The 56,819-nt window shown below is 72.6% G+C and carries 52 protein-coding genes (2 of these 52 only partly in view); 25 read left to right on the plus strand and 27 right to left on the minus strand.

Features of this window, described 5'->3' with window-relative positions; translation table 11 throughout:
- Both ACIBTX_RS27340 and ACIBTX_RS27345 read right to left on the minus strand, forming a co-directional pair.
- Positions 1–843: the 5' portion of a BTAD domain-containing putative transcriptional regulator gene (locus tag ACIBTX_RS27340; protein ID WP_357118395.1), read on the minus strand. It extends 2,427 nt beyond the left edge of the window; the window shows 843 of its 3,270 coding nt (coding positions 1–843); the start codon lies at positions 841–843; the stop codon falls past the left edge of the window.
- 81 nt (positions 844–924) lie between these two features.
- Complete coding sequence (locus ACIBTX_RS27345) at positions 925–2,985, minus strand: AAA family ATPase (RefSeq protein ID WP_396833163.1); 2,061 nt, start codon at positions 2,983–2,985, stop codon at positions 925–927.
- A gap of 193 nt (positions 2,986–3,178) precedes the next feature.
- Here ACIBTX_RS27345 and ACIBTX_RS27350 point away from each other — a divergent pair, with 193 nt between their 5' ends.
- The 5 genes from ACIBTX_RS27350 (at position 3,179) to ACIBTX_RS27370 (ending at position 11,622) form a co-directional block, all read left to right on the plus strand.
- The gene (locus ACIBTX_RS27350) at positions 3,179–6,070 is read left to right on the plus strand and encodes an AAA family ATPase (RefSeq protein WP_357118401.1); all 2,892 of its coding nucleotides are present in this window, start codon (positions 3,179–3,181) and stop codon (positions 6,068–6,070) included.
- A 136-nt stretch (positions 6,071–6,206) separates the two neighbouring features.
- Positions 6,207–6,977, plus strand: coding sequence for a DUF5995 family protein (locus tag ACIBTX_RS27355; protein WP_355051163.1), 771 nt, complete (start codon positions 6,207–6,209; stop codon positions 6,975–6,977).
- A gap of 374 nt (positions 6,978–7,351) precedes the next feature.
- On the plus strand, positions 7,352–7,753 hold the full coding sequence (locus tag ACIBTX_RS27360) for a hypothetical protein (RefSeq protein WP_357118405.1): 402 nt from the start codon (positions 7,352–7,354) through the stop codon (positions 7,751–7,753).
- 87 nt (positions 7,754–7,840) lie between these two features.
- Positions 7,841–9,937: an amino acid transporter gene (locus ACIBTX_RS27365; RefSeq protein WP_396833164.1), complete on the plus strand. Its 2,097-nt coding sequence runs from the start codon at positions 7,841–7,843 to the stop codon at positions 9,935–9,937.
- Between the two features lie 170 nt (positions 9,938–10,107).
- On the plus strand, positions 10,108–11,622 hold the full coding sequence (locus tag ACIBTX_RS27370) for a hypothetical protein (RefSeq protein ID WP_357118411.1): 1,515 nt from the start codon (positions 10,108–10,110) through the stop codon (positions 11,620–11,622).
- 83 nt (positions 11,623–11,705) lie between these two features.
- Here ACIBTX_RS27370 and ACIBTX_RS27375 read toward each other — a convergent pair whose 3' ends face one another.
- Complete coding sequence (locus ACIBTX_RS27375) at positions 11,706–12,665, minus strand: TIGR03557 family F420-dependent LLM class oxidoreductase (RefSeq protein WP_357118414.1); 960 nt, start codon at positions 12,663–12,665, stop codon at positions 11,706–11,708.
- A gap of 541 nt (positions 12,666–13,206) precedes the next feature.
- Between ACIBTX_RS27375 and ACIBTX_RS27380 the strand changes: the two genes are divergently transcribed.
- A complete protein-coding gene (locus ACIBTX_RS27380; protein WP_396833165.1) occupies positions 13,207–13,572 on the plus strand; it encodes a hypothetical protein in 366 nt (121 codons plus the stop codon).
- Positions 13,573–13,700: 128 nt separating this feature from the next.
- Here the strand turns inward: ACIBTX_RS27380 and ACIBTX_RS27385 are convergent, their stop codons facing one another.
- From ACIBTX_RS27385 to ACIBTX_RS27445, 13 genes are all read right to left on the minus strand, one after another.
- Positions 13,701–14,519 carry a class I SAM-dependent methyltransferase gene (locus tag ACIBTX_RS27385; RefSeq protein WP_396833166.1) on the minus strand — a complete coding sequence of 273 codons (819 nt, stop codon included), beginning with the start codon at positions 14,517–14,519 and terminating at the stop codon, positions 13,701–13,703.
- Between the two features lie 64 nt (positions 14,520–14,583).
- Positions 14,584–15,354 carry an ABC transporter ATP-binding protein gene (locus tag ACIBTX_RS27390; RefSeq protein ID WP_357169981.1) on the minus strand — a complete coding sequence of 257 codons (771 nt, stop codon included), beginning with the start codon at positions 15,352–15,354 and terminating at the stop codon, positions 14,584–14,586.
- A complete protein-coding gene (locus tag ACIBTX_RS27395; protein WP_357169984.1) occupies positions 15,354–16,097 on the minus strand; it encodes an ATP-binding cassette domain-containing protein in 744 nt (247 codons plus the stop codon). The genes ACIBTX_RS27390 and ACIBTX_RS27395 overlap by 1 nt, the downstream gene beginning before the upstream one ends.
- Complete coding sequence (locus ACIBTX_RS27400; protein WP_357169986.1) at positions 16,094–17,104, minus strand: branched-chain amino acid ABC transporter permease; 1,011 nt, start codon at positions 17,102–17,104, stop codon at positions 16,094–16,096. Before ACIBTX_RS27400 ends, ACIBTX_RS27395 begins: the two co-directional genes overlap by 4 nt.
- Positions 17,101–17,997 carry a branched-chain amino acid ABC transporter permease gene (locus tag ACIBTX_RS27405; RefSeq protein WP_396833167.1) on the minus strand — a complete coding sequence of 299 codons (897 nt, stop codon included), beginning with the start codon at positions 17,995–17,997 and terminating at the stop codon, positions 17,101–17,103. The genes ACIBTX_RS27400 and ACIBTX_RS27405 overlap by 4 nt, the downstream gene beginning before the upstream one ends.
- Positions 17,994–19,187 (minus strand): ABC transporter substrate-binding protein, encoded by a 1,194-nt coding sequence (locus ACIBTX_RS27410; RefSeq protein ID WP_363660377.1) that lies wholly within the window; start codon positions 19,185–19,187, stop codon positions 17,994–17,996. Before ACIBTX_RS27410 ends, ACIBTX_RS27405 begins: the two co-directional genes overlap by 4 nt.
- A gap of 39 nt (positions 19,188–19,226) precedes the next feature.
- Positions 19,227–19,631, minus strand: a complete 405-nt coding sequence (locus ACIBTX_RS27415) for a roadblock/LC7 domain-containing protein (protein ID WP_355051152.1) — start codon at positions 19,629–19,631, stop codon at positions 19,227–19,229.
- 16 nt (positions 19,632–19,647) lie between these two features.
- Positions 19,648–22,104: a nitrate- and nitrite sensing domain-containing protein gene (locus ACIBTX_RS27420; RefSeq protein WP_396833168.1), complete on the minus strand. Its 2,457-nt coding sequence runs from the start codon at positions 22,102–22,104 to the stop codon at positions 19,648–19,650.
- A gap of 179 nt (positions 22,105–22,283) precedes the next feature.
- Complete coding sequence (locus ACIBTX_RS27425; protein WP_357118443.1) at positions 22,284–22,763, minus strand: helix-turn-helix transcriptional regulator; 480 nt, start codon at positions 22,761–22,763, stop codon at positions 22,284–22,286.
- 240 nt (positions 22,764–23,003) lie between these two features.
- Positions 23,004–24,296, minus strand: a complete 1,293-nt coding sequence (locus ACIBTX_RS27430) for a cytochrome P450 (protein ID WP_357394275.1) — start codon at positions 24,294–24,296, stop codon at positions 23,004–23,006.
- A gap of 338 nt (positions 24,297–24,634) precedes the next feature.
- Positions 24,635–27,547 (minus strand): glycosyl hydrolase, encoded by a 2,913-nt coding sequence (locus ACIBTX_RS27435; RefSeq protein ID WP_396833169.1) that lies wholly within the window; start codon positions 27,545–27,547, stop codon positions 24,635–24,637.
- A 172-nt stretch (positions 27,548–27,719) separates the two neighbouring features.
- Positions 27,720–28,094 carry an MmcQ/YjbR family DNA-binding protein gene (locus tag ACIBTX_RS27440; RefSeq protein WP_357170004.1) on the minus strand — a complete coding sequence of 125 codons (375 nt, stop codon included), beginning with the start codon at positions 28,092–28,094 and terminating at the stop codon, positions 27,720–27,722.
- A 63-nt stretch (positions 28,095–28,157) separates the two neighbouring features.
- Complete coding sequence (locus ACIBTX_RS27445; protein ID WP_357118457.1) at positions 28,158–28,877, minus strand: DUF1223 domain-containing protein; 720 nt, start codon at positions 28,875–28,877, stop codon at positions 28,158–28,160.
- Positions 28,878–29,113: 236 nt separating this feature from the next.
- Here ACIBTX_RS27445 and ACIBTX_RS27450 point away from each other — a divergent pair, with 236 nt between their 5' ends.
- From ACIBTX_RS27450 to ACIBTX_RS27460, 3 genes are all read left to right on the plus strand, one after another.
- On the plus strand, positions 29,114–30,286 hold the full coding sequence (locus tag ACIBTX_RS27450; protein ID WP_357170009.1) for a beta-propeller fold lactonase family protein: 1,173 nt from the start codon (positions 29,114–29,116) through the stop codon (positions 30,284–30,286).
- A 180-nt stretch (positions 30,287–30,466) separates the two neighbouring features.
- Positions 30,467–30,736, plus strand: a complete 270-nt coding sequence (locus tag ACIBTX_RS27455) for a GlsB/YeaQ/YmgE family stress response membrane protein (RefSeq protein ID WP_357118463.1) — start codon at positions 30,467–30,469, stop codon at positions 30,734–30,736.
- 83 nt (positions 30,737–30,819) lie between these two features.
- The gene (locus ACIBTX_RS27460; protein WP_355051143.1) at positions 30,820–31,122 is read left to right on the plus strand and encodes a GNAT family N-acetyltransferase; all 303 of its coding nucleotides are present in this window, start codon (positions 30,820–30,822) and stop codon (positions 31,120–31,122) included.
- Positions 31,123–31,130: 8 nt separating this feature from the next.
- Here the strand turns inward: ACIBTX_RS27460 and ACIBTX_RS27465 are convergent, their stop codons facing one another.
- From ACIBTX_RS27465 to ACIBTX_RS27475, 3 genes are read right to left on the minus strand one after another with little or no spacing between them, the layout of a single operon-like run.
- Positions 31,131–31,574, minus strand: a complete 444-nt coding sequence (locus ACIBTX_RS27465) for an SRPBCC domain-containing protein (protein ID WP_357118469.1) — start codon at positions 31,572–31,574, stop codon at positions 31,131–31,133.
- A 1-nt stretch (position 31,575) separates the two neighbouring features.
- Positions 31,576–31,926 carry a metalloregulator ArsR/SmtB family transcription factor gene (locus ACIBTX_RS27470; protein WP_357118472.1) on the minus strand — a complete coding sequence of 117 codons (351 nt, stop codon included), beginning with the start codon at positions 31,924–31,926 and terminating at the stop codon, positions 31,576–31,578.
- On the minus strand, positions 31,923–32,381 hold the full coding sequence (locus tag ACIBTX_RS27475; protein ID WP_357118475.1) for an SRPBCC domain-containing protein: 459 nt from the start codon (positions 32,379–32,381) through the stop codon (positions 31,923–31,925). Before ACIBTX_RS27475 ends, ACIBTX_RS27470 begins: the two co-directional genes overlap by 4 nt.
- Before the next feature lie 191 nt (positions 32,382–32,572).
- Here ACIBTX_RS27475 and ACIBTX_RS27480 point away from each other — a divergent pair, with 191 nt between their 5' ends.
- Entirely contained in the window at positions 32,573–33,289 is a 717-nt protein-coding gene (locus tag ACIBTX_RS27480) for an isocitrate lyase/phosphoenolpyruvate mutase family protein (protein WP_357118478.1), read from the plus strand.
- A gap of 118 nt (positions 33,290–33,407) precedes the next feature.
- On the opposite strand, the gene ACIBTX_RS27485 is transcribed toward ACIBTX_RS27480, so the two are convergent.
- The 4 genes from ACIBTX_RS27485 to ACIBTX_RS27500 form a co-directional block, all read right to left on the minus strand.
- Entirely contained in the window at positions 33,408–34,268 is an 861-nt protein-coding gene (locus tag ACIBTX_RS27485) for a class I SAM-dependent methyltransferase (RefSeq protein ID WP_357118481.1), read from the minus strand.
- A 119-nt stretch (positions 34,269–34,387) separates the two neighbouring features.
- The gene (locus tag ACIBTX_RS27490) at positions 34,388–35,122 is read right to left on the minus strand and encodes a DUF1963 domain-containing protein (protein ID WP_396833170.1); all 735 of its coding nucleotides are present in this window, start codon (positions 35,120–35,122) and stop codon (positions 34,388–34,390) included.
- Positions 35,123–35,206: 84 nt separating this feature from the next.
- Complete coding sequence (locus ACIBTX_RS27495; protein WP_396833171.1) at positions 35,207–36,136, minus strand: 5'-3' exonuclease H3TH domain-containing protein; 930 nt, start codon at positions 36,134–36,136, stop codon at positions 35,207–35,209.
- 59 nt (positions 36,137–36,195) lie between these two features.
- Positions 36,196–36,411 (minus strand): hypothetical protein, encoded by a 216-nt coding sequence (locus ACIBTX_RS27500; RefSeq protein ID WP_357170024.1) that lies wholly within the window; start codon positions 36,409–36,411, stop codon positions 36,196–36,198.
- A 121-nt stretch (positions 36,412–36,532) separates the two neighbouring features.
- Here ACIBTX_RS27500 and ACIBTX_RS27505 point away from each other — a divergent pair, with 121 nt between their 5' ends.
- Positions 36,533–37,627 carry a DUF4037 domain-containing protein gene (locus ACIBTX_RS27505; protein ID WP_357170027.1) on the plus strand — a complete coding sequence of 365 codons (1,095 nt, stop codon included), beginning with the start codon at positions 36,533–36,535 and terminating at the stop codon, positions 37,625–37,627.
- Here the strand turns inward: ACIBTX_RS27505 and ACIBTX_RS27510 are convergent.
- Complete coding sequence (locus ACIBTX_RS27510; RefSeq protein ID WP_357170569.1) at positions 37,611–38,873, minus strand: MFS transporter; 1,263 nt, start codon at positions 38,871–38,873, stop codon at positions 37,611–37,613. The genes ACIBTX_RS27505 and ACIBTX_RS27510 overlap by 17 nt on opposite strands.
- A 98-nt stretch (positions 38,874–38,971) precedes the next feature.
- On the opposite strand from ACIBTX_RS27510, the gene ACIBTX_RS27515 reads away from it, so the two are divergent.
- Entirely contained in the window at positions 38,972–39,859 is an 888-nt protein-coding gene (locus ACIBTX_RS27515) for a winged helix-turn-helix transcriptional regulator (RefSeq protein ID WP_357118497.1), read from the plus strand.
- 39 nt (positions 39,860–39,898) lie between these two features.
- On the opposite strand, the gene ACIBTX_RS27520 is transcribed toward ACIBTX_RS27515, so the two are convergent.
- Positions 39,899–41,269 (minus strand): glycosyl hydrolase family 18 protein, encoded by a 1,371-nt coding sequence (locus tag ACIBTX_RS27520; protein ID WP_357394287.1) that lies wholly within the window; start codon positions 41,267–41,269, stop codon positions 39,899–39,901.
- 203 nt (positions 41,270–41,472) lie between these two features.
- Here ACIBTX_RS27520 and ACIBTX_RS27525 point away from each other — a divergent pair, with 203 nt between their 5' ends.
- The 3 genes from ACIBTX_RS27525 to ACIBTX_RS27535 all read left to right on the plus strand — a co-directional run bounded on the left by ACIBTX_RS27525 (position 41,473) and on the right by ACIBTX_RS27535 (position 44,296).
- Positions 41,473–42,582, plus strand: coding sequence for a Xaa-Pro peptidase family protein (locus tag ACIBTX_RS27525; RefSeq protein WP_357118504.1), 1,110 nt, complete (start codon positions 41,473–41,475; stop codon positions 42,580–42,582).
- Positions 42,579–43,721, plus strand: coding sequence for an acyl-CoA dehydrogenase family protein (locus ACIBTX_RS27530; RefSeq protein ID WP_396833172.1), 1,143 nt, complete (start codon positions 42,579–42,581; stop codon positions 43,719–43,721). The genes ACIBTX_RS27525 and ACIBTX_RS27530 overlap by 4 nt, the downstream gene beginning before the upstream one ends.
- Before the next feature lie 68 nt (positions 43,722–43,789).
- Positions 43,790–44,296 (plus strand): Lrp/AsnC family transcriptional regulator, encoded by a 507-nt coding sequence (locus ACIBTX_RS27535; RefSeq protein ID WP_355051132.1) that lies wholly within the window; start codon positions 43,790–43,792, stop codon positions 44,294–44,296.
- On the opposite strand, the gene ACIBTX_RS27540 is transcribed toward ACIBTX_RS27535, so the two are convergent.
- Positions 44,226–44,837, minus strand: a complete 612-nt coding sequence (locus ACIBTX_RS27540) for a histidine phosphatase family protein (RefSeq protein ID WP_357170033.1) — start codon at positions 44,835–44,837, stop codon at positions 44,226–44,228. The two genes, ACIBTX_RS27535 and ACIBTX_RS27540, sit on opposite strands and share 71 nt — an antisense overlap.
- 156 nt (positions 44,838–44,993) lie before the next feature.
- On the opposite strand from ACIBTX_RS27540, the gene ACIBTX_RS27545 reads away from it, so the two are divergent.
- The 3 genes from ACIBTX_RS27545 (at position 44,994) to ACIBTX_RS27555 (ending at position 46,761) form a co-directional block, all read left to right on the plus strand.
- On the plus strand, positions 44,994–45,188 hold the full coding sequence (locus ACIBTX_RS27545) for a CsbD family protein (RefSeq protein ID WP_357118513.1): 195 nt from the start codon (positions 44,994–44,996) through the stop codon (positions 45,186–45,188).
- A gap of 74 nt (positions 45,189–45,262) precedes the next feature.
- Positions 45,263–45,604 (plus strand): YnfA family protein, encoded by a 342-nt coding sequence (locus ACIBTX_RS27550; RefSeq protein WP_396833173.1) that lies wholly within the window; start codon positions 45,263–45,265, stop codon positions 45,602–45,604.
- Between the two features lie 476 nt (positions 45,605–46,080).
- Positions 46,081–46,761 (plus strand): polysaccharide deacetylase family protein, encoded by a 681-nt coding sequence (locus ACIBTX_RS27555; protein WP_357118519.1) that lies wholly within the window; start codon positions 46,081–46,083, stop codon positions 46,759–46,761.
- A gap of 25 nt (positions 46,762–46,786) precedes the next feature.
- Here the strand turns inward: ACIBTX_RS27555 and ACIBTX_RS27560 are convergent, their stop codons facing one another.
- Entirely contained in the window at positions 46,787–48,178 is a 1,392-nt protein-coding gene (locus tag ACIBTX_RS27560; RefSeq protein ID WP_357170036.1) for a lysine 2,3-aminomutase, read from the minus strand.
- A 153-nt stretch (positions 48,179–48,331) separates the two neighbouring features.
- Between ACIBTX_RS27560 and ACIBTX_RS27565 the strand changes: the two genes are divergently transcribed.
- The 7 genes from ACIBTX_RS27565 to lnt form a co-directional block, all read left to right on the plus strand.
- The gene (locus tag ACIBTX_RS27565; protein WP_396833198.1) at positions 48,332–49,381 is read left to right on the plus strand and encodes a zinc-binding alcohol dehydrogenase; all 1,050 of its coding nucleotides are present in this window, start codon (positions 48,332–48,334) and stop codon (positions 49,379–49,381) included.
- 4 nt (positions 49,382–49,385) lie between these two features.
- Entirely contained in the window at positions 49,386–50,951 is a 1,566-nt protein-coding gene (locus tag ACIBTX_RS27570) for an amidohydrolase (protein WP_357170039.1), read from the plus strand.
- 22 nt (positions 50,952–50,973) lie between these two features.
- Positions 50,974–52,536 carry a lysine 5,6-aminomutase subunit alpha gene (locus ACIBTX_RS27575; RefSeq protein ID WP_357118528.1) on the plus strand — a complete coding sequence of 521 codons (1,563 nt, stop codon included), beginning with the start codon at positions 50,974–50,976 and terminating at the stop codon, positions 52,534–52,536.
- Positions 52,529–53,278: an OAM dimerization domain-containing protein gene (locus ACIBTX_RS27580; protein WP_357118532.1), complete on the plus strand. Its 750-nt coding sequence runs from the start codon at positions 52,529–52,531 to the stop codon at positions 53,276–53,278. The genes ACIBTX_RS27575 and ACIBTX_RS27580 overlap by 8 nt, the downstream gene beginning before the upstream one ends.
- A complete protein-coding gene (locus tag ACIBTX_RS27585) occupies positions 53,275–53,670 on the plus strand; it encodes a hotdog domain-containing protein (RefSeq protein WP_357118535.1) in 396 nt (131 codons plus the stop codon). Before ACIBTX_RS27580 ends, ACIBTX_RS27585 begins: the two co-directional genes overlap by 4 nt.
- Complete coding sequence (locus ACIBTX_RS27590) at positions 53,667–54,998, plus strand: glutamate mutase L (RefSeq protein WP_357170042.1); 1,332 nt, start codon at positions 53,667–53,669, stop codon at positions 54,996–54,998. Before ACIBTX_RS27585 ends, ACIBTX_RS27590 begins: the two co-directional genes overlap by 4 nt.
- Positions 54,999–55,556: 558 nt before the next feature.
- A protein-coding gene (gene lnt / locus ACIBTX_RS27595; protein WP_357170044.1) for an apolipoprotein N-acyltransferase crosses the window boundary here: on the plus strand, positions 55,557–56,819 show its 5' portion. It continues 357 nt past the right edge of the window; the window shows 1,263 of its 1,620 coding nt (coding positions 1–1,263); it begins with the start codon at positions 55,557–55,559; its stop codon lies beyond the right edge, outside the window.

Consider the following 56,819-nt stretch of genomic DNA (forward strand, 5'->3'; position numbering starts at 1 on the left):
TGCCTGTCCGAGGGCCGCCAACTCGGCCTCCCGGCCGACGAACGTCTCCTCCGGCCGCTCGGCCCCGGCGGCCGTCGTCGCGGCGGCCGGCGGGAGCAGGTCCAGACGTTGGCCCAGGATCGCGGCCTCGACCTCGACCAGCGCCGGGCCGGGGTCCAGGCCGAGCTGGTCCACCAGGGTCGCCCTGGCCCGCCGCAGCGCGGCGAGCGCGTCGCCCTGCCGGCCGGTACGCCACAACGCCAGGGCCAGCAGCCGCCACGCCTCCTCCCGCAGTGGCGCCTGGCGGGTCAGCAGCTCCGCCTCCGGCACCGCCTCGGCGGGGTCGCCGCCGCGCATGGTCACGTCGACCAGCAGCTCCCGGGCGACCAGTCGCAGCTCCTCCAGGCGCAGCACCTCCGGCTGCGCCCACGGCTCACCGACGAATTCGGCGTACGCCGGGCCGCGCCACAGGTCGAGTCCGGCGCGGAGCAGCTGACGGGCCCGCTCCGGGTCGGTCGAGCTGACCGCGCGAGCCTCGGCCAGCAGCGACTCGAATCGGCTGGCGTCGACGGCGTCGGCCGGCACCCGCAGGGCGTACCCGGGTGGCACGGTGACCAGGACCCGCGCCGGCGCCCGGCGCTCGCGGGTCGGCTCGACCACGCGGCGCAGGTGCGAGACGTACGCCTGCAGCGAGACGATCGCCCGTGGTGGGGCGTCCCCCCGCCACAGCAACTCGATCATCCGGCCGACGGAGACGACCTCGCCGCGGGCCGCCAGCAGCAGCGCGAGCACGGCGCGTTGACGGGGGCCGCCGAGGTCGGTCGGTCCGCCGGTGTCGACCTCGACCTCGAGCGGTCCGAGCACCCGTAGCAGCATGACTGGGCCAATCCTAGTCAACGGCGTCGGGCGATCCGCCCGTGCACGGTCACGCCCGGGTCGCCGCGGTCAGGCCGCGGCGGCCAGGTCGCCCGGCGCAGGCGTCACCGGTAATCGGAATCCGGTCCGGGCGCGGCCGGGGCGAAGCGCCGTCCGGGCGCGGCCGACGGGCGTCGGGGCGCTCGTTCCCACCGGCGCAACGTCGTCCCCGGTGACCGCGCGTAGTCGGCGGCGGACCGGCGCATGGTCGGCCGGCCGCGTCGGCGCGGCGGGCGTGGGGGCCTCCGGGGCGGTGGGAAGCGGTCGGAGAATCGGCGCGCGGTCGGGCGTCGGTCCCGCCGCGTTGGCCTCTCGCCGCTGCTGACCGGTGGGCGGCAGCGCCGCGAGGCCGCCGACGGTGTCGGATGCCGGATTCTCGGCGGCCCGCCGGGTGAGCACGGCGCGCAGGGCGTGGGGAAGACGCTCGGCGGCGACCTGACGCAACGCCGGCGCGACGAACGCGTACCCGCGGACGCGGTCGTCGCGCAGCAGTCCGGCGGAGACGAGGGCGCGCAGCAGGGGAGCGGACCTCCCCGGCCGCCACCCCAGCGCCTGGTCGACGGCCGGGCCGGAGAGCAGGCCCGTGAGGGTGCCGGCGGCCATCAGCACCGCCCGGCCTTCACCGCCGAGCCGGTCCAGCTCGGCGCCGGTGCTGCGACGTACCGGTTCGGGCAGCGTCGTCGGGTCCGCTCCCGCCGCGATCGAGGTGACGTATGCGACGGCGTGCCCGGGCCGGCCGCCGACCAGCGGCAGCAGCCGGTCGACCAGGGCCACCGGCTGCCCGGCGCGGGTCAGCAGGTGCCGCAGGAGGCGGCCGGACTGGACGGCGGCCAACGGTCGGATCGGCACCCGCCGGGCGGGACCCGGCCGGGTGTCGGCCCACTGCGGCTGGTGCACGGTGAGCACGGCCAGCGGCACGCCCCGCACCGTGGCCGCGGTGAACAGGTCGTGCAGGAAGCGACTCACGGCCGGCGCGGCGCGGTCCACATCGTCCACGGCCACGACCAGCGGCCGATGGGCGGCCAGCCGCAGGAGGGCGTCGCGGCAGATCGCCGCCGCGGCGAGCGCCTCGACCGAGGCGTCCGGGGTGGTCAGCAGCCGGTGCAGCGCCGGCACCGCCGCCGCGACGCGGTCGGGCGGGTACAGCGGCGTCAGGGCGTCGGTCAGGCGTTCGCGGACCGCCGCCGGGCCGTCGCCGGGGCGGGTGCCGGCCAGGACGCGGACCAGCTCGGCGACCGGCGCGAGCACCTGATCGGGGTACGGCGGGCAGCCCACCACGCACCAGCGCACCGGCAGCCCGTCCACCGTGTGCAGCGTCCGGCTCAGCTCGTGCAGCAACCGGCTACGGCCGCTGCCGCTCGGGCCGACGAGGGAGATCCAGCGCGGTTCGCGTGTCCGCAGGGCCTCGCTCACCTGCTCGCCGATGCCGGCCAGTTCGCGGCGACGCCCGATGAGCGGGCCGTCGTGCCGGTCGGCGCCGGGACGGGCGGGACCGCTGGCGTGCCACACGGGCATCGGCGCCAACCGGCCGGCCACCGGCATCGGCGCGAGTTGACGCTGGGCGATGAGGCCGGCGGTGGCCCGCGCGGTGACCGCGCACAACGCGACACCGCCGGGTGCCGCGTACCCCTGTAGGCGGGCCGCGGTGGTGATCACCGCGCCGCTGGCCACGCCGTGACCACCGCTGACCGCGTCGCCCAGGTCGACCACCACCTCGCCGGTGGCGATCCCGACGCGCACCCGCAGGGTGATCTCGCCGAGGATGGGACGGCGGTCCAGCGCGGCCTGGATCTCCAGCCCGGCCCGCACCGCCCGGTACGCGTCGAAGCCGTCGGAGTGCCGTGCCCCGAACAGCGCCATCACCGCGTCGCCGACGTACTTCTCCACCACGCCCTGCCAGCGGCGCAGCACCCCGGCGACCCGTTCGAAGTAGGCCCGTTGCAGGGCGCGGACGTCCTCGGGGTCGAGCTGGTCGACGAGCGCGGTGGAGCCGACGATGTCGACGAAGAGGACGCTGACCGTCCGGCGTTCCTCGGGCACCGGCCAGTGTGGGCGGTCGGTCCGCTGTGTGTCGGCGACGATGGTGATCATGGGTGGCGCACCCGACCTTCCCGGGTGATGGGCTGACGACCCTCGGAGATTGGCATCCCTGGGCCGACAGGGGATCGGCAGAACGACGTATGTCGGCCGCCCGCAACCTTTAGTCGCAATGTCGACGCGAGGAGTACCACAAGCGGCAGATGGCCGTAGAACGGTCGGGGGGCCTGTGATTAGGCTGCGTGCCATGGCCAGCGATGTGGACACCGCACCGCTCGTGGGCCGGGCCGAGCTGGTACAGACGGTTCGGTCGGCGCTTCTCGGTGACGTGGCACAGGGACAGACGGCCGCCGTCTTCCTTACCGGCGAGAGCGGTGTGGGCAAGACCCGGATCCTCGGCGAGGTCGGCGTCCGACTGCGTGCGGCGGGCGCGTTGGTGTTGACCGGCAGTTGCCTGGACATCGGCGACGCCTCCCCACTGCACCCGTTGCTCCAGGCGCTGCGGCGTTTCGACGCCGACCTGACCGCCGCGCAGGCGCGCACCTCCTCGGCCGTACGTGGGCTGTTGCAGGTGTTCGCCGACGAGACCGGCGGCCCGGACGGCGCGGGCACCCTGTTGGAACGCGTCTCCCGGGGTCTGCACCTGATCGCCGAGGGACGACCGCTGGTGCTGATCCTCGACGACCTGCAGTGGGTCGACCGCAGCACCCGGCAGCTCCTGCTGTACCTGTTGGCGGGTCTGGGCGACCTGCAACTCTCGGTGCTGGCGGCGGTACGCGCCGAATCGTTGCAGGGCGCGCATCCGCTGCGCCGCGTGCTGACCGAGCTGCGCCGGCTACGGACGGTACGGGTGCTCGACCTGTCTCCGCTGGACCGCGCCGACACCGAACAGCTCGCCGCCGCGGTGGTGGGCCGGCCGCTTGCCGTCGAGGCGGCCGAGCAGGTCTGGCAGCGCAGCGGCGGCAACCCGTTCGTCATCGAGGAGCTGGCCCGCGACCTGCGGGACGGGCGGGACGGGCTGTCCGAGACGCTGCGCGAGATCTTCCTCGACCGGGTCGACGCGTTGCCGCAGCACGCGCACGCCGTGGTGCATGCCGTGGCGGCCGGCGTCGAGCCCGTGCAGCACTGGTTGTTGGCCGAGGTGCTGCACCTGCCCGACGGCGAGTTGATCGAGGCCGCGCGGGCCGCGGTCGCGCACCGGTTGCTGGTCAGCGCCGACGACGGCTACCGGCTGCGGCACCGACTCGTCGCCGAGGTGCTGGCGCACGAGCTGCTGCCCGCCGAACGCTCCGGGCTGCACCGCCGCTACGCCGAGGCGCTCACCGCGGCGCCGGGCGAGCTGCGGCAGGCCCGGTTGGCGCATCACTGGCGGCTGGCCGGCGAGCCGGCCCGGGCGTTGCCGGCCGCGGTGGGCGCCGCGCAGGAGGCCGAGCGGCTGCACGGTTACGCCGAGGCGCACCGCCACTGGACGGTCGCGTTGCAGTTGGCCGGCGACTCCGGCTCGCCAGAGGTGGACCGGGTCGAGCTGCTCGGTAACGCGGCCGAGGCGGCCCACCACTGCGGTGAGCACGCCCGCGCCTTGGCGTTGCTGGAGGAGTTGGTCGCGGTACGGGGTGGCGCGCCGAGCTGCGCGCTGCACATCCGCCGGGCGCGATACCTCGCCGCCGCGGGCCGCTCCGCCCTCGCCGAGAAGGAGTACGAGCGGGCCCTCGACGCGTCGGACTGCTCGCCACGGGAACGGGCGACCGCCGCCGCGCGGCTCGCCGAACTGCTGCTGCACCTGGGCCGGTACGCCGACGCGGGCCGGCGCGCGCGGGAGGCGCTGGCGTTGGCCGCCGAGGTGGAGGGGTCCACCACCGAGGTGGTGCTCGCCAGCTCGGCGCTCGGCTTCAGCGACGCGTACCTGGAGGACCCGGAGGCCGGGCTGGCCGTCGTGCGTCAGGCCCTGGAGACCGCCGAGCGCTCCGGCCAGCCGGAGGACGTGGCCTGCGCGTACCTGCACCTGGCGGAGCTGTTGACCGGGCCGCTGAACATCCTCGAAGAGGGTGTCGTGGTGGCCCGCCGGGGCGCCGAGCGGGTGGCCGAGCTGGGCCTCGGGCGTACCTATGAGACCCGCCTGTTGGCCATCGCCACCAACGGGCTGTTCCGGGTGGGGCAGTGGGCCGAGGCGGAGAAGGTGGTGGCCGCCGCGCTGCGGCACCGACCGTCCGGGGCGGACGCCGTCGAGCTGCTGCTGGCCCGGTGCCGGCTGTCGGTGGGCTACGGCGACATCGCGGCCGCCGACCGGGACCTCGACGCGGTGGCGACGGTGCTGGCCGGGGGCGGCGCCCGACATGTCATCCCGCTGCTCACGCTGCGCGCCGGGCTGTCGATGTGGGAGGGCCGGCACGATGTGGCTCGCCAGGCGGTGCAGCGCGGCCTCACCGAGAGTCGCTCGGACGACGTGACGATCCTGTCCGCGCTGGTCTGGCACGGGTTGCGCGCCGAGGCGGAGGCGCACGCCAGCCGTACCGTCGACGTGGACCCGACGGCGGTACGCCGGCTGCGGGACGTGGCCGAGCGGGTGGCGCGCAAGAGCGCCGCCGCGGCCCGACCGGTGCGGTCGGTGGTGGACGGCTTCCTGGCGCTGTGCGCCGCCGAGGTGAGCCGCCTCGACGGCAGCGACCCGGAGCTGTGGGCCACCTCGGTCGCCGAGTGGGACCGGCGTAACCACCCCTACCCGGCGGCGTACTCGCGGCTGCGCCAGGCTGAGGCCCTGTTGGCCCGACGGAGCCGCGTGGCCACCGCGGGCAAGTTGCTCCGGGAGGCGTACGGGGTGGCCCAGGCGTTGGGCGCCGTGCCACTGACCTCGGAGATCCGGGAGCTGGCCGGGCGGGCCCGGGTGTCCCTTCAGGAGCGGGACAGCGCCGACGGCGCCGGCTCGGTCGAGCCGGCCGACGACGAGTTGGCGACTCTCACCGCGCGGGAGCGGGAGGTTCTCGCGCTCGTCGCCGAGGGGTTGACCAACCGGGAGATCGGGCAGCGGCTGTTCATCAGCGAGCGGACCATCGGCGTGCACGTGTCGCATATCTTCGACAAACTGCAGGTCCGCACCCGCGTGCAGGCCAGCGCGATCCACCTGCGTAGCGCGCGCGGTTGACCAACCCACTACGTATCCCCGGCGCGCGTGTGCGCCGGGGATACGTCGTTCTACTGATCCCGGCGGCGGTTGCCGGCTGAGAGGCTGTGCCCCGTCGACGGCGTCGCGTAGGCGCAACGACCATCATGGAGGAGAGATGACCGAACCGGTCTGGGGGCCCGTGCACCGGGACATCGTCGACCTGCTCGCCGATCACCCGGCGGACGTGCCGGCGGTGGTCGACCATCTCACGAAGCTCCAGGACCTGCTGGTGCGGTTGCCTCCGTTGGAGGCGAGCTGCCCGCTCGCCGACTTCAACAGGTTGTACCTGACGATCACCAGCAGTGTGCTGGACGGCCTGTACGACGACCGTTTCGTCGACCCGGTCTTCCTCTCCCGCCTGGACGTCGAGTTCGCGGCCCGCTACTTCGACGCTCTGCGGCTCTGGACCGACTCCAGCCCGGGCACGCCGAAGGCGTGGTCGTGTCTGTTCTCGCGGATGCGGGGGCCCGACGCCCGCCCGTTGCCGTCGGCGGCGGCCGGTGTGAACGCGCACATCAACTTCGACCTGCCGTTCGCGTTGGTGACGACGTTCGACCACCTCGAGTCGGAGCCGGTCGACGGCACCGACCAGCACCACGACTACCTCGAGATCAACAACATCTTCGCCGACAAGATCCCCGGTCTGCGCCGGGGCTACCTGGAGCGGTGGCAGCTGCTCATTGACATGCTCAACGGCGACATCGACGACTGGTACCAGGGGGAACTGGTCGAGTACACCCGCGATGTCGCGTGGCGCAACGCGCAGAAGATCTGGCGGTGCCGGCACGATCCGGACGCCCGAGAGTGCGAGCGTCTGCGGCTGGACGACAACGCCGCTGCGCTTGGACGGTTGCTGCTCTCGCCCCTCGGGGCGTTCCTGCAGTAGCCGGGACGGGGGGTCCCCGCGCTCCGCCCGTGGGGGCGGCGGAGCGCGGGGGCGCAACCACCCGCCCGCTCCACCTACCCGCGCGGTCCGCCGGCACCCGTCGGCGGCGACCGGGTAGTCGGCCGGTCGGCCCGGGGGGTGTCGACCGTCTGCCGTCGTCGGCCGGCCCGGGGGGTGCCGGCCGGCGACGGGGGAGCGGCGGGTGCGGGGCGGGTGCGGCGAATCCGGGGGTGTCGACCGATGAGTTCCGGGTACGCCCGCGCCATGACCGTCCTGGACCGGCGTCGTCCCGCTGCCCGACCTCGTCCCGCGCGGCCCGGTCCGCTGCGTCCGGGCGGCCCGGTCTCGCGGCCGGCTGCCCGGCCGGGTGCCCGATGACCGACGTGCCGACCCGGCTTCCGTTCCGCTTCGACGCGGCGTTCCGTCCGGCACTGGCGCTGGTGGGGGTCCGCCCGGCGACGGCCTGGGTCGCCGTCGACGACCGGGACCTGGAGATCCGGTACGGGCCGTGGCGGCTGCGGACCGGCCGGGACAACGTGCTCGGCGCCGAGGTCGGCGGGCCGTACCGGTGGTGGCGGGTGATCGGCCCGCGCCTGTCGCTGGCCGACGGCGGCGTGAGTTTCGGCAGCAGCGCGCGGGCAGGGGTCTGCGTGCGCTTCGGCGTACCGGTGCCGGCCCTGTCGCCCGCGGGCTGGCCCCGGCACCCGGCGGCCACGGTCACCGTCGCCGACCCGGCTGCCCTGGCTCGGCTGCTCGGCGGACCGGACCTGCCCTGAGCAGCCCACCTACCTGTCCCGTTCGGCCGCTCGGGCCGTGGGCTGGCACCTACGGTCGGATCAGGACCTGCGAGGGTGGGACGGGCGATGGCTGACGAGCACCGGGCGAGACCGCGACGCTGGGGCGGACGACGCCACACGCCGACCGGGCCGGACCCGGCCCTGCGCGCGGCCCGCGACCCGGCCCGGCCGCACCCGGGCGGTCGGCCGGGTGTCGTGGTGCCGGAGCGGGTGGACAGCCCGGCCCGCTCGACGACGCCGGCCAGCCCGCTGCGGCGGTGGCTCTTCGAGCACCAGGTGCAGCCGCCGGGCCCGGAGACGAGCGAGGGGCAGAACCGCCGGCACGCCTGGTGGCAGGTGATGTGCCTGACCGGCGTGGACTACTTCTCCACCCTGTCGTACCTGCCGGGCATCGCGGCGGTGGCCGCTGGCGCGCTGTCTCCGCTGGCGACCCTGCTGATCGTCGCGCTGACCCTGTTCGGCATGTTGCCCATGTACCGGCGGGTCGCCCAGGAGAGTCCGCACGGGCAGGGTTCGGTGGCGATGCTGGAGCGGCTGCTGCCGTTCTGGCGGGGCAAGATCTTCGTGCTCGTGTTGCTCGGGTTCGTGGCCACCTCGTGGATCATCACGATCACCCTGTCCTCGGCCGACGCCACCGTGCACCTGCTGGAGAACCCGTTCCTGCCGGACGCCCTGCACGGCCCGGCGGTGCCGGTGCTGCTCACCGTGGCGCTGCTGCTCGTCCTCGGCGGGGTGTTCCTGCTCGGCTTCCGTGAGGCGGTGGTGGTCGCCATCCCGTTGGTGGCCGTGTTCCTCGTGCTCAACGCGGTGATCGTGGTGGTCGCGGTGGCCCGGATCGCCCGCGATCCCACCATCGTGTCGAACTGGACGGCGGCGCTGACGGCGAGCGGCGGCGGACCCGCCGACGTGCTGCTCACCGCCGTGTTGGCCTTTCCGCTGCTGGTGCTGGGCCTGTCCGGCTTCGAGACCGGAGTCAGCATGATGCCCCTGGTGGCGGCCGACGGACCGGACCGGCAGGCCCGGCTCGCCGCCCGGATCCGGAACACCCGGCGGTTGCTCACCACCGCCGCGCTGATCATGTCGGTGTACCTCATCTCGACGACGTTCGTGACCACCGCGCTCGTCCCGGCCGCCGAGTTCCGGCCGGGTGGGGCGGCGAACGGACGGGCGCTGGCGTATCTGGCGCACACGTACCTCGGTGAGGGGTTCGGCACCGTCTACGACCTGAGCAGCGTGCTCATCCTCTGGTTCGCGGGCGCGTCGGCGATGGCCGGGCTGATCAACATCGTGCCCCGCTACCTGCCCTCGTACGGCATGGCCCCGGAGTGGGCTCGTGCCGTACGTCCGGTGGTGATCGTCTACACCGTCGTCAGCGTCGCCATCACGGTCGCCTTCCGCGCCGACGTCAACGCCCAGGCCGGCGCGTACGCCACCGGCATCCTGGCGATGATGGTGTCCGGCGCGGTGGCGGTGGCCATCTCCGCGGTCCGGAGCCGTCAGCGCGGCGGCGCCATCGGCTTCACCGTGCTGACGCTGGTGCTGCTGTACGCCCTGGTCGAGAACGTCATCGAGAAGCCGGACGGGATCACCATCTCGGCGCTGTTCATCCTCGGCATCATCGCGGTGTCCCTGGTCTCCCGGGTCACCCGGACCACCGAGCTGCGCGCCGAACGGATCGAGTTCGACGAGGCGGCCCGACGGTTCATCACCGAGTCGCTCGCCCACGACGGTCAGTTGCACCTGATCGCGAACAAGCGCCAGGGCGGGTCCCTGAAGGAGTACACCCTCAAGGAGCGGGCGCAGCGCGGCATGAACCCGGTGCCCGGCGCGTCCGACGTGCTGTTCCTGGAGATCGACGTGGTGGACCCGTCGGGATTCAGCCAGGTGCTGCGGGTGCACGGGGTGGAGGTGGGCGGCTTCCGGGTGCTGCGGGCCAGCAGCGCGGCCGCGCCGAACGCGATCGCCGCGATCCTGCTGGCGCTGCGCGACGCGACCGGGGTACGCCCCCACGCGCACTTCGAGTGGTCCGAGGGCAGCCCGATCGCGCACCTGCTGCGGTACCTGATCCTCGGCCGAGGGGACACCCCGCCGGTGGTGCGGGAGATCATCCGCCGCACCGAGCCGGACCCGCTGCGCCGCCCCGGCATCCACGTCGGCGGCTGAGGACACGCGCCGTCTGGTACCGAAAAAGATGAATGGCAGCACTATTCACGTTCACACCTCACTGTCCGGATTGCGGTCATATCGTGACCTCTGGTGGTCGGCGGCACGTCCGGCCCCCCGCGCCCGAATGGGACGCGGTCACGGCACGTACGCAGGAAGGCAGGAACCGGATGTCCACGTACCGACCAGGAGATCGCCCAGCTCGACCTCGACGGCGGTCCCGATGGTTCTTAGCCGGCGGGCTCCTGGCGGGGAGCCTGGTGGTGGGCGCGGCCGGGGTGGCCGGCGTCGCCGCCGCCGCCGACCGTGACCTCTCCCTCGGCGTCCTGGGCCGGTTGACCGCCGCCGACCGCGACGACGACCGACGCTCCGGCGACGGGTCCACCCCCGAGCGCGGCGGGGACGACGCCGAGCGGGCCCGGCCGCAGACGCCGGGTACCGGCAAGCATGGCGTGGTCGAGGTGCCCTGCGACGCGGCGAAGCTGGTGGCCGCGTTGGTGGCGGCCAACGCGGAGGGCGGCGCCGAGCTGCGGCTCGCGCCCCGGTGCCGGTACACGCTGACCGAGGCGTTCCACGAGACCGACCAGTACGACGGCGGCATCCGCGACGCCCGGGAGCAGGCCGACGCGGCGGAGACCCCCGGGGACGCCGACGCCCCGCCGCACAACCCGGCCGACGACACGGCCGGCCTGCCGGTGATCTACCAGCCCATCACCATCGACGGCGCCGGCGCGACGATCGCGCGCGACGCCCAGGCCGAGGCGTTCCGGTTCTTCACCGTCCGCGACGGCGGCGAGCTGACCCTGCGCGACGTCGAGCTGCACAACGGCCGCTCGGCCATCGAGGGCGGAAGCGTGCACGTCGTGCACGGCGCGACGGCCGTGGTGGAACGGGTCACCGTCACCCAGAGCACATCGCTGTCGCCCGAGGGCGGCGGCGGTGGGATCTTCAACGACGGCAACATGGTGGTCACCGACTCCACCTTCATCGGCAACAGCGCCTCCGGCGCCGCGGGCAAGGGCGGGGGCCTGCTCAACGGCGGCGTGTTGACGCTCAAGCGCTCGGAGTTCCACCACAACAGCGCCAACGGCTACGGCGGCGGGCTCGGCAACTACCGGGGCGCGGCCGACGTGGAGAGCACCAGCTTCGCGCAGAACAGCGCCGGGCAGGGCGGCGGCCTGGCCAGCTTCTCGGCCCGGACGAAGGTGTACGACACCGAGTTGCTGAACAACACCGCACAGGTCGGCGGCGGCGCTGCCAACTCCGACGCGGTGCTGGTGATGCGCAAGATGACCATCCGCGGCAACACCTCCACCGTCAACGGCGGCGGCATCTCGACCGTCAAGGGGCTGCTGCCCCTCGACGACAGCGTGGTGGCCGGCAACACCACGCACGGCATCGGGGCCGGCATCTACACCGAGAAGTCCAACCTGCTCGTGCGCGGCAGCGACGTGACCGGCAACGAGGCGGTCGGCGCGACGTCCAGGGGTGGCGGCATCTACGCCACCGCGGGCGCGGTGGCGCTCTACACGAGCAAGGTCACCCACAACGCGGCCACGGTGAAGCCGGGCGGCATCTTCGCCGAGCACGCCCAGGTCAAGATCGACGACGAGAGCGTGGTCGTCGAGAACGAGCCGACCAACTGCGAGGGCAGCGCCGTACCGATCGCGCACTGCTTCCGCTGAGTTCGACCCGTCCTTAATCCTGAGCGCAGACGCCCGCCCGGACAGCCGTCCGGGCGGGCGTGCTCGTGCTCGTGCGCGGCCGGTCAGCTCGGCGCGCGCAGCCGCCCGGACAGGTCGGTGGCGAAGAAGTCGAGGAAGCCGTCGGGGTCCGGACCGGCGTTCTGCAGCACGATGTGGTCGAATCCGGCGTCGACGTACGACCGGACCTTCGCCACGTGCGCCTCGGGGTCGGGGCCGACGGCGAACAGCGCCCGGACGTGCTTCTCCTCGACGTGCGCGCTCGCCGCGTCGAAGTTCACCGGGTTCGGCAGCTCGCTCATCACCTTCCAGCCGGTGACCATCCACCGGCTGGTCTGCAACACCGCCCGCACTGCCTGCTGCTCGTCGGTGGCCCAGGCCAGCGGCGCCTCGGCGTAGCGGGGGCCCGATCCGCCGGCGCGCCGGTAGTGCTCGACGACCGAGGCGTCCGGATCGGTGGCGAACAGTCCGTCGCCCAGTTCGGCGGCGAGCCGGGCCGACGCCTCCCCGCTGGCCGCGACGGCGATCACGGGCGGGGTGTCCGGCAGGTCGAAGACCCGGGCGTCCTCCAGGCGCAGGTGCCGCCCCTCGTACGACCGGTAGCCGCCCTGCCAGAGCAGTCGGATGATCTCCAGCGCCTCGCGCAGCCGTTCGTGCCGTCCCCGTACGCTGGGGAAGCCCTGCCCCACCACGTGCTCGTTGAGCCGCTCACCGGCCCCGACGCCGAGGGTGAACCGTCCGTCGGAGATCAGCCCCATGGTGGCTGCCGCCTGCGCGATGATCGCCGGGTGGTAGCGCACCGTCGGGCAGGTCACCCCGGTGGCGAGGCGCAGCGTGGTGGTGCGCGCCGCAATCGCGCCCAGCACGCTCCACGTGAAGGACGAGTGGCCCTGCGCCTCCAGCCAGGGGTGGTAGTGGTCGCTCATCTCGACGAAGTCGAAACCGGCCTGCTCGGCCCGGACGGCCTGCCGGATGATCTCCTGCGGCCCGAAACCCTCCGAGGCCAGCTTGTAGCCGATCTGCATTGGCGCGCCCCCGCTCCGTCCCGGCCCTGACGGCAGTCGGTTCCCGACCGCAAGACCGACAAACCAGCGCCATGGGCCCGCCCGTCGTTTTCACACACCGGAAACATTCCAGGCAGTTGATCTAGGCCCGTCACCTGGGTCGGGTCCGCAGGCTGAGGGTTTTCCGGGCAGCCACTTCAGCTGTCTTCCGGGCTCCCGGCTCGTGGGAGGCGGTCGGTGCCGACGGTGGGTGCTCGTCGTTCTCGGCGGTGATGCGGGCGTCGCGGGGCTGGGGGCCCTACCTGGACGCCGGGGTCGTACATCGACTCTCGGGCTTCCCGCTGCGGCGGGGTGGATCTTTTGCCGGTGCCGGATCCGGCCCGGTGCCCACGTCGGTGAGTGGGTGGAAGGTCAAGATCGGTCACGTCTTTGTTGCCGGCCGGGGTCATATGATGAATTTTTGCCCATCTGTAGATCTGAATACATCGATGTAACCCGATCGCTGACTGTTAGTAGCCTGCTGCGGACCGTCCGGTCGAATGTCTCGAGGGGAGAACCAGGCGTGCAGAAGAAGAAGTTGTTCATCAGCGGCGCAGCGGCACTATCGGTCAGCGGTCTTCTGCTGATCGTTCCTCTGAGCGGGGCGAACGCGGCTGACACCAGTCCCGCCGCGAGCAAGAAGCCGTCCGGGATGACCGCACTGTCGCAAACGACAGGGACTCCCGTAACAGTGGTGGCGGGCGCGAACAATATCTCCTTCGCCACCTGCCCCGCTGGCACGATCGTCACCGGAGGAGGCGGACAGACATCCGCGTTCGACATCTTCCTCACTGACTCGTTCGCGTCGGGCAACGGCTGGGCGGTACGAGGCTCCAACCGGGGAACCACGGCTCAAACCCTTACGGCCGTCGTCACCTGTCTCGGGTAGGCCAGTTCGCAGATGGGCCCGTTACCCCCGGCGTCGGGGGTAACGGGCCCGCGGTCGTCCCGGGCGTTGACAAAGCCCTCCATGGGACGTCGACGGCCGAGCAGGGAGGGGTGGTGTCCTAGGACGGTTTAGGGGGTGTGGGGGGTGGCACCGAGGCGGCCTCTAGTGGAGACGAAGTGGTAACTCATGACGGCGAACGCCGGGTCGCGGACCAGTCGACGGAAGGCGGTGAGCTGCTGCGGTGACAGGCCGGCCGCCAGCAGGTCCGGCTCCAACTGGCGGGAGTTCGTCTCGTAGAGCGACGTGCCGGTCGACCCGCCGGCCCAGCTCTGCGAATGGGTGACGGTGTCGACGTCGGCCAGGCCGGCGAGGGTCATCTCGGTGTGCACGTCCTGCGCCCACCCCAGGTCGGCGCCGTGGTCCTGGAGCACCCCCATCATGGTGTCCATCACCTGCGCGAACAGCTTCGCCGCGTCGTCGCTCGGCGCGGTCAGCACCCGTACCGGCGTGGTGCAGTCGAACTCCTCCACGACCAGCCAGCCGCCGGGGGCCAGCGCTCCGGCGAGGGTACGCAGGACCCGCCGGCGCTCGGGTAGGTGCAGCAGCACCAGCCGGGCGTGGACCAGGTCGAACGCGTCCCCGGGCGGGGGATCGGCGCGGACGTCGTGCCGGCGTACGCGCAGGTTGCCGTCGGCCACGAGGTGCGTGGGGTCGATGTCGGTGGCGAGCACGCTGCCGTCCCCGCCGACCACACGGGCGATCCGCCGGGCCATCGAGCCGCCCCCGGCACCGACCTCCCAGCAGGTCGACCCGAGGCGCAGGACCGGACGGGCCAGGCGGCGCATCGTGATCGGGTCCAGGAAGGACTCCAGCGCCCGCATCTGCGGTACCGCGTCCGGTGCGCCGTTGTCGAAGGTGTACGTCCCGTCGCTGGTCGGGGTCGCCATACGTCGTCCGCCTCTCCGAGTGGGTGACTGCGGGGTGTCGGCCCCGCACGCGGGGGCCGGCTGACTACGGGGTGTCGGCCCAGAGCCGTGGGCTCGCTCCGGTGCCCGGCGGTGTGCGGGTGGCGGTGATGCCGACCATCGCCTCCAGGCGGCCCGGGTCGCTGCGCGCCTCGGTGGTCGGCCGGTCATAGACCACCCGGCCGTACTCCAGCACCGCCACCCGGTCGGCGATCTCGATCGCGTGGCGGAGTTGCTGCTCGACGAGCAGCACGGTCAACCCGTTCGCGGCGAGGTGACCGACGAGGTCGCGGACCCGCGCGGCCAGGTCGGGCGCGAGCCCCTCACAGGGCTCGTCGAGCAGCAGCACCCGTGGCTGGCCGAGCAGCGCGCGGGCGATGGCCAGCATCTGCTGCTCGCCGCCGGAGAGTTCGCAGCCGCGGTGTCGCAGCCGTACCGCCAGGCGCGGCAGCAGCTCGAGGATCCGGGCCACCGTCCAACCCTCGCCGCCGGGTGTCGCGGTCCGCCACGGCGCGGCCGCCAGGACGAGGTGCTCGGCCACCGTCAACCGGGAGAAGACCCGCCGGCCCTGCGGTACGAGGCCGACGCCGGACTGGGCGACCCGGTGGGGTTGCCGTCCGGCCACGCGGACGCCGCCGATCTCGACGCGCCCGCTGGAGGCGCGCACCAGCCCGGCGATGGTGTGCACGAGGGTGCTCTTGCCGGCGCCGTTGCGACCCACCACGGCCTGGATGGTCCCCGCCGCCACCCGCAGGTCGACGTCGTGCAGCACGGTCCCCCCGGCGTAGCCGGCGCAGAGCCGCTCCACGTACAGCATCAGGACACCCCGTCGGCGTAGGCCCGCCGCACCAGCGGCGAGGTACGGATCTCGTCCGGTGTGCCGGCGGCCACCGTCCGGCCGTCGCGCAGCACGGTGACGGTGTCGCAGAGGGCGTACACCAGGTCCAGGTGGTGTTCGACCAGCAGCACGGCGACCTGCCGGGGCAGCGCCGCCAGCAGTTCGGCGAGCCGGCCGACCTCGCTGGCGGACAGTCCGGCCGCCGGTTCGTCGAGCAGCAGCAGGCGGGGACGGCCGGCGAGGGCCATCGCGATCTCCACCTGTCGGCGTTGCCCGTGTGCGAGCTGACCGGCGGGTACCGTCGCGAGGTCGGACAGGTCGAGCTGATCGAGCAGCGCGGCGGCGCGCCGTCGGGCGGCGTCCCGGGTTCCACCGGGCCACCAGCGGTGTGGTCGGACCGTCCGGGGCAGCGCGGCGACCTCGATGTTCTCGCTGACGGTGAGGGTCGCGAAGACGGCGGGCCGCTGGTGTGTCCGGTCGATGCCGCGGCGGGCCCGGGCCGCCGGCCCCAGCCGGCTGACGTCGCTCCCGGCGAAACGCACCGTGCCGTGCTGCGGGCGGGTCGTCGCGCCGAGCACGTTGAGCAGGGTCGTCTTGCCGGCCCCGTTGGGCCCGATCAGGGCGTGGCGCTGGCCGTCGTGCACGCACAGGTCGACGTCGGTGAGCGCGGCGAGCGAGCCGTACCGCACGGTGACCTTCTCGGCGCTGAGCAGGCAGGTCATACCCGTAGCTCCGGTGTGCGGGCGGCTGCCGCGGCCGGGCGGTCCAGCGTGGGGACGGGTTGCCGCGACCGAGGGCGGCGGACCCGGGTGACGCCGGTGGGCAGCAGGTAGACCGTCGCCACGAACAGCGCGCCCAGCACCAGCGGCGCGTGTCCGGGCAGGACCCCGAACAACCAGTCGCGTACGGCGATGACGAGAACCGCGCCCACCAGCGCGCCGCCGACCGACGCGGTGCCCCCGATGACGACGCCGAGCAGCAGCAGCGCCGAGGTGTCGAAGCCGAAGTCGGCGGGGGAGATGTACTGCTGGGCGACGACGAGCAGGGAGCCGGCCGCGCCGGCGATCGCCCCGGCGGCGACGTGCGCGCCGGACAGGTACAGCGGCACCCGGTGCCCGCTGGCCCGTAGCCGCGCCTCGTCGTCGCGGGCGGCCCGCAGCAGCAGTCCGCCGCGGGTGCGCACCAGCAGCAGGACCGCGCCGACAAGCGCCGCCACGACGATGAGGGTGTAGACGTACCGGGCCCGGTCGGAGGCCAGCACCGGCAGTCCCCACAGCGGACGGACCGGGGTGATTCCGGCCAGGCCGTCCGTGCCGCCGGTCACCGACCGCCAGCGTCCGAGGACGGTCACGACGAGCTCGCCGATCGCCAGGGTGATCATCAGGACGATGACGCCCCGGGCCGGCACGACCAGCGGCAGCGTCACCGCGGCGAGCGTCGCCCCGGCCAGCGCGGCGACGGCGACCTGCACCACGCCGACGTCCGAGACCTGGCTGCCGAGCACCGCGCTGGCGTACGCGCCGGCGGCGTAGGGCGCCGTCTGACCCAGGGTGGGCAGGCCCGCGACCCCGGTGAGCAGCGCGACGCTCACCCCGACCAGGCCCAGCGCGAGGGTCCGGGCGAGGATCGCCGCGGTGTAGTCGTCGACCACCCACGGGGCCACGATCAGGCCGGCGACGACGAGCACCGCGATGGTGGCGCGTACCCGGCGGAGCACTCCGTCCCTCACGTCGCCGCCCAGTGCAGGGCCAGACCGCGCGCCCGGACGGCGAGCACGGCGGCCATGGCGGCGAACAGCAGGAACGGCGCGGCGGACGGCAGCAGCGCCACGCCCAGCGTCTGGATCTCGCCGACGGCGAGGGCCGCGAGCAGGGTGCCCACCATGGAGCCGAGCCCACCGAGGACGACGACGACCAGCGACAGCAGCAGTACCGTGTCGGCGGTGTCCGCGCCGGGGCCGATGATGGGCGCGCCGAGGACCCCGGCCGCGCCGGCCAGCGCGCCACCGGCGGCGAGCACGCCGACGCGGATCCGTGTCGGGCTCACGCCCAGGCAGGCGACCATCTCCGGGTCGTCCACGGCCGCGCGGACCAGCATCCCGGCGCGGGTCCGCCGCACGATCAGGTAGAGACCGGCGGCGAGCGCCGCCGCCACGACGATGAAGACCAGCCGGTACGCGGCGTAGCGGTGCCCGGCGACCGCCACCGACCCGTCGAGGGCGGCCGGGACCCGTACCTGCGGGTCGTCGGGGCCGAAACCGGCGACGAGGAGGCTGCCGCCGGCCAGCGCCACCCCGAAGGTCAGCAGCGCCTGGGTGAGGTGGTTGCCGGTGGCTGCCGGCGTGAGCAGCCCGGCGAGCACCACGCCGGCCGCGGCGGCGGCCAGCACACCGACGCCGAGAGCCAGCGCGAGGCTCGCCCAGCCGCCGTCGAGCACCGCCGCGGCGGTGTAGCCGCCGATCGCGTAGAGCATGCCGTGTGCCAGGTTGAGGATGTTGGCGACGCCGAAGCAGAAGACCAGGCCCGCCGCGGCGACGAACACGAGCAGCCCGTAGGCGACACCGTCCAGCGCCGGGATGAGGTACGGGTCGATCCGGTTCGTGCCGGCCGCCACGGTGTTCACCGGCCGACGGTCGCGAGGTCGCCCACGACGGTGTTGGACAGCGCCCGTCCGTCCTGGCGGACCTGACGCAGGTACCACTTCTGCACCGGCGAGTGGGTGACCGAGGAGAACTGCCACGCGCCGCGCGGGCTGGCGATCTGCCCGAGCTTGCCGATCTCCGCGTTGATCGCCTCCGGTGTCGGGTCGCTGCCGGCGGCCCCGATGGCACGGTCGAGCACCGCCGCCGCGTCGTACGACGCCAGGGCGTACGTCGTCGGCGACCCGTCGTGCTTGGCCTTCCACGCCGCGACAAAGTTGCGGTTCTCGGCGTTGTCGAGGTCGGGGGAGTAGTTGAGCACGGAGTAGATGTCCCGGGCCGCCTCGCCCTGGGCGTTGAGCACGCCGCCCTCGGTCAGGAATCCGGCCGCGTACAGCGGGATGTCCTTGATCTCGGACTGGGCGTACTGCTTGACGAAGTCGACGGCGGCGCTGCCGGCGTAGAAGGTGTAGACGGCCTGCGCGCCGGAGGCCTTGATCCGGGCGAAGTACGGCGTGAAGTTGGTGGTGGCCGGGAACGGCGTGAAGGTGGTCTTGCCGTCGGGGTTGGCGAGCGTCCCGCCGGCCTTGGCGAACGCCTCGGTGAAGCCCCGCAGCTCGTCCCAGCCGCCCTGGTAGTCGGGGCCGATGGCGTACACCGAGCCCTTGACGTCGTCCTTGACGTGCTGGGCGATCGCGGCGCCCGGCTCGTCGGAGAGGTACGAGGTGTGCCACACCCGGGAGACGTCCTTGATCTCCGGTCGGCCGTTGGAGCCGACGAGCGGCACCTTGGTCTCCTGTAGCAGCGGGTAGACGCCGGCGACCGAGCCGCCGCCGACGATGCCGGTGAGCGCGGCGACGCGGTCCTGCTTGAGGAGCTTGGTCGCCGCCGGCACGGCGGTCGCGGCGCCGTTGCCCTCGTCGGCGACGACGAGGTCGACCTGCCGGCCGCCGAGCTTGCCGTCGTGGGTGTCCAGGTACAGCTCGAAGCCGTCGCGGATCTCCTTGCCGACGGACTGGTACGTCCCGGACAGCGACGCGAGGAGTCCGATCTTGATGGACCCGCCGCCGCTCGTGGCCGGTTCGTTGTCTGCGCAGGCCGTGCTCACGGCGAGCACGAGCGTGAGCAGCGTGGCGCCGACGGCACGGCTGCGCGCAGGGGTGGTGAGGGACATGTCGTCTCCAGGGGAAGAGGGAGGGGGTCGGTCGGTGGGTCAGCGGCTGCGGGCGAGCGCCGCTCGGGCCGCGGGGGTCAGCGCGTCGCCGATCCGGTTCGCCAGCTCCGTCATCTCGTAGGACACCTTGCCCACGTCGCAGTCGGGCGCGGCGAGCACGAGCAGCGACGCGCCGTCGTTGAAGGCCATCGAGAACATGAAGCCGCCCTCGAGCTGCGTGACGTTGGAGATCACCGCCCCGGCGTCGAAGAAGGCCGCCGCGCCCCGTAGGAGGCTGACCAGGCCACTGCCGGTCGCGGCGAGCTGGTCCGCCCGGTCCGGCGGCAGGTCGCGGGTGGCGGCCACCATCAGGCCGTCACTGGAGATGGCGATCGCATGGCTGACCTCGGTCGCGCGCTCGGCGAAGCTGTCCAGCAGCCAGCCGAGGTCCTGGTGGTCGGTCACGTGCTCTCCTGTCCCGTCACTTGTTGCTCAGGTTGATCGGGGTACGCCGGCGGGCCGCCACTCCGCGCGCGTACGCGGCCATCGCGGTGGCGACCTGGGCCGGGTCGCGGTACTCGGAGCGTTGCTGCGGGGCGGGCGGGGTGACGCCGCCCGGCACCAGATGCCGCTGCGGTTGTCGTTTGGGCAGCCCGGCCGTGGTGGTGGTGGCCACCTCGGGCGTCTGGGCCTGGGCGGCGGTCTGCCACGCGTCGTCGGCGGGGCTGGACCACTGGCGGCCGTTCGGGGCGTCCACGACGTCGGCGTGGAACCAGTGATTGACCTGTTCGAAGATGAGCAGCTCCTCGGTGGGCGCGTCGGCGGGGTCCAGGCGGGGCGTCGGGCGGAACACGGGCGCCGCCGGCAGCGTCCGCGTGGCGGGGGCGCGCCCGGCGGTGGGTTCCGGGCCGGGCCGGTACGGGGGCGGGGCGGCGGACGTGCGGGCGGCCCGCCGGGACAGTCGGCCGGGCGCGAGCAGGTACTCCTCCGGCGGCAGTGACCGGATCATGGCAGCGGGCAGCGTCGCCTCGGCGAGGGTGCCGCGTCGGGGGCCACGGCGCAGTTGGACGCTCGCGCCGAGGCGGGCGGCGAGCTGACCCACGACGACCAGGCCCATGGCCCGGACGGCGGCGACGTCGATGGCGGGTGGCCGGGCCAGCAGCTCGTTGAGTTGCTGCAATCGTTGCGGGGGCAGGCCCACGCCCTCGTCGCTGATCTGGACGATGACCCGGTCGCCGAGGCTGCGGCCGCTCACCCAGGTCTCGCTGCCCGGCGGTGAGTAGGCCGTCGCGTTGTCCATGAGTTCGGCGAGCAGGTGCACGACCTCGTCGACGGACTTGGCGGCCACCGCGACGTCGCCGTCGACCATGCCGAGCCGGATCCGCGGGTAGTGCTCGATCTGGGACTGGGCGGCCTGGAGCACCTGTTGCAGGGGGACGTCGTGTTGGCGTACCCGGCCGACGCCGACGCCGCCCAGCACGAGGAGGCTGGCGTTGATCCGGCCCATCCGGGTGGCCAGGTTGTCCAGGGCGTAGAGCTGGTGCAGGCGGTCGGGCTCGGTCTCGTCCCGTTCGACCCGGTCGACCTGCGCGAGCACGGCGTCGACGAGCCGCTGTTCGCGTCGACTGAGGTGGATGAAGATGTCGGCGGTGTTGGCGCGCATCACGGCCTGCTCGGCGGCGGTCCGCACGGCGGCCTGGTGCACGGCGCTGAACGCCTGACCGAGTTCGCCGATCTCGTCGTCGCTGGATGCCTCCAGGGCCGCCGTGGACTGTTGGCGGGCCAGCTCGTCGGGGTCGACGCTGGAGCTGTCGGGGCGTTGCAGCCGGGCCACCACGGCGGGGAGCTGTTCGAACGCGACGGCGTTGGCCGCGTCGCGCAGTCGTCGCAGCCGGCGGGTGATCTGCCGGGCGACGGCCCAGGTCACCAGGGCGGTCAGCACCAGCGCCAGGAGTACGCCGACGGCCTCGGCCACGGCCCGGCGGCGCTGGTCGGCGTACGCGGCGCGCACGTCGTCGAGCACCGCCACGTCGACGCGGCCCCGCAGGTCGGCCAGGCGGGCGGCGCGCTGTTGCGTCGTGGTGACCCAGTCGGCGGTCGCCAGGCGCAGCGACGATCCGGGTTGGGCGCGGTTCACCTCGTCCTGCATCCGTTGCAGGGCGAGCGCCTCCGTGCCGGTGCCGGCCTGCTCCCACCAGAGGCCCCACTCGGCCGGGGCGAGGGCCAGGAACGACAGGCTGGACTCGGTGTAGCTGGTGCGGGCGGCGGTGATGTCCTGCTGGGTGGCGGGGGTCAGCTCGCCGGCCGCCACGGCCCGCAGGACGGCGACCTGCTGCTGGCCGATCGCCTCGGCGGTCTTCGACAGCGCGGCCGAGGCGCGGATGCCGTCGGCGAGCCGCGCGTTGACGACGCCGTGCGAGACGTTGTCCCGGAAGGTGATGAGGTCGGCGATCGCGATGCGGTAGCTGAACGTCATCGCGGACACCGAGGCGTGTTCGGCCGTCCGGACCTGGGTGCGCAGCGGTGCCAGGCCGTCGAGCGCGGCGTCTACGCGGCGCAGGAGCGGGGCGTTGGCGTCGGTGGGCACCCGGTCGCGCTGGCGGCGGTAGCGCGCGACGGAGGCGTCGGTGGCGGCCATCTCCGTGCCGAACGCGTCCTGCTGTTCGGCGGCGGCGTTGGTGAGCAGGTCGGCGGCCGCGACCCGTTCGCGTTGCAGCCGGTACGCCAGGTCACCGGCCTCCGCGCCGAGGCGGGCCAACACCTCCAGGTCGCTGGCCCGGCTCGTCTGGCGGGCGCTCTCGGTCAGCGCGAGGCCGGCGAACCCGATGACGGCGACCAGTGGCGCCGCCACGATGAGGCGCATCCGGCCGGCGATCTTCCAGCCGCGCTGGCGGGTCGGGTAGGGTCGGGCCGCGTGGGACCTCGTGCTCGACGCCAAGATTGACTCCCGCGACTCGTCGATGACGGTCTATACGCACCTTGCCGAATGCAAGTCCCATTCCGCCGGAACCCGCGCTCGGAGGCCAGACCTCGCGGTGGTACAAACTGGCCGTACCAGCATCTGTACCCAGAGTCAGCGGCCGGTGGCGTGCCGCCTCCGGCCGGTGTGGGACGCGCTCAGGGCTGATCGTCGAAGCGCTCCGGCCCGCGCCGGGGTGCGGCGTCGTCCGCCTCGGGTTGGCTGCTGAGCACCTGACCGATCAACTCGCGCAGCTCGTCGATGGCGTCCACCACGGCGCCCGGGTCGCGCGCGTCGCGACGACCGCGCTGGCGCGGCACGGGTGGGTCGAGGCGAGCGCGGTCCGAGGATCGCGGACCCCGTCGACCGTCCGCCGCCAACTGTTCGGCCGCGACCTGCGGCCACAGTGTGGCCAGCCGACCGCCGGTGTCGAGCACGTCGTCGCAGCGGACCGCGAACTCCTGGCTGCCGAAGCGGCGGCCCGACTCCACCGCCGCGACCGTCTCCCGGCTGAACCGCACCAGGTCCGCCAGGGCCCGCTGGGTCAGGCCCCGCCGTACCCGGCAGGCGCGCAGCTCCCACCGGAACTGTTGGCTGGCCGCGGAGTACGCGGCGCTCGGCGGGGGCGTGTGCTCCATGCGCTCACCTTCGTGGCGTCCGCGAATCAGCGACGGGCGTCAGATCGAGATTGACCGACGGGCCGGACATTCATAGGGGGCAATTCTTAACCCATGACACGATGGGTGTGAAGACGTGCGCGATGAATTGTCGCGCAATGCGCGAGAGATCCACGCGCCCGACTCGTCCGCAGGTGTCGGCAGCGTCCTGCCGATAGGACCCGGGCCGCCGCACCGGTCGACACCGCCGTGGCCTGCCCGTCAGGCGGCCTGTGCCGTGGCCGGAGCGGTCGGGGTTGCCTCCGGGACGTCGGCGGGCGCGTGGATGTCGATTGTCGCGAGCAGGGCGTCGTGCGCCCGGAACGACACATTGGGGGTGAACGAACGGCGATGGTCGGGGGAGAGGCGCAGGCCGGGAATGGTCGCGGCGAGGTGGGTCAGCGCGACGTCGGCCTCCAATCGCGCCAATGCCGCGCCGATGCAGAAATGTGGTCCGTGGCCGAATGACAGGTGATCGGCGGCGTCCGTACGGTATGGATCGAACCGGTCCGGTCGGGCGAACACCAACGGGTCCCGGTTGGCCGCCCCGATCATCAGCAGGCAGCGTGCGCCCGCCGGAATGGTGACCTCGCCCAGGGTGACGTCCCGACGGGTCACCCGCAGCCAGCCGTCGATGGCGGGCGCGAACCGGAGGGTCTCGGCCACGAAGGCGGGCACGGAACGCGGGTCGCCGACGAGTGCGCGCCACCGGTGCGGGCTGGACAGGGTCGCGTCGAGCGCGTGGGCGAGCAGCCCGGCGGTCGTCTCGTGCCCGGCCACCAGGAGGTTGAAGGCGAGGCTCGCCACCTCCGGCACGGTCAGCACGTCGTCGTCATCGTCGCGGTAGGCCAGGGCGCGGCTGATGAAATCGCCGCCCTCGGCGCCGCTGTCGAGTCGCTGCCGCACCAGGTCCTGGCAGTAGCGCCAGAAGTCCAGCAGGCCCCGGGCCAGGTGTACCTGCTCGTCCTCGTCCGGTTGCCCCCAGATGAGGGCCACCTGGCCGTCCGCCCACCGCCGGATCCGGTCGACGTCGGCGTCGGGAACCCCGAGGATGTCCAGGATGACCAGCAGCGGAAGCTCGGTGGTGAACTCCCTGACGAGGTCCACCCGCCGGCCCTGCTGAGCGACGAGCCGGGACACCAGGTCCTCGACGCGGCGGCGGACGATCCGGCCGTACTCCGCCTCGGCCCGCTCGGCGGTGTTGGCGAAGGTCGCCCGTAGGGCGCGGCGGGTACGGGGATGCACCGGTGGGTCGGCGGCGACCGTGGTCGGCGGCGCGTCGAGCTGCGTGACGAGGCTCATCGCCGCCGGGCAGACCTCGTACACCGGGGCCAGGGTGAGGGCGTTGCCGAACGTCGTGGCGTCGGCGAGGGCCCGCCGGACGTCCGCGTGCCGACTGATCAACCACAGGCCCAGATCCTCGGCGTACAACGCCCGAGCGGGATCGTCGAGAATGCGTCGCCAGGTGGCGGCGGGATCGCTGAGATAGGCTCCTGAGTACGGATTCAACTGCATCGAATGCCTCCTGACACGCCGCGCGAATTCAGCGGCGCTCGCATTCCGTCCGTCGCGCGAGGCGGGCCGACAATGGTGGGCATCCGCCGCCTGCTCCTCACGGTGCGCTGCCCCGATGCGTACGTCAAGATTGGTGTCTATCTATTTAGCGGTGCCGTGATTTGTGAAATGCAGGACCATCTCGGCCCTCGCCCGCTGCACGTTGCAGGCCGGTGCTTGCCCCGATCCGTCGTACCCGCGCTTCCCCATTTCCGGGCAACGATCGCCCGGGCCCCGGGTGACGGCACCGCGCCCACCGTCGGCCGGGGCACGGCCGACGGCGGGCGCGGAGGGACCGGTCAGGAGTACGGAAGGCGCAGCACCGACTGGTTGCCGATGCCCAGGGTGGTGGGGTTGTTGCCGATGGCCGACCAGACCTCCACCCGGACCGTGCCGTTGCTCAACGTGCCCAACGTCCCGGTCGCCGAGGCCAGGCCGGCGCTCTGGGTGTAGTGCTCGTAGCCGGTGACCGGGTCGGTGGCGAAGTAGCGCCACGTCTCCGTCCGGTCCCAACTGCCGTTGCCGGTCAGGTCGTAGGAGACCCGTACCTGCGTGCCGTTGCCGACGGCCGTTCCCGCGTCCACGAACAGGTCGAACGCGGTCTGCGCACCGGAGTAGGTGAGGTTCAGGCCGGTCGTGGTGAAGACCTGGGCGTTCGTCGGCGTACCGTCGTGGTTTCCGTTGGCGGCCGCGACCGTGGTCGTGGCCGTGCTGCCCGCGTTGCCCAACCCGCCACCGGCGAGCAGGTACCGCGTCGGCGAGCCTGAGCTGGGCGGCGGCGTGGTCGGCGGGGCCGTGGTCGGTGGCGCCGTCGTGGGCGGTGCCGTCGTGGGCGGTGCGGTGGTCGGCGTGCTCGTCGGCGGTACGCCGCCGGAGGCGTTGCCGCCGCTCCAGGTGTACGCCCCGGTGGTGGCCGTCCGTCCGGCCCCCACCGTGAGCCGCGTGCCGTTGGAGAACGTGACGGTGATCGGGTTCGCGGTCGGGTTCGACGCCACGTAGGTGCGCGCGCCGTTACGGGAGAAGACCGCGCTGAGCGGGTGGTTGGCGCTGACCGTCGTGTCGACGGTGCCCAGCGCGGCGAGGTTGCGGATCCAGTGGAAGGTGTGCGCCCGACTCTCGCCTTCCTCCGGGGTGTAGCCCGGGTTCGCGCGCAGGTTGGACAGGGCCGCGTCGGGGTCGCCGAGGGCCTGGAACTGCCACAGGATGTCCTGCCACACCGTCGGCGGCCCGCCGTTGTTGCGGACCAGCTCGGCGTAGTTGGTGCGCACGTACGCCGGGTTGGCGCCCAGGTAGAGGTGGCCGCCGGTGACCGGCAGCAGGTTGATGCCCTGGATCATCTCCGGCTCGCCGCTGAACCAGGTGGCGTACGCCCCGCCGTCGCCCCAGACCATGCCGACGGTGGAGTGCCCGAAGGCGGCCGGGAAGTTCTGGTCGCTGACGTCGAACCAGTACTCCTGGATCGCGGCGGCCTGCGTCGTGTAGAGGAAGATGCCGGCGTCCCGGACGGCGGTGTCGCCGGTGACCTGCCCCCACTGGATGAGGGCGTTGGCGAAGTTCATCCCCTCGGAGGACGACTCCTGGTTGTTGCCGGAGCCGAACGAGCCGTGCCCGGACGCCCAGTCGTGCCCCGCGTAGATGTCGAAGTCCCGCAGGTACGGGAAGCGGGTGTCGTCCCGGCGGTAGTTGTTGGCGTCGCGGATCAGCAGGTCCACCATGCCGCCGTACCGGCTGCTGGCGGCCCACGACGGGTCGTACTTGGCCAGCGTCGCGGCGGCGGCGATGAAGTAGCCGTAGTGGAAGTGGTGGTCGTTGAGCTCCTGGTCCGAGCCGTACGACGCCGGGTAGCCGATCAGGGTGCCCCAGTTGGCGTCGTAGTAGAAGACCTTGCTGGTCTTGCCCGTGGAGGCGGTGAACCAGTCGGTGAGCGTGGAACGGATCGCGTTCAGCGCGCTGTCGCGGGTGGTGGTGTCGTTGACCAGGTCGGCGATCTCGGCGATCCGGGCGGCCCGGCCGAGCCCCTTGCCGGTCCAGTACGTGTCGTTGCCGCGCTGGTCCATCGGGTTGCTCCGGGCGGCGGCCAGGTGACCGGTCAACGTGGACAGGTCCGATCCGCTGCCGTCGCCGACGGCCGGTAGCTCCGGCAGCACGCCCTGGAACGTCATGGCGGTACGGAACTGGTTGATCCCGGTGAGAACCTTCATCCGGCCCCGCGCCGACGGGTAGGTCGGCGTGATCGGGGTCGAGCCGGCCAGCGACTTCCACTGGTGCGGGTAGAGACTCACCACGGTCTGCGTGGCGCTGCCCTCGCGGGCGGTGGTGGTGAAGGCGTACGTCGTGCTCAGGCCGTTGGTCGACGGGTCGTAGGAGTAGGAGATCCGGGTGCCGGTGACGTGGGCGTGCGCGTACCGGCCGTAGGTGGTGGCCAGGTCGGCGCGCTCGCTGGCGCTGCCCGTGGGGGGCAGCAGGGCCACCGAGAAGTAGCCGCGACCGGCCAGGGTGGACGAGATACGGCCACCGCTGACGGTCCAGCTCGCGCCGCTCGGGGCGTACGCCACGTAGTCGTGGCCGTTGACCCGGAAGCCGATGGTGGTCCCGCTGTTGGACCACACCTCGGGGGTGCCGGACGTGCCGATCACCGCGTCCCCGCCGGTGGCCTGGAAGTAGGCGAACGGCAGGCCGTGGCCGATGGTGGCGCGCAGGGTGCGGGCGCCGTCGCTCCAGTACGGGCTGACCGTCCAGTCGGTCCAGCCGTCCACCTTGACCTGGGGCGCGGCGAGCCCGGCCACGCCGACGCGGATGTCCTGCACGTATGGGTAGTGGTACTCGCCGACGCCGGTGGCGGTGCCGCTGATGGCGGGGGTGGAGTTGGCCGAGAAGCCGAGCCCGTCGGTGAACGTGTCGTACGAGGTGGGGTGGGCGTGCAGGGGCTCGCTGAAGGCGCAGTCGGTGCGCTTCCACAGCAGCGAGGACCACCAGTCGTTGGTGGGCACCGCTCCGGCGGGGGCGTTGGCGGTGGCGAACTGCCGGGGGTTGCTGGACATCTGCCCGCAGCCGGTGGGGAGAGCGCCGACCGGGGTGGTGGTGTAGCTGCCGGCGCCGACGGGCGCGGCCTCGGCGGCACGGGTGACGGGGATCGTGAGGCCACCGACGACCAGGGCCAGGGCGGTGGCGGCTGCCAGCGCCCATCGGCGGTGGGGGACGGGAGGTTTCATGGTGCCTCCATCGCGCGTCCGGGCGCGGATCGTGCCGCCCCGGCGCCTTGCGTCTGAATTGTGGAAAACGTCGATCGAGAGAGCGCTCTCTCAGACGGCACGGTAATCGACCGTCGAGATTCCCGTCAATGTGTCCGTTCGGTTGCGTGCGGATGTCGCGAACTGACCGGGGTTACCGGCCGACCCCGTCCAGCTCGGCGTGCAGCGCCTCCGGCGCGCGCATCCGCCAGGCGTCGGTCACCAGCTCGCGGAGCCGGTCGACGTCGACGGCCGCCAGGCGCAGCAGCACCAGCGGCAGGCCGTCGTACCCGGGCGTGGTGAAGAAGACGTCGGGCTCACCGAGCAGCAGCGCCTGCTTCTCGGCCTCGTCCCCGACGAACAGCACCGCGATGTCGAGGCGGATCACCCGTGGCCGGCCGGGCGTGCGCTCCGGATAGGACCAGACGAAACCCTTGTCGGCCACCCGGAAGTCGAAGCCCTCGCTGTCGATCTCGACGGTCTGGGGCAGGGCCAGGGCCAGGCGGCGGACGTCGTCGGCGTCAGCCACCGGGACCCCGCACGTCACGCGCCATTCGCATGAGCCGAGAGTACGCACCGGGACCGACAGGACTCAGCCGGACAGGTCGACCGCCGCGGCGCCCACGACCACCCGGTCGGCCTCGCGCTGGACGTAACCGATCACCGTGGCCTGGCCCGGGTCGAGGTCCGGCGGCACGGCCAGCTCCACCTGCCCCCGCTCGCCGTGCAGGGGTGTCGACGCGAAGGCGCGTACGACGTTGTCCTGCCGCAGCGTCCGGCCGGCGTTCTCGCCCCGGGCGATCGCGCTGTCCAGGCCGCGCTGCACGATCGCCACGTTCACCACCGCGCGCTGCGGCGGCCGCTCGACCCGGTAGTCCAGGACCAACGGCGTGCCGCCTCCGCCGACCTGCGGCACCGACACCGTCAGGGGCGCGGCGGCGGCCGACGTCAGGGCGGACGCGATGGCGCTCGCGGCCCGGCCCCGGTCGGAGCCGACGAACTCCACGCTGCCGTTGACGATCATCTGCGGGGTGTAGAGACGTCCGGAGCCGAAGGCGCGGGCGTACGCCTCCTGCCGTGCGGTGTGTGCCGCGTCCGCGAACTGGTCGGGCCAGCCCAGATCGTCCCAGTAGTCCACGTGGAAGCCGAGGGCGAACACCGGCTCCCCACGCGTGCGGGCGTCGCGCTCGATCTCGGTGAGCAGCTCCTCGGCGGGCGGGCAGCTGTTGCAGCCCTGGGAGGTGAACAACTCCACGACGGCGACACCACCACCGTTCATCGACGAGCGTGGACCCGGTGCGGGGTTCGTCATGGTGTGTCTCCTCCGGTGCGACCGCTGACCGCTCTGCGATTCCCCTTACCGCGCCGACGACGCCTGGGCAGCGAGGTGGTTCCGGCTCCTGGAACGCCTCTTGTAGCACAAATCCGCCGTTACGCGCGGCGATGCCACTTACGGGTAACCAACCGCGAAGGGGGATCTTCCTCCGATAGCTTGCGAAGGAGAGAAAAACTCTCATTCCTCGTGAGTTGCGGCTAAGGAGATCAGTGATGAAGCGCAGCGTAGCGCTAGCGGCGGCCCTCCTGGTGGGTCTGACCAGCGCCGGAAGCCTTCCCGGGGCCGCCTTCGCGGACGGCGGTCCCGCAGGTGGCCACGATGACGGCGGGGGACGCGGACACCACCGGGGCAGCGAGGGCGCGGTCTTCGTCCAGACCAACAAGGCCGAGGGCAACACCATCAAGGTGTACGAGCGCGACGACGACGGCCAGCTCAGCAAGGCGGGGGAGTACGAGACCGGCGGCCTCGGCGGCTTCACCATCGGCGCGCCGGTCGACGCGCTGGCGTCGCAGGGGTCGTTGATCTACCACCGCGGGCTGCTGTTCGCCGTTAACGCCGGCAGCAACACCGTGACCGTCTTCGACGTCGACGGCACCCGGCTGCACAAGCGGCAGGTGATCTGGTCCGGGGGTCTGCTCCCGGTCAGCGTCACGGTCCGCGACCACCTCGTCTACGTGCTCAACGCCGGTGGCGAGGGGTCGGTGCAAGGCTTCGAGCTGGACAAGGGACGCCTGTCGCCGATCCACGGCGCCAACCGCTCGCTCGGCCTGCACAACGGCAACCCGCCGGCGTTCATGACCGCTCCCGCCCAGGTCAAGATCGACCCGGAAGGCGAGTTCGTCCTGGTGTCGACGAAGGCAGCCAACGTCATGTTCAGCTACGAGATCGGTCGCCACGGCGAACTGTCCCGCCAGCCGGTCATCAGTGACGCCGGGTCCACGCCGTTCGGCTTCACCTTCGACAGCGAGGACTCGGTGCTGGTCACCGAGTCCGGCAGCAACGAGGTCAGCCGCTTCGAGATCGACGACGACGGCGCCCTCGACCAGTTCGGGCCGTCGGTGCCGAACGGCCAGCAGGCGCCCTGCTGGATCCAGCGGGTCGGCGACTACTTCTACGTCGCGAACGCCGGCAGCTCCACGATCAGCGCCTACAAGGTCGACGACGACGGCAAGCTCCAGCTCGTGCACGGCGTCGCCGCCGACACCGGCGGCGGGTCGATCGACATGACCACCAGCGACGGCTTCCTGTACGTCCAGAACGCCGCCGCCGGCAACGTGCAGGGCTACGAGGTGAACGACGACGGCTCGCTGCGCCTCGTCACCACCGTCGAGGGCCTGCCGAAGTTCACCGACGGCATCGGCATGGAGGGCATCGCCGCCTCCTGACCGTCCACACCCCGCTGGTCCCGGTCGATTTCGGCCGGGACCAGCGCGCGTTCCCGTCCCGGCCGGGACATGACAACTGTGTGACAAATCAGCCCGCGGGCCGATCGCCGGTTTCGGCGGGGCCGGGCGTGGGGCAACCAGACGTCGCTGACGACAACGCATTCGGAAGGGACGGCCCCCGTGGAAATCCAGGGCTTCTTCACCGCCATCATCATCGGCCTGGTCATCGGCGCCCTCGGTCGCCTCGTGGTTCCCGGCAAGCAGAACATCTCGATCGTGCTCACCCTGGCGATCGGCGTGCTCGCCGCGATCCTCGGCACGCTCGTCGCCGGTGCTCTCGGCGTCGACGACACCGCCGGCATCGACTGGATCGAGCTGCTCCTGCAGGTCGTGTTCGCCGCGATCGGTGTGGCCGGCACCGCCGCCGTCCTGGGCCGGCGGCGCTCCTGACGCCCCGCTCCCTCGGGGGCCCGCGTCCCCCACGCGCCCGTGGCGACGACTGGTCGCCACGGGCGCTGTGCTTGGATGATCCGGTGCAGTTCACCGTGACAGACGTGCCCGCGCGGGAGCGGTTTGAGGCGCGCGACGAGACGGACGCGGTCGCCGGCATCGTCACCTACCAGCTGACCGGCGCCATCATCGCCTACACCCACACCGAGGTCGATCCGGCGTACGAGGGTCGGGGCGTCGGCTCGACCCTGGCGCGCGCCGTCATGGACGACGCGCGCGCCAAGGGCCGCAGCGTGGTGCCGATCTGCCCGTTCCTCGCCGAGTGGCTGGTGAAGCACCCCGAGTACGAGGACATCGTCGTACGGTCCACCCGCAAGGTGAAGTAGCCCCGCGCTCAGTGCCAGTCGCTGATCGCGACGTCGTCCGGGGCGGGCCTGCCCCGCCCGGTCTCCACCAGCTCCTTCAGGCTCATCAGGAACGTCGCCCACTTGGTGCTGCAGTGGTGCATGAACTCGCCCGGCGCACGCCAGCCCTCGTGGGCGAACAGGACGATCGTGTGGTCGCCCCGCTGGTCAAGGTGCCAGTCGATCTCGGTGCCGACCCATTCCTCAGGACCCCCGGTAACCCGCCAGCGGACGTGGCCGCCCGGGTCCAGGTCGAGGACCTGCATGTCGAAGCCACCGACGTCGCCGAACCGGAAGGCCAGCTGCCCGCCGACCTCGCTCGTGCCGACCGTGTCGGTCGTCCACCAACCGGCGAGTCCCTCCGGGGTGGCCACCGCGCGGTAGACGTCGTCGAGCGGGGCGACCACGCCGACCCGGTGCAAAATGTCGACCATCTCATTCTCCGTGGTTGTCGGTGCGGTGACGTTCGATCGTCTCGGCGATCCGCTTGATCCGGCGCAGGCGGGCGTCCCAGGTCGCCCCGACGGCGGTCAGTTGGGCGACCGCGCGGGCCAGTTGCGCCTCGTCGACCTGGTAGTGACGCTCCCGACCGGCGGGAGTCGAGTGGATCAGGCCCACCCGGTCCAGGACGGTCAGGTGCTTCGAGACGGCCTGGCGGGTGACGGGGAGTCGCTCGCTCAGTGACGTGGCCGTGCCGGGCCCGCCGGTGAGCAGCAGGTCGATCATGCTGCGCCGGATGGGATCGCCGATCGCCGACCACAGGGCATCGTCGACTGCCGTGGTCATGACGTGGCGACCAGCCGGGTGACGTACGCGCCGAGGTTCGGGACGTAGTGGTTCCACCCGCTGACGTGGTCCTGGTACTGCTTCTCCAGCAGGGCGACCTCCCAGCCCATCTCGCGGAACCCGGTCTCCGTCATCCGGACGCGGGTCCCCGTGGCGGTCGGAACGAGGTCGAAGGTGACCAGCAACGACTGGCCGCCGCGGTCCGGCTCGGTGAAGCACCACCGGAAGGAGAACCGCTTCGGCGGGTCCACGTCGACGACGGCCAGGTCGACGGTCGTCGTCGCGCCGGTCTGCGCGTCGCGCCACACCAGCTCGCCGGGCGCGCCCGCGACCGGTTCGAACCGGGCGTCGTCCGGCCACCACTCCCGCACGTGCTCGGGCTGGCTGATCACCTCGAAGACCACCTCGGGTGAGGCGTCGACGTCGATGTCGCGTTCGATCACTCCGTACTCCATGCGTACCACCCTCTCGCAACCTTTGGTTGCGTCACGGTACAACGGCCCGGCGGCGACGTGCAACCTTTTGTTGCGCGTCGGTGCGGCGGGTCTCCCGGCGGCATGGCGCGTGCGACGGCGGTACGGTGCAGGTCGGGTGGCCTGTCCGGCCCGCACCGTCGTCCCTTCACGACCCCCGGGAGACCTGAACGATGACTGCCTCCGTGCTCCGTGCCCTGCACCACGACCGCCCGGCCGGCGACCCGCTCGTCCTGCCGAACGCCTGGGACGCGGGCAGCGCCCGGGTCTTCGCCGACGCCGGATTCGACGCGCTCGCCACGCCCAGCGCCGGAGTCGCGGCCTCCCTCGGCTACGAGGACGGCGCGACCCCGGCCGCCGAGATGTTCGCCGCGGTGGCGCGGATCGTCCGGGCCGTGTCCGTACCGGTCTCCGCCGACGTCGAGGACGGGTATGGGCTGACGCCCGCCGAACTGGTCGAGCGGCTGCTGGAGGCCGGTGCCGTCGGCTGCAACCTGGAGGACTCCGAGGGGCACGCCACGCTCAAGGAACCGCAGCGGCACGCGGACTGGCTGGCCGAGGTGCGGGCGGTGGCCGGCGACGCGCTCGTCATCAACGCGCGCGTCGACACCTTCCTGTTCGGCACCGGCGATCCGGCCGACGCGATCGCCCGCGCGAAGCTCTACGTGGCGGCGGGGGTCGACTGCGTCTACCCGCTGCGCGCGCCCATCGACGTCCTTCCGGCGCTGCGCAAGGGCATCGCCGGCCCGATCAACATGGCCGCCGCCCCGAGCCGGGAGTCGGTGGCCGCGCTGGCCCGCAACGGCGCCACCCGCATCACCTTCGGCCCAGGCCTGCAGCGGTACGCGATGGGCGCGATCGGCGACCTGGCGGCGAACCTGCGCGTCTAGTGCCGTGACCACGAACGTTCACGTTGGCCGACAGGCCGTCGGGCCTGTTGGTCGGACGGCGTCGTGGCGGTCAGGCTGTGTCGGTGACAGATCTCGTACGGATGCGGCGGCGCAGTGATCAGGGCGCGGCGCGAACCGCCGAGACGAGCCCGCCCGCGCCCTCGTCCTGCTGAGGCGGGGTGAGCGCAGGACGTCCGTAGGCCTCGGCGCGCTCACGCAGGGTGAAGGCCTCCGCCTCCCAGCCGAGGCCGTCCAGCCAGCCGACCGGGTCCTCCGGCATCTCCCAGACCCACATCGACGCTGCCGATCCCGAAACGGCATCCCCCCGGAAGCGTTCGACCACACCGCGCGAGCCCAGTGTGAGGCCCATCCTGCTGCCTGCGGCGGACAGCGCGCCGACCCGTTCGAGCAGCGACTCCACTGCGTCCCCGGGTAGATAGATCAGCAGCCCCTCGGCGATCCACACCGTCGGCTGCGCCGGATCATGCCCGGCCGCGGCCAGGGCGGCGGACCAATCCTCGCGGAGGTCGACCGGGACGGTGATCCGCTCGCAGCGCGGAACGGCACGCTCCTGACGCAGCACCGCGGCCTTGAAGCCCAGCGGTTCGGCCGTGTCGACCTCGAACAACCGCGTACCCGCGGGCCAGTCCATCCGGAAGGCCCTGCTGTCCATCCCGGCCCCGAGCAGCACGACCTGCCGGACGCCGGACGCGACCGCCCGATCCAGCAGGTCGTCCAGAAACTTCGTCCGGATGACGATCGAGAAGGCCACACCGAGCCAGCGGCGCCGCGCCGCCTCGTCCGTGCGCGGGGGCGGCGGCGTCCCGGGGCCTCTCCCGCCGGCCGTGGCGAATGCCAGCGCCAGCGGGTCGCGGAACAGCGGCTGCTCGCGTGCCGTCTCCATTGCCCGCACCCGGGCCACGCCCACGGCTGTGGCCCACACCCCGGACGGTTCGATCGGTTCCGCCGCATGAGTCATGCGTTCAGCCTAGCTAGGCGGCGCGTCACCCAACACCGTGAACGTTCGTGGTCACAGCACTAGGGCGGTGCCCCGACACCGTCGCGCCGCCACACACGCCGTCGGCGCCCCTGACCGGGTCAGCCGTTGAAGTCCGTCATCAGCCAGATCCGGTCGAAGGCGCGCTCGGCCAGGTCCGTATGCCTGATCATGAAGTTGACGACGATCAACGTCTCGCCGAACGCGTCACCCACCTGCCCCTCGTCCAGCCAGACGGTGGCCAGCACGGTGTGCTCGGTGGCGTCGAGGATGGGATTGTCCGCGCCGCCGGTGCTGGCGGCGCCGTAGCCGCCGAGGGAGAACTCGTGGTCGTTGCCGTCGAGGTACCACATCACCTCCCCGATCGCCTCCTCGACCTCGTCGTCCAGACGAAGGTCGAACGGCGTCTCGCGCTCGTTCTCCGGAAGGCTCCAGCCGGCACGAGCGTGCAGCGGGACCGGATCGAAGATTGGCACCCCGGGGTTGGGGCGCTCGGTCACCGCAGTGCCGGCCGGCACATGCACGACCCGGCACCGGGTGGGCGTGAAGCGCGGCTCGACGAAGAACAGCAGCGACCCGTCGGCCGGCAGGTCGAGGTCGTGCCCGTGCGAGGGGATCGCGGCGAGGTCGAGCGTCAACACGAGACACTGCCCGGGCGGCCACTCCTGGCCCTGCGGCAACGCTGCGAGACCGCCGAACCGACCGACCACCGGCAGGCCGTCGCCCTTCGGAACCAGCTCCGTCTGTGGTCGGGCCAGCCGCACCCAGCGCTCGATCTCGTCCGCCGGCACGCCCTGCTCCCGGGCCGCGGCCCGGAACTCCTGTCGTACGTCCATGGGCAGGCATTGTGCCGGAAAGGTCCGACAGACATCGGGGCGCGACCGCCACGCGGGTTCGACGCCGCGCCGGGCCGGGTCTCCTCAGCCGGCTTCGACGCGGGCGGCCAGGGCGTCCACGAGTCGTCGGGCGGAGCCGGCCAGGTTCCACCGGCCCGCCAGGTCGAGCAGCCGCTCCGGGTCGGCGGGGGCCGTCGGCAGCGCGGTGGGCAGCTCCGGCAGGGCCACGTCCAGGGCCACCCGGACCACCGTCGGCGCGACGGCCAGGTAGTCGCGGGCGCCTGCCAGCTTGGTACGCAGACCCGGCGCGAACGACGAGTCGGAGTCGTCCAGCGCGGCCAGGACGCCGTCGATGCTGCCGTACCGCTCGATCAGCCGCGCGGCGGTCTTCTCGCCGACGCCCGGCACCCCGGGCAGCCCGTCGCTGGGGTCGCCGCGCAGGGCGGCGAAGTCGGCGTACCGATCGGCCGGCACGCCGTAGCGGGCGCGTACCGCCGCGTCGTCGCAGTCGTCGAGCTTGGCCACGCCGCGCCCGACGTAGAGCAGGCGCACGTCCCGGGAGTCGTCGACGAGCTGGAACAGGTCCCGGTCGCCGGAGACCACCTCGACCGGGCCCGGCTGGGTCACCGACAGCGTGCCGAGCACGTCGTCGGCCTCGTAGCCCTTCGCGCCGACGGCGGTGATGCCGACCGCGTCGAGGACCTCGAGGATCATCGGCACCTGGGGGGAGAGCGTGTCGGGGACGACCTCGCCGCCCTGCGGGGCCACCCGGTGCGCCTTGTACGACGGCAGCAGCTCGACCCGCCACGCCGGTCGCCAGTCGTAGTCGAGGGCGCACACCATCCGGTCGGCGCCGCGACCACGGATGAGCGTGGCGAGCATGTCGAGGAAGCCACGCACCGCGTTGACGGGCTGGCCGTCGTCGGTGCGCGCGGCGGACTCCGGAATGCCGAAGTAGGCCCGGAAGTAGAGGCTGGCTGCGTCGATCAGCAGGATCGGGGGTCGGTGTGCCACGCCCGACAGCCTGGCACAGCCCTCCGACGATCAGCGGTACGCCCGGCCGCCCAGCGGCGTCAGCGCCGATAGACGGTGTCGCGGCGGGCGAGGTGCTGCACCACGTAGCTGGTCACCAGCAACAGGATCGCGACCACCACCTCGACCCAGGCGGCGACGCCGTCGGCCACCGTCAGGCCGATCACGAGCAGGACCAGGCCGACGAGCGCGAGGACTCCGGCCCACAGTTGCCGACGACGGCGGGTCGCCGCCCGGTTCGCGTCGTTCGATGTCACGTCGGCCCTCCCGGTCGGGGCCACCCATGTCGGCCTCCCGATCCCAGGCTATGGCCCCCGCCCCGGTCCCACCCGGGAAACCAGCGTGCGGGCCGGGCCGCCGACGGCGCAGACTGCCGGTGTGGCGTTCCTTCCCGGCCTGGTGCTGGCCCGGCGGTACCACGACGAGGTGGTCGCGCCGATCCTGCGCGGTCGCCTCCCTGGCCTGCGGTACGCGGCGGGATTGCTCGACGGTGGCTCGGAGGTGCTCGGCCTGGACACGGCCCGGTCCACCGACCACGACTGGGGTCCTCGGGTGCAGGTGTTCGTCGGGCCGGCGGACGTCGCCGCGATCCCGCGACTGCGCGCCGTACTGGACGCTGAGCTGCCCGCGGCCTTCCTGGGCTGGCCCACTCGTTTCGCCGGTGACGACGGTCGACTGGGCGTCGCCGACGCGGCCGGGACGCGGCACGGGGTCACGATCGACGACGTGGCAGTGTGGTGGCGCCAGCGGCTCGGGTTCGACCCGATGGCCGGGGTCGGCACGGCGGACTGGCTGGCGTGCCCGACCCAGCGGCTCGCCGAGGTGACCGGCGGCGCGGTCTTCCACGACGGGCTCGACGGGGCGCTGACGGCCCGGCGGGACGCGGTGCGGTGGTATCCGCCGGACGTGTGGCGGTACGTCCTGGCCGCGGTGTGGACCCGGGTCGCGCAGGCTGAGCACCTGCCCGGCCGGTGCGCCGAGGTCGGCGACGAGTTGGGCAGCCGGATCGTCACCGGGGGCCTCGCCAGAGACCTGCTCCGGCTCGGTCTGCTGCTGCGTCGGCGCTGGCCGCCGTACGACAAGTGGCTCGGCACGGTCTTCGCCGGACTGCCCGGCGCGGCCCCGGTGGTCGCGGCGCTGGCCGAGGCGGTGGGCCCGGGCGACTGGACCCGACGCCAGGCTGGTCTGGTCGAGGCGCTGGAGACCATGGCCCGGTGGACCGACGAAACGTCTCTGGCAGCGCCGGTACGCGCCCGGGCCGTCCCGTTCCACCGCCGGCCGTTCCTGGTGCTGCGTGCCGAGCGTGTCGCCGTCGCGCTACGCGCCGCAATGACCGATCCGACCATGCGCGACCGACCGCTGTGGGGTGCGGTCGACCAGTACGTGCACAGCGTCGACGTGCTCGGCGACGCGGCCAGGGCTCGCCGGGTGGCCGGCGGTCTGTGGTCGGATGCGCTCACCGACCAGCGGTGACGGCCGGACGCCGGCTCTCGTCGCGGTCATGGTCGGTGAGGTCGTGCAGGTGCCGGACCGGTGAGAGCAGCAGCACCAGGGGCGCACCGATGAGGGTAGCCGCGACGACGAGCAGGGTGGCGCGCGTGCCGAGCGGGCCGGCCAGCGCGCCGGCGACGAGCCCACCGACCGGGATCGCGCCCCAGGAGACGAACCGTACGGTCGCCATCACCCGCGAGAGCAGCTCGGGCGGGCTGGCGATCTGCCGGTACGTGCGGGTGGTCACGCTGAGCACGACCGTGCCGAGGGAGAAGACGATGCTGCCGGCGGCGAAGGCCACGTACGCGGGCCAACCGGTGCCTCCGGGAATCAGGACCGCGCCGACGACCGTCGTGAATCCGGCGGCGACCAGCGCGCGGGCGCTGCCGAGCCACCTGGTGATCCGGGTGGTGAGGGCGGCGCCGACCAGCGCGCCGACACCCTCGACGGCGAGCAGGACGCCGACCAGGCCGGGTGGCGCGTGCAGGTCGCGGACCAGGTAGAGCGGGTGCAGCGCGAACTGCGCGCCGCAGACGAAGTTCATGGCCGTCGCGGCCCACATGCACGGACCGATGACGGGGTGGTACGCGGCGTAGCGCCAGCCCTCGCGGATCAGCGCACCGACCGGCGGCCAGTGCTCGGGCGCGTCGACCCGGCGCGCGGGCAGCGTACGCAGGAGAGCCGCGGAGACGAGGTAGCTGGCCGAGTCGACGAGCAGGGTGGGCACCGCGCCGAGCGCCTGCACGGCGAGTCCGCCGAGCGAGGGGCCGCTGAGCAGGGTCGCGGCGTGGGTGGCCGAGGTGAGGCTGTTGCGCGACTGCAACTGCTCGCGCTCGACGATGCTGGGCAGGAAGGTCGAGTTGGCCACGTCGAACAGCACGTTGGCGAAGCTGACGACCAGCGCGGTGATCACCAGGTGGGTCACCGTGAGCTGCCCCCACCACCAGGCCAGTGGGATCGACGCGACGGCGAGCGCTCGGGCCACGTCCGCACCGACCTGGGCGCCGCGCAGCGGCAGGCGTTGCACGATGACACCGGCCGGCAGGCCGATCACGATCCAGGCGACGTAGCTGGCCGCGGCGATCAGACCCATCTGCCAGGCGGAGGCGTTCAGGACGACCAGCGCGGTCAGCGGCAGGGCCACCGCGCCGACCGCCGACCCGACCATGCTGGTCGTGCCGGCGGTCCACCAGCGCCAGAACACCCCGGCCCGTGCGTCGACGTGCATGTCGTCGGCCCCCGTTCGTCGCGCCGCGGCATTCCCGGTGTCAGTGCGTTCCATTCTGGAACGGACTATAGTCGGGGCGGGACAGAGGGAGGAAGCGGGTGCGACGGGAGGATCTCGCCGACGCGGACTGCGGCATCGCGCAGGCGCTCGGTGTGCTGGGGGACTGGTGGACGTTCCTCATCGTGCGCGACGTCGCCGGCGGCACGACCCGCTTCGACGCGCTCCAGCGCGAGCTGGGCGTCAGCCGGCGGGCGTTGACCGAACGCCTGGCCGCGCTGGTGGAGCACGGCGTGCTGGAACGTCGCCCGTACTCCGCGCACCCGCCCCGGCACGACTACCTGCTCACCGCGCGGGGCGAGGGCCTGCTACCGGTGCTGATCGCCCTACAGGACTGGGGAACGAGGCACCTGATGGGTGACGGGGAACTGACCGCGACCGCCGACGACGCCTCCGCCGAGGCCCGACGGGTGCACCATCTCGTCGGGCGGCGACTGCCCGAGGTCGTCCTGCCTGGGCCGGACGGACGGCCGGTCCCGGTCGCGACGCCGGACGCCTGGAGCGTCCTCTACCTCTTCCCGGGCGCGTACGCGCCGGGCGTGAACGCCTATCCGCCCGGGTGGGCCGACATCCCGGGCGCGCGGGGCTGCACCCTGGAATCGACCACCTACGCCGACCGGTATCCGCGGTTCCGGGACCTGGGGGTGCGGGTGTACGGCATCAGCACCCAACGACCGGACCAGCTCGCCGACTTCACCGCCCACGCCGGGTTGCCCTTTCCGCTGCTGTCCGACGAGGACGGCCGACTCGCCGCGGGCCTGCTGCTGCCCACCTTCCGGGCCGGCGGGGTGACCCGGTTCAAGCGACTGACCATGCTGGTCGACCCGGCGTCGGTGGTGCGGGCGGTGCAGTTCCCGGTCACCGATCCGGCCGGGTCGGTCGACGAGATGCTGGCGCTGGCCCGCGACCACGCGACGATCCCCGGCTGACGCGAGGCGTCGACCGGGGATCGAGGCGTACGGGTCGGGTCAGGCCGGGAGCGTCCAGCGCTGGTTGGCGCCGGCGAAGCACTCCCAGATCTGCAGGCGGGCGCCGTCGGCCGAGGTGTTGTCGGTGACGTCCAGGCACTTGTTGGACTGCGGGTTGCGCAGCGTGCCGTTGGACTGCGCCTGCCACACCTGCGCGCCGCTGCCGTTGCAGTCGTACAGCTGCACCTTCGCGCCGTTGGCGGTGGAGCCGCTGGTGATGTCGGCGCACTTGCCGAGGGCGCGCAGCGTGCCGTCGGTGGCGACGGTCCAGGTCTGCGCGGCGGTGCCGTTGCAGGTGTAGATCTGGACGGCGGCGCCGTTGGCGGTGCTCGCGGCCGCCACGTCGACGCACTTGCCGCCGATCCCGGTGATCCGGCCGGTACGACCCGACGGCGGCGGGGTGGTGCCGCCCATGATGGTGTCGTACATGGCGCTCACCAGCGAGGTGGAGCCGGTGGTGTCCTGCGACAGCTCCCAGTTCATCACGCCGCCGGCGTTGGCGAGGGCCCACTGCGTCTTGCGCTTGACGGTCGGGATGCCGTTGTAGCACTGCTGCGCGCCGCCGGCCGTGGTGCAGTCCCGGTTGGCGTTGGCCGGGTCCAGGGCGACGAGCGCCGAGTACGTGTAGTAGCCGGGGCGGCTGTAGAAGGGGATGCCGAGGACGGCCTTACTGGCCGGCAGGCCACGGGACTTCCACAGGTTGATGCTGTTGATCGACCAGTCGTAGTTGGAGTGCGGGCTGCCGCCGTCGTACGCCATGATGTTGAGCCAGTCGACCTGGCTGAACACGGCGGTCGGCACGCCGTCGAGGTAGTAGCCCTCGGAGACGACGGCCGCGGTGAGCAGCTTGCCGCGGCTGTGCAGGGCGCTGCCGAGCTGGGTCATGAGCTGGGTGTAGTTGTTGGCCGAGGCGCCCGGGTCGGGGTACTCCCAGTCCATGTCGACGCCGTCGAGGTTGTACTGGTTGACGAAGTTGACCAGGTTGTTGACGAACGCCGACCGGCTGCCGGAGTTGGCCGCGAGGGCTTCGAAGGCCGAGTCGTTGCCGTCGTTCCAGCCGCCGACGGCGATGGAGACCTTGACGTTGTTGGCGTGCGCCTGGGAGACGAGCGAGGAGAGTTTGCTCGGGTTCTCCACGGCGCGCAGGCTGCCGTCGTTGTTGGGCAGCACGAAGGCGTAGTTGATGTGGGTGAGCTTGTTGTACTGGATCGTGTTGACGTTGCCGGCCCACGAGGGCATGTAGCCGACGCTCTTGAAACCGTTCGGCAGCACCACGGCCTGCGCGGCGGTGGGGACGAGGGCGACGGTGGTGACGGCGGTGGCCAGGGCGAGCAGGCCGGCGCTGAGGACGCGGCGCAGTGGTGAGGACATGGGGGCCTTCCCGTGGGCGGGGGACGACACCCGCCCGCGCAGGGTTGTCGCGGGCGGGACGTGGGGGATGCAGGAACGGGTGGGCCTCGAGGTGGCCAAATCTTAAAGAGTGTTAACTGTCCGAGTCAATCAACACCGATGAATTTCCGTCGCGGAGCCCACGCGGCTTCTGACGATGCCCAAACGACCGTTAAGCTGACCGGGTGGGAACCGACGAGCTGTACCCGCCGGACCGGCTGGTCGCCGCGCAGCGCGCCACCGCCGCTGCCGGCCTGGACGCGCTGCTGCTCACGCCCGGCTCCGACCTGCGCTACCTGACCGGCTACGACGCCCACGCGGGGGAGCGGCTGACCTGCCTGGTGCTGCCCGCCGAGGGTGAGCCCACGCTCGTGGTGCCCCGGCTGGAACGTCCCGCCGCCGAGGCTTCGACCACCACCGGTCTGCGCATCGTCGACCACGCCGACGGCGCGGATCCGTACCCCCTGGTCGTGGCCGCCCTCGACGGCCCGGCGGCGGCGGTCGGGCTCGCCGACCGGATGTGGGCCGAGCAGGTCCTCGCCCTGCGCGCGGCGCTGCCCGGCGCCGCGCAGCGGCTCGCCGGCGACGTGCTGCGCGAGCTGCGGATCCGCAAGTCCCCGGCGGAGATCGCGGCCCTCGCCGAGGCCGGCGCGGCGATCGACGAGGTGCACCTGCGCATGGGCGAGTGGCTGCGACCCGGGCGCACCGAGGTCGAGGTGGCCGCCGACATCGCCGCCGCGATCCGTGCCGCCGGGCACGTCAGCGTCGACTTCGTCATCGTGGCCGCCGGCCCCAACTCCGCGAGCCCGCACCACGGCACCTCGGACCGGCCGATCGGCGTCGGCGAGCCGGTGGTGGTCGACATCGGCGGCACCATGCCGTCGGGCTACCGCTCGGACTGCACCCGCACCTACCTGGCGGGCGGGACCGCGCCGGCCGAGTTCGTGGCGTACTACGCGGTGCTGCACGCGGCCCAGCGCGCGGCGGTGGCGGCGGTCCGGCCCGGCCGCACCGCGGCGGCGGCCGACGCGGCGGCCCGGACGCCCATCACGGCCGCCGGATACGGCGACGCGTTCCTGCACCGCACCGGGCACGGCATCGGCCTGGACGGTCACGAGGATCCCTACCTGGTGGCCGGGAACGACCGGCCTCTGGAGGCCGGTATGGCGTTCTCCATCGAACCCGGCATCTACCTGGCGGGCCGGCACGGCGCCCGCATCGAGGACATCGTCGTCTGCACGACGGACGGCGTGCAACGGCTCAACACCACCCCCACGGAGCTCATCGCGCTATGACTGTCGACCGGATCCTCCCCACCGACGAGGCCCACGACCTGCTGGACCTCGCTACCGAGCTGGCCGACCGTGAGCTGGCGCCCAGGGCCGCCGGCTTCGAGGAACGCGCCGAGTTTCCCCGCGACGTGCTGCGCACGATCGGCCGCGCCGGCCTGCTCGGTCTGCCGTACGCCGAGGAGCACGGCGGCGCGGCGCAGCCGTACGAGGTGTACCTGCAGGTGCTGGAGATCCTGGCCAGCCGCTGGCTCGCGGTCGCCGAGGCGGTCAGCGTGCACACCCTGAGCTGCTACCCGGTGGCCGCGTTCGGCACCGACGAGCAGCGCAAGCTGCTGCCGGACATGCTCGGCGGCGAGCTGCTCGGCGCGTACTGCCTCTCCGAGCCGCAGGGTGGCTCGGACGCGGCGGCACTGAGCACCCGGGCGGTCCGCGACGGCGACGCGTACGTCGTCTCCGGCACCAAGGCGTGGATCACGCACGCCCACAGCGCCGACTTCTACAACGTGTTCTGCCGCACCGGCGGTCCCGGCCCGAAGGGCATCTCCTGCCTGGTGGCCGACGCGGGCACCGCCGGCATCGCGCCGCAGACCGCGGAGCGGACCATGGGGCTGCGCTCCTCGCCGGTGGCGCAGATCGTCTTCGACGGGGCACGGGTGCCGGCCGACCGGCTGGTCGGTGGCGAGGGGGCCGGGTTCACCATCGCGATGTCCGCGCTGGACTCCGGCCGGCTCGGCATCGCGGCCTGCGCGGTGGGGCTCGCTCAGGGGGCGCTGGACTACGCCGTCGGCTACGCCCGGGAGCGGCAGCAGTTCGGCCGGTCCATCATCGACTTCCAGGGTCTGGGTTTCCTGCTCGCCGACGCGGCCACCCAGATCTCCGCCGCCCGCGCGTTGACCTTGGCGGCGGCCCGGCTGCGCGACGCCGGGCGGCCGTACTCGATCGAGGCGGCGAAGGCGAAGCTGTTCGCCACCGACATGGCCATGCGGGTGACCACCGACGCCGTGCAGGTGCTCGGCGGGGCCGGCTACGTGGCCGATCACCCGGTGGAGCGGTACCTGCGCGAGGCGAAGGTGTTGCAGATCGTGGAGGGCACCAACCAGATCCAGCGGTTGGTGATCTCGCGGGCGCTCGCGAAGAGCTGACCAGGCGCGGGGCGGCGCGGCGGGGTTCCTCGTCGCCGTCGCGCCGATTTCCCGGTAGGTTGCTCGCCGTGGAGGAGATCGACCGCGCCATCGTCGCCGCCCTGACCGCTGACGGCCGCCTGTCGTACACCGACCTGGCCGAGCGGGTGGGACTGTCGGTGTCCGCCGTGCACCAGCGGGTACGGCGGCTGGAGCAACGCGGCGTCGTCAAGGGGTACGCGGCCCGGGTCTCCTTCGAGGCGCTGGACCTGCCGTTGACCGCGTTCGTGGCGATCCGGCCGTTCGATCCGTCGCAGCCGGACGACGCGCCGGAGCGGCTCGCCCACCTACCCGAGATCGACTCGTGCTACTCGGTGGCGGGGGAGGACTTCTACCTGCTGTTGGTGCGGGTGGCCAGCCCGACGGACCTGGAGCGGGTGTTGCAGGAGATCCGCACCTCGGCGAACGTGACGACCCGGACGACGGTGGTGCTGTCCACGCCGTACGAGAACCGTCCGCCGAAGATCAGTGCCGGGGCGCCTGGTCGGTCGCGGTCCCGGGCGCCGGAGGAGCCGGCTGGTTCCACCGCAGGATGACCTGCCGGTCGTGCTCGTGACCGAGCGCGCTCACCGTCGCGGTGTCCAGCCGCAGTCGTCCGCCGGCGGACGGCGGTAGCCCGATCCAGCGGGCGCCGAGCACCCGCAGGCTGTGCGCGTGGCCGACCAGGGCCACGGTGCCGCGGTCGAGCAACGGGGTGACGCGGGTCAGCACGCGGTCGAGACGCTCGCCCACCTGGGCGGGTGACTCGCCGCCGGGGCAGCCGTCGGTCCAGATGTTCCAGTGCGGGTCGTCGTCGTGGATGTCGACGGTGGTGCGGCCCTCGTACTCGCCGTAGTTCCACTCGCTGAGGTCCTCGTCGACGGCGTCGACGGTGAGCCCGGCGAGCTGCGCGGTGCGCAGCGCCCGGGAGCGGGGACTGGACAGGACGGTGGCGAAGCGCCGGCCGGCGAGGAACGCCGCGAGGGTGCGGGCCTGTCGCTCGCCGTCGGGGGTCAGCTCCAGGTCGGTGTACGAGGTGTGCCGGAGGCTGGCGCTCCAGGTGGTCTCGCCGTGCCGGATCAGCAGGAGCTCTCCCATGCGGCCAGTTAACCACCGTGGCGGCGTGGTCCGGGCCGCCCTCCCTCAACCTATCTTCCTAGGACGCCCTAGCGGGTGTGCCGACCGGCACCACCGGTTTCAGCACCGGGAGACCGGGCAAGCGAGCGGCGACAACCGCCAGACCGAGGAGGCGCGATGAGCTTCACCGAGAAGGCAAAGAACAAGGTCGAGCAGATGGCCGGGGCCGCGAAGGAGCGGGTCGGCGACATGACCAACAACGAGCGGATGCGTGGCGAGGGCGCCAGTGAGCAGAGTGACGCGCGCGCCAAGCAGGCCGGTCAGAACGTGAAGGACGCGGGTCGCAACGTGAAGGACGCCTTCAACAAGTGACCTGAGCGGTCGTGGGGTCCCCGAGCAGATGCCGCTCCGGGACCCCACGCGTGCGAGCCGTTAGGGTCGGCGGCGTGACCGTGCTTCGTTCGCTGGTGTTGTTCGCGTTGGCCGCCCTGGCTGAGATCGGCGGCGCCTGGCTGGTCTGGCAGGGTTGGCGTGAGCAGCGCGGTCTGTGGTGGATCGCCGCCGGTGTGGTCGCCCTCGGCTGCTACGGCTTCGTGGCCACGTTCCAGCCGGATCCGAACTTCGGCCGCATCCTGGCCGCGTACGGCGGCGTGTTCGTGGCCGGCTCGCTGGGCTGGGCGATGGTGGTCGACGGATTCCGCCCAGACCGCTGGGACCTGCTGGGCGCAGCGCTCTGCCTGCTAGGCGTAGCCATCATCATGTACGCCCCCCGCACCACAACCCCATAACCCCATGCCACCCCGCCCCGCCCTCCCCGCCCCTCCACGCCGTCGATCATGGATTTGTGGTGGGGACGAAACACTCGCGAGACCCTGAATCAGGCACCACAAGTCCATGATCGACGGCCCGCTAGGAGGCCCGGGGCTCCCGCGTGCGGCGATCTTGCACTTTCTGTGGTGTCGTAAGGGGTCATATCGCTTATTCCGGCGACCGAAAGCGCAAGATCGGCGTGAGGTGGGCGGGGCGGTGAGACGTACCCGCTTCTGCGATGATGCGGCGCGTGATGGGACCACGGCTCCGCTCGTTCTGGTGTGGGGTGCTGGTTGTGGTGGTTTCGCTTGGCGTGGGCGGGTGCGCGGCTTCTCGGGTGCCGCCGCCGGAGCGGCCGACGTTCGTCGGATCCTCCGCCGCGCCCTCGGCCAGCAGCGCCGCATCGACAGCTACTCCGACGCCGGGGGTTGCGAGCGTCCCCGGGGCGTCGAGGGTGGGGACCAGGGCGCCGGTGGTCGACCACGGGCCACGGGCCGGCACCCGGGTCGCGCTGACGTTCGACGCGGACATGACCGACGGGATGCTGGCCAATCTGCGCAGCGGCAAGGTGCGGTCGTACGCGAACCTGCGGATCCTCGACCTGCTGGAGCGCGAGCAGGTGCCGGCGACGTTCTTCCTGACCGGCAAGTGGGTGCGGCGGTACCCGGAGGTGACCCGGCGGATCGCCGGCAATCCGCGCTTCGAGTTGGCGAACCACACCTACGGGCACGCGGCGTTCACGGCGGACTGTTACGACCTGCCCCGGCTGCCGGTCGACGAGCTGGCCGCCGACGTGGCGAAGACGTTCGAGGTGCTCGCGCCGTACGGGGGGCGGCAGACCCGGTACTTCCGCTTTCCGGGGTTGTGCCACGACGCGGCGGCGTTGGACGCCCTCGCGCCGTTGGGTGTGACGGTGGTGGACGGGGACGTGATCAGCGGTGATCCGTTCGCGAAGGCGTGGAAGCCGCTGGTGCGGGCCGTGCTGGACCACGTCCGTCCCGGCTCGGTGGTGATCATGCATGTGACCGAGGCGAACGCGACGATGACCGATGAGGCGTTGCCGCACATCCTGGCCGGGTTACGCGAGCGTGGGTTGACGCCGGCGCCGTTGTCCGAGGTGCTGGCCGCCGGTTGAGTGGGCGGCCAGCACCTCGGGTACGTCAGTCGTCGCGGTGGTCGCTCCACCACTGCTGGCCGTCGGCGGGCAGGGTGTCGATCGGGTCGTAGTAGGCGTAGCGCTTGTTGAGCGCCTCCAGGTCGGCGGACTCGATGGAGGTGCGGTAGTTCTTGGTCCAGTAGGAGATGCCGCGCTCACGGTCGTAGTCGGTGAGCATGTGGACCCAGCGCTTGCCGACGAAGGGGACGTCGCAGACGATCCGCGGGGTGGCGTAGCCGGGCAGGTAGCCCATGATGTCGTGCTGGAGTTGCTGGGCGTGCCAGACCGGGACCCGCCAGTGCTCGGCGTTGGGGATCATGTCGCACATGTAGAAGTAGTACGGCAGGATGCCCGCTTCGCCCTGCAGGGCGAAGCAGAGGTCGAGCAGGTCGGCGTTCGTGGCGTTGACGCCGCGCATGAGGACGCCCTGGTTGCGGACGTCGCGTACGCCGACGTCGAGCGCGGTCTGGGCGGCCTTGGCGACCAGTGGGGTCAGCGACTGGGCGTGGTTGACGTGGGTGTGGATGGCGAGGTTGACGCCGCGTCGGGCGGCGGTGCGGGCGACGCGTTCGAGGCCTTCGACGACGTCGGGCTGGAGCCAGTGTTGGGGGAGGCCCATGAGGGCCTTGGTGGCGAGCCGGATGTCGCGGACGGTTTCGATGTCGAGCAGCCGCATGAGGTACGACTCGAGGTTGCGCCAGGGGACGTTGGCGACGTCGCCGCCGGAGACGACGACGTCGCGTACGCCGGGGTGGTTCTTGAGGTAGGCGATGTGGGCGTCGTAGCGGTCGACGGGCTTGAGGGTGAGTTTGAGTTTGTCGACGGTGGGGGTGGAGTTGCCGACGAGGTCCATGCGGGTGCAGTGCCCGCAGTACTGCGGGCAGGTGGAGAGCAGTTCGGCGAGGACCTTGGTGGGGTAGCGGTGGGTGAGGCCTTCGGCGACCCACATGTCGTGCTCGTGGAGGCTGTCGCGGCTGGCGTAGGGGTGTGAGGGCCAGTCGGTGCGTCGGTCGGAGGCGACCGGGATCATGTAGCGGCGGATCGGGTCGGCGAGCAGCGCTTCGGTGCTCATCGTCTCGAACGGCACCATCGTGTTGATCATCTGCGGGGGCACCAGCATGGACATGGTGGCCAGTGCCTTCTGGTCTGCCTCGAGGTCGGCGTAGAAGGTCTCGTCGATGGTGTCGCCGAGGACGGCGCGCAGCTGCTTGATGTTCTTGACGCAGTTGACCCGCTGCCACTGGGCGCTTTCCCACTGGTCGCGGGTGACGTGTCGCCAGCCGGGGAAGCGGGTCCAGTCGGGTTCGACCAGGGGGCGGCGGTGGTATTCGTACGGCTGCCCGGCGGTCGGTGTGGCGACCGGGGCGTGACGGGGTTGGGGGATGGTCTGGGTCACGGCCCCTCCTCGGTGGTGCGGTGGATCATTGAAGCTCGAAGGCTACTGGAAAATATTCGGCAAAGAAATTAGTCTGCCGTAAGTTTTCCCGTTACGCGAGCCCTGGCCGGGGCTTCGAGCGGCTGCGCAGGGGAGGTTGGCGTGACGTCACCGGTGGGACTGCACCGCGTCGTGCAACCGGCGGGGGTGCTGCCGCAGGCGGCGTGGCGCCTGGACGCGTCGAGGGAGATCGCGCCGAACGAGGTGCGGATCCGGGTGCAGCGTCTGAACCTGGACGCGGCGAGCTTCCGCCAGTTGTCGGAGAAGCACGGCGGGAACGGTGACGCGGTACGCGCCGAGGTCCTGGAGATCATCTCCACGCGGGGCAAGATGCAGAACCCGGTGACCGGCTCGGGTGGGATGTTGATCGGCGTCGTCGAGGAGGCCGGTCGGCGTTCCCCGCTGGGACTCAAGGCCGGCGAGCGGGTCGCCTCGCTGGTGTCGTTGACGCTGACGCCGCTGGTGATCACCGACGGGTTGGCCCGCTGGGACGGTCGCAGCGAGCAGGTGCCGTGTGACGGGTGGGCGATCCTGTTCGCCCGGTCGATCGCGGCGGTGCTGCCCGCGGACGAGGATCCGCAGATGTCCCTCGCCGTGCTGGACGTGTGCGGGGCGCCGGCGCTGACGGCGCGGGTGGTGTCGCGTCAGGTCGAGGACCGGCGGCGTGCGGGTGATCCGACGCCGGTGAGCGTGGCCGTGATCGGTGGGGCGGGCAAGAGCGGGTCGCTGTCCCTGGCCGCGGCGCGGCGCGCGGGCGCCGCCCGTACCGTCGGGGTGGTTCCGGTGGCGGCGGAGCGCGACGCGCTGACGGCGGCGGGTCTGGCGTCGGTGGTGGCGGTGGCCGACGCGCGGGATCCGGTGGGCCTGTCCACGGCGGTGACCACGGCGTTGGGTACGCCGGCTGACGTGACGGTGGTCTGCGTGGACGTGCCGGGTTGTGAGCACGGGGCGGTCCTGGCGACCGCGGACGGCGGCACGGTGATCTTCTTCTCGATGGCGACGAGCTTCTCGGCGGCGGCGTTGGGCGCGGAGGGGCTGGCGGCGGACGTGACGATGCTGGTGGGCAACGGGTACGTGCCGGGGCACGCGGAGTTGGCGCTGGGGTTGCTGCGTGCCGAGCCGGGGGTGCGCCAGCTTTTCGCGGCGCGGATCGCGGCAGACTGAGGTCATGACGAACCCCTCGACGTTGTACCGCGGCGGCGTGTTGCACTGTCCGGCGGATCCGAGCGCGACCGCGCTGCTGGTGTCCGGTGGGCGGATCACCTGGTTGGGCACCGACGGTGACGCGCCGCCGGCCGAGAAGGTGGTGGACCTAGGTGGGGCGCTGGTGACGCCGGCGTTCGTGGACGCGCACGTGCACGCCACGGACACCGGGTTGGCGTTGTCGGGGCTGGAGTTGTCTGGCGTGCGCTCGGCGGGGCAGTTGCTGGACGCGGTGGCGGGTTTCGCGGCGGGTCTGCCGGCGGACGCGGTGGTGCTGGGGCATGGCTGGGACGAGTCGGGTTGGTCGGACGCGACGCTGCCGGACGCGGCGGCGTTGGACCGGGCCGCCGGTGGCCGGCGGGTCTACCTGTCGCAGGCGTCGATCCATTCGGCGTTGGTGTCGTCGGCGTTGCTGGCGGCGTGCCCGCAGGTGGTGGACGCGGCCGGGTACGACCCGTCGGGTTGGCTGCGTCGCGACGCGCACCATGTGGTGCGGGCGGCGGCGCAGGGTTCGGTGACGCGGGCGCAGCGGGTGGCGGCGCAGCGGGTGGCGCTCGCGCACGCGGCGTCGCTGGGGATCGCCGCGGTGCACGAGTGTGGCGGTCCGGAGATCTCCGACGAGGAGGACTTCACGGGCCTGCTGGGCATTTCCGGCGCGGGGGTGCCGGAGGTGTACGGGTACTGGGGTGAGTTGGGTGGCGCGGCGCGGGCCCGGGAGTTGGGCGCGGTGGGCGCTGGCGGGGACCTGTTCGCCGACGGGGCGTTGGGGTCGCGTACGGCGCACGTGTCGCAGCCGTACGGCGACGGTGACGGCTGCGGGCACGGCTACCTGACGGTCGAGCAGGTGCGTGATCACCTGGTGGACTGCGCGGCGCACGGTCTGCAGGGCGGGTTCCACGCGATTGGTGACGCGGCGATCGGCACGGTGCTGGACGGGTTCGCGGCGGCGGCGGCGACGCTGGGTGTGGAGCGGCTGCGGGCGGCCCGGCACCGCGTGGAGCACGCCGAGATCATGAGCCGGCGGATGATCGCGCGGTTCGTGGAGTACGGGATCGTGGCGAGCGTGCAGCCGGCGTTCGACCGGCTGTGGGGTGGTGCGGGCCGGATGTACGAGGCGCGCCTGGGCCTTGCGCGGTCGTTGGAGTCGAACCCGATGGGTGCCATGCACTCGGTGGGTGTGGCGTTGGCGTTCGGGTCGGATTCGCCGGTGACGCCGTTGGACCCGTGGGGGTCGGTGCGGGCGGCGGCGGCGCATCACAACCCGGCGCAGCGGATGAGTGTGCGGGCGGCGTTCGCGGCGCACACGCGCGGCGGGTGGCGGGCGGTGCACCTGGACGCCGAGGGGGTGCTGGCGCTGGGCGCCCCGGCGACGTTCGCGGTGTGGTCGACGCCGGCCGGCGTCGAGCGGGGCCTGCCGGTGCTGCTGGCCGAGGATCCGGACCTGCGCGGCCCGGACGATCCGACGCCGCTGCCGGTGTGCCGGCGGCTGGTGCTGCGCGGCGAGGTCATCTATGAGGAAGGGTCGTCGTGAGCGAGCAGATGAGCGGTGTGGCGTGACCGGGAAGCTTGATCTTGATCCGGTGTTGGTGGCGCGGGCGCGGGAGTTGGCGCGGCGGGCCGGTCAGCCGGTGGTCGACCTGGCGCGCAGCCACACGACGGTGTCGGTGGAGCGGGCGGTGTTGCGCCTGGCCGGGGTGACGGGCGCCGACCCGGACGGCATTCCGTGGGTGAACCGGCTGGTCGACGCGGTCGTCGCGGACGTCGGCCTGGGGCACGGGGTGGCGGCGCCGGTGTTCGACGCGCTGGTGCGCGAGGGCAGCACCGACGTGACGTTGCTGGCGCAGAAGGCCGCCGCCGGGTCGGTGCGGTTCGGCGTGCCGTCGGGTCGGGCGGCCACGGCGGCCCGGTCGGCGGCCCGCAGGGCCGTGGGCGCGGGGATTCGGCGTATCGACCGGCGGCGGGTCGAGCGGGACCGGCTCGTCAAGCGGCACGGTGACCCGAAGCAGCGGCCGTGGATCTACCTGATCGTGGCGACCGGGGACATCTACGAGGACATCCCGCAGGCGCAGGCGGCGGCGCGGGCGGGCGCGGACGTGATCGCGGTGATCCGCTCGACGGGACAGTCGTTGCTGGACTATGTGCCCGAGGGCGCCACCCGGGAGGGGTTCGCCGGCACGTACGCCACGCAGGAGAACTTCCGGTTGATGCGGGCGGCCCTGGACGAGTCGTCGAAGGAGTTGGGCCGCTACGTGCGGCTGACGAACTACGCGTCGGGGTTGTGCATGCCGGAGATGGCGACCCTGGCCGGCCTGGAACGCCTGGACATGATGCTCAACGACTCGATGTACGGGATCCTGTTCCGCGACATCAACCCGGTGCGCACGTTCGTCGACCAGCGGTTCTCCCGGCAGGTCCACGCCCGCGCGGGGATCATCATCAACACCGGTGAGGACAACTACCTGACCACCGCCGATGCGGTTGACGAGGCGCACACGGTGACGGTGTCGCAGTTGCTCAACGAGTTCTTCGCGCACGAGGCGGGCCTGGCGGACTGGCAGTTGGGCCTGGGGCACGCCTTCGAGATCAACCCGGAGGTGCCGGAGTCGTTCCGCCTGGAGTTGGCGCACGCCCTGCTGGCGCGGGAGTTGTTCCCGGACGCGCCGCTGAAGTGGATGCCGCCGACGAAGCACATGACCGGTGATGTGTTCCGGGGCAACCTGCTCGACGGGTTCTTCAACCTGGCGGGGACGCTGACCGGTCAGGGCATCCTGTTGGTGGGGATGATGACCGAGGCGGTGGTGACGCCGTGGTTGTCGGACCGGGACATCGCCCTGCAGAACGTGCGGTACGTCCTCGGCGCGGCCGGCGGGCTGCACGAGGACTTCGTGCCGGCGGCGGGCGGGTTCATCCGTCGCCGCGCCAACCAGGTGCTCGGTGAGGCTCTGGACCTGCTGGAGCGCATCGGGGAGCAGACGCTGCTCACCGCGATCGCCGAGGGCACCTTCGGGATCATGAAGCGGCCCGCGGACCGGGGCAAGGGCCTCGACGGGGTCGCCGCGCACGAGGGCGACTACTACAACCCGGCCACGGAGATCCTGGAGGCGGGTCGTGAGTAAGGGGATCGTTCGGCCCTACGGGGACACCACCGGCGACGGGATGGTGCAGGTGTCGTTCACCCTGCCCGTGCCGCACGACAAGCGGGCCGAGGGCGCGGCGGTGCAGTTGGCCAACAAGATGGGCATCGATCCGGCGATGGTGGTGCACGCCAAACCGATGGGGGACGGGTTCACGTTCTTCGTCGTGTACGGGCGGGTGAACCACCTCGTCGACCTGAACGCGGTGCAGGTGGTGGAGCGGGACTTCGCGCTGCTGTCGGCCAAGGACGTCAACACGGTGGTCAAGCAGCGGCTGCGGCGCAAGCTGTCCGTGGTCGGCGCGTGCATCGGCACCGACGCCCACACGGTGGGCATCGACGCGATCCTCAACGTCAAGGGCATCGCGGGGGAGAAGGGCCTGGAGTACTACCGGGAGTTGAAGGTCACCAACCTGGGCGCGCAGGTCAGTGTCCCGGAGCTGGTGGAGGCCGCGCGGGCGGAGAAGGCCGACGCGGTGCTCGTGTCGCAGGTCGTCACGCAACGCGACGCGCACCTGCACAACACGCGGGAGATGTCGGCGGCGTTCCGGGAGGCCATGCCGGCGGGCAAGCGGCCGCTGCTGATCGTCGGCGGTCCCCGCTTCGACGAGACGATGACCGACGAGTTGGGCGTCGACCGGATCTTCGGTCGGGGCACCACGCCGGGCGAGGTGGCCAGCTATTTGGTGCACGCCCTGATCACGCAACGGAAGGCGAACGCATGACCGACGACGCGCGGCTCGGGTTGACGGTGACGCACCGGCGGTATGTGCCGTACGCGCACGCCCACTACGCCGGCAACCTCGTCGACGGGGCGTACGCCCTGGGGCTGTTCGGTGACGTCGCCACCGAGGTGTGCATCCGCACGGACGGCGACGAGGGCCTGTTCGCCGGGTACTCCGACGTGCGGTTCACCGCGCCGATCCGGGCCGGTGACGTGGTCGAGGTGACGGCGCAGGTGTCGCGGGTGGGCTCCCGCAGCCGCACCCTGGAGTTGAGCTGCGTGGTGGTGTGCCGGGGCCGCCCGGACCGCTCCGAGTCCGCCGCCGAGGTCCTCGACCCGCCGATCGTGGCGGTGACCGCGACCGGCACCGTGGTCGTACCCGCTTCCTCATGACCCTCGCGGTCTGCGCGGACGTCGGCTCCACGTACACCAAGGCGGCCGTGGTGGACCTGGCGGCCGGTGTCCTGGTCGGCGCGGCGGCCGCGCCGACGACGGTGGGCAGTGACGTGCTGCGCGGCCTGGACGCCGCGGTCACGGCGGCCACCGCCGGGCTCGGGCTGCGCGACGTGCCGTGGTACGTCTGCTCGTCGGCCGGCGGTGGGCTGCGGCTGGCCGTTATCGGCTACGAGGCCCTCGTCACCGCGCAGGCGGGCCGGCGGGTCGGGTTGTCCGCGGGCGCGCACGTGGTGCACACCGGCGCCGGGCGGCTCGACGCGGCGGCCCTGGCCGCGTTGCGGGCGGCCCGGCCGGACGTGGTGCTGCTGGTGGGTGGCACCGACGGCGGCGACGCCGACACGATCCGCCACAACGCGACCCGGCTGGGCCGCGCCCGCTGGCGCACGCCCGTCGTCCTGGCCGGCAACGCTGATGTCCGCGCCGAGCTGACCGCGCTGCTGCGGGACGCCGGGGTGCCGGTGAGCAGCGCGGACAACGTGCTGCCGCGCATCGGGGTCCTCACGCCGGCGTCGGCGCGGGCCGCGATCCGGGCGGTGTTCCTGCGGCACGTCATCGGTGGTAAACGACTGTCCCGGGGTACCCGTTTCGCGCGGCTGGTGCGGGCGGCCACGCCGGACGCGGTTCTGACCGGGGTGGAGGTGCTGGCCGACACCATCGGCGGCGACCTGGCCGTCGTCGACGTGGGTGGGGCCACCACCGACGTGTACTCGGTGCTCACCCCCGACGAGCGGGCCAGCGGGCCGGGCCGGGAGGTCGCCGGCAGCCTGTGGCGTGCCCGCACCGTCGAGGGCGATCTCGGCATGCGGTGGAGCGCGCCGGGCGTGGTGCGCGCCGCCGTCGAGGAGCGGCTGCTCACCGACGCCGGCGACCTCAGTGTCGCCGCCGACCGGCGGGCGGCCGACCCGGCGTTCCTGGCCGCCGATGATGCCGAGCGGGCCGTGGACGCGCGGATCGCCACCCTGGCGGCGACGGTGGCGCTGCGCCGGCACGCCCGTGGTGTCGCCACCGGCGAGCGGGCCGGGCGGGATCTGCGGGACGTGCGGCTGCTGGTGGGCTCCGGTGGGGTGCTGCGGCACGCGCCGCCCGACGCGTCGGGGCGGGTGCTGGCGGCGGTCCTGGCCGACCACGCGGGCGGGTGGGCGGTGCCGCGCGCCGCCCGCGCCGTGGTGGACGTGGACTACGTGCTGGCCGCCGGTGGGCTGCTCGCCGAGGAGCACCGGACGGCGGCGCAGGCGCTGTTGCGCCACCATCTGTGCCCGCAGTGAGACACACCGATCCGACACGCCGTGGCGCAACACACGACAGGCCGGGGTGGGTTGACAGGAGGCGGGGTGTAGCACGTACCGTCTTTGAGTCCTACCACGGGAAGCGGCTGTTGTTCGCTTCGTCCCTTCGTCCGCTGGCCGAGCGACATGTTTGAGCGTCATCGTCGCGGCGGCCAGGTCCAGCGGGCGGGGGTCGGCGGGGCGGCGCGAACCGGCCGCGGTTACCGGTGTACGGGCAGGGTGAGGTGCACGGCCAGTAGACAACGGCCCGGCGGGGGCAGCCAGTCAACCGCCTGGTCGGTCCGAAGGTCGGCGTGCCCCATTCTCGCCCCACCGGCCGGGAAGGGCCTGGGAGCATCGGGGCGCGGCGCAAGCCGCGCCCCGATTTCATGTGCGCGCGACGTCGCCCCCAACCTCCGCGCCGATCTTGCGGTTTCTGTTGTTGAAACGGGCAGGAATGCCCCGTTCGTCGGGACAGAAAGTGCAAGATCGCGGAGCAGGGGTCAGGCGCGGATGGCGGCCGGGTAGCCTTCGGCGGGTGATCGAGGTGAAGCTGCGGTGACGACGCTGGACCGGGACGAGAGTCACGTCCCCACGGCGACCAGTGCGCCGGTCGCCGCGGGTCGGCCGCTGCCGCTGCGCGTGGCCGCGCCGATGGCCGTGGTCGCCGGATTGGCCCTGCTGCTGGCGTTCCCGCCGTACGGGGTGTGGCCGCTCGCGCCCGTCGGGGTGGCCCTGCTGGCCGCCGCCGCCCACCGGCGGCGGTTGCGCGCCGGCGCCGGCCTGGGTTTCCTCACCGGGGTGGCGCTGTTCGCGCCGATGCTGGCCTGGACGAACCTGCACACCGGTTACCTGCCGTGGGTGCTGCTGTCCCTGCTGCAGGCCGGCTACCTGGCGCTGCTCGGCGCCGCCACCGCCTGGGTGTCCCCCCTGGCCGACCGGGGCCCCTGGCAGTGGCCGGCGCTGACCGGGCTGCTGTGGGTGGGGCAGGAGGCGGTGCGCGACCGTACCCCGTTCGGCGGTTTCCCGTGGGGTCGCCTCGCGTTCAGCCAGGACGACTCTCCGCTGCTGCGCCTGGCCGCCCTCGGCGGCGCGCCACTGGTCACCTTCGCCGTGGCCCTCGCCGGTGGCCTGCTCGCCGCCGCCGTCTGGCGGGGCTGGGCGGCCCGCCGCGACGCCCGGCCCGAGTGGTGGCTGGCGGCGGTCGTACCCGCCGCCGTCGCCGTGGCGGTGGGCGCGGTGAGCCTGCTGGTGCCCGTCGCCGCCGAGGGCGGCGGCAAGGCCGTGACCGTCGCCATCGTGCAGGGCAACGTGCCGCGCCTCGGGCTGGACTTCAACGCCCAGCGGCAGGCCGTGCTCAACAACCACGTCGACGCCACCATCGAGCTGGCCGCCCGGGTCGTCGCCGGCACCGCGCAACGGCCCGACCTGGTGGTGTGGCCGGAGAACTCCAGCGACATCGACCCGCTGCGCAACCCCACCGCGGGGGCCCGCATCGCCCAGGCCGCCGACGCGATCCGCGCGCCCATCCTGGTCGGCGCGGTGCTGCTCGGGCCCGGCGCCGGGCAGGTCCGCAACGCGGGCATCCTGTGGCGGCCCGGCACCGGGGCCGACATGGCGCAGCTCTACACCAAACGGCATCCGGTGCCGTTCGCCGAGTACGTGCCGTTGAGGAACATCGCGCGCATGGTCAGCGACAAGGTCGACCTGATCCGCACCGACTTCGTGCCCGGCAGCACCCCGGGCGTGGTACGCGCCGGCCCGGCGACGCTCGGCGACGTGATCTGCTTCGAGGTCGCCTACGACGAGGTGGTCCGCGAC

It is taken from the genome of Micromonospora sp. NPDC049359, from assembly GCF_044466585.1.
GTDB lineage: Bacteria > Actinomycetota > Actinomycetes > Mycobacteriales > Micromonosporaceae > Micromonospora.

Bases quoted from the DNA above. Each gene is read 5' to 3' on its own strand.
- ACIBTX_RS27345 (WP_396833163.1), bottom strand. From the start codon at position 2,985: ATGATCACCATCGTCGCCGACACACAGCGGACCGACCGCCCACACTGG.
- ACIBTX_RS27350 (WP_357118401.1), top strand. From the start codon at position 3,179: ATGGCCAGCGATGTGGACACCGCACCGCTCGTGGGCCGGGCCGAGCTG.
- ACIBTX_RS27355 (WP_355051163.1), top strand. From the start codon at position 6,207: ATGACCGAACCGGTCTGGGGGCCCGTGCACCGGGACATCGTCGACCTG.
- ACIBTX_RS27360 (WP_357118405.1), top strand. From the start codon at position 7,352: ATGACCGACGTGCCGACCCGGCTTCCGTTCCGCTTCGACGCGGCGTTC.
- ACIBTX_RS27365 (WP_396833164.1), top strand. From the start codon at position 7,841: ATGGCTGACGAGCACCGGGCGAGACCGCGACGCTGGGGCGGACGACGC.
- ACIBTX_RS27370 (WP_357118411.1), top strand. From the start codon at position 10,108: ATGTCCACGTACCGACCAGGAGATCGCCCAGCTCGACCTCGACGGCGG.
- ACIBTX_RS27375 (WP_357118414.1), bottom strand. From the start codon at position 12,665: ATGCAGATCGGCTACAAGCTGGCCTCGGAGGGTTTCGGGCCGCAGGAG.
- ACIBTX_RS27385 (WP_396833166.1), bottom strand. From the start codon at position 14,519: ATGGCGACCCCGACCAGCGACGGGACGTACACCTTCGACAACGGCGCA.
- ACIBTX_RS27390 (WP_357169981.1), bottom strand. From the start codon at position 15,354: ATGCTGTACGTGGAGCGGCTCTGCGCCGGCTACGCCGGGGGGACCGTG.
- ACIBTX_RS27395 (WP_357169984.1), bottom strand. From the start codon at position 16,097: ATGACCTGCCTGCTCAGCGCCGAGAAGGTCACCGTGCGGTACGGCTCG.
- ACIBTX_RS27410 (WP_363660377.1), bottom strand. From the start codon at position 19,187: ATGTCCCTCACCACCCCTGCGCGCAGCCGTGCCGTCGGCGCCACGCTG.
- ACIBTX_RS27425 (WP_357118443.1), bottom strand. From the start codon at position 22,763: ATGGAGCACACGCCCCCGCCGAGCGCCGCGTACTCCGCGGCCAGCCAA.
- ACIBTX_RS27430 (WP_357394275.1), bottom strand. From the start codon at position 24,296: ATGCAGTTGAATCCGTACTCAGGAGCCTATCTCAGCGATCCCGCCGCC.
- ACIBTX_RS27435 (WP_396833169.1), bottom strand. From the start codon at position 27,547: ATGAAACCTCCCGTCCCCCACCGCCGATGGGCGCTGGCAGCCGCCACC.
- ACIBTX_RS27445 (WP_357118457.1), bottom strand. From the start codon at position 28,877: ATGACGAACCCCGCACCGGGTCCACGCTCGTCGATGAACGGTGGTGGT.
- ACIBTX_RS27450 (WP_357170009.1), top strand. From the start codon at position 29,114: ATGAAGCGCAGCGTAGCGCTAGCGGCGGCCCTCCTGGTGGGTCTGACC.
- ACIBTX_RS27465 (WP_357118469.1), bottom strand. From the start codon at position 31,574: ATGGTCGACATTTTGCACCGGGTCGGCGTGGTCGCCCCGCTCGACGAC.
- ACIBTX_RS27470 (WP_357118472.1), bottom strand. From the start codon at position 31,926: ATGACCACGGCAGTCGACGATGCCCTGTGGTCGGCGATCGGCGATCCC.
- ACIBTX_RS27475 (WP_357118475.1), bottom strand. From the start codon at position 32,381: ATGGAGTACGGAGTGATCGAACGCGACATCGACGTCGACGCCTCACCC.
- ACIBTX_RS27480 (WP_357118478.1), top strand. From the start codon at position 32,573: ATGACTGCCTCCGTGCTCCGTGCCCTGCACCACGACCGCCCGGCCGGC.
- ACIBTX_RS27485 (WP_357118481.1), bottom strand. From the start codon at position 34,268: ATGACTCATGCGGCGGAACCGATCGAACCGTCCGGGGTGTGGGCCACA.
- ACIBTX_RS27490 (WP_396833170.1), bottom strand. From the start codon at position 35,122: ATGGACGTACGACAGGAGTTCCGGGCCGCGGCCCGGGAGCAGGGCGTG.
- ACIBTX_RS27510 (WP_357170569.1), bottom strand. From the start codon at position 38,873: ATGCACGTCGACGCACGGGCCGGGGTGTTCTGGCGCTGGTGGACCGCC.
- ACIBTX_RS27520 (WP_357394287.1), bottom strand. From the start codon at position 41,269: ATGTCCTCACCACTGCGCCGCGTCCTCAGCGCCGGCCTGCTCGCCCTG.
- ACIBTX_RS27530 (WP_396833172.1), top strand. From the start codon at position 42,579: ATGACTGTCGACCGGATCCTCCCCACCGACGAGGCCCACGACCTGCTG.
- ACIBTX_RS27540 (WP_357170033.1), bottom strand. From the start codon at position 44,837: ATGGGAGAGCTCCTGCTGATCCGGCACGGCGAGACCACCTGGAGCGCC.
- ACIBTX_RS27545 (WP_357118513.1), top strand. From the start codon at position 44,994: ATGAGCTTCACCGAGAAGGCAAAGAACAAGGTCGAGCAGATGGCCGGG.
- ACIBTX_RS27570 (WP_357170039.1), top strand. From the start codon at position 49,386: ATGACGAACCCCTCGACGTTGTACCGCGGCGGCGTGTTGCACTGTCCG.
- ACIBTX_RS27585 (WP_357118535.1), top strand. From the start codon at position 53,275: ATGACCGACGACGCGCGGCTCGGGTTGACGGTGACGCACCGGCGGTAT.
- ACIBTX_RS27590 (WP_357170042.1), top strand. From the start codon at position 53,667: ATGACCCTCGCGGTCTGCGCGGACGTCGGCTCCACGTACACCAAGGCG.